Below are 56,033 nucleotides of genomic sequence, written 5' to 3' on the forward strand. Positions count from 1 at the left end.
GGTTCGCGGCCGGTGAAGCCCATTTCCTAGGGGTGTTCTTCATAGTTGGGGCCCACGCAGTAGATGCGGTGCACCGGAAAACGCTCGCTCTGGCCCACCACGGGCACGCTGGCGACAGGGGCGGGGGGAAACACATAGCTCGGGGTCATGTCTGCTCGTCTTCTTTCAGCTGGGGGGGAGAGGGCCGCGGGGCCGGCACGCTGCCGTGCCGGTGGTGCGGGCCATTTCAGGGAGAACCGGGGGTTGCGGGCGCCCTGCGGCAGTGTGCCATGGCTGCAGGGCGCGTGCCGAGGGCCGCCTGCTGCGGGGCGCTACACTCGCGCCCATGGCACAGAGCTTCGATTTCCACAACACGCCAGGGCACCTGGTGCGCCGCGCCCACCAGCGCACCGTGGCGCTTTTCATGGAAGAAACCGCAGGGTTCGACGTGACGCCGGTGCAGTTCGCCATCCTGCACGAGCTGCTGGCCCGCCCAGGCGAAGACCAGGTCACGCTCGCGTCGCGCGTGGCGTTTGATGCCGCCACCTCGGGCTCGGTCATCGGGCGCCTGGAAAAACGCGGCTGGATCCGCCGCGAGCCCGACACCCGCGACCGCCGCCGCAAGCTTCTGTGGATCACCCCCGAGGGCGAGGTGGCCGCCCTGCAGATGCGCGACGCCGCGCAGCGTGTGCAGGAGCGCCTCACGGCCCCGCTGAACGCCCAGGAGCGGGAAGACCTGATGTCCATCCTCACCAAGGTGGTCTACCACCACAAGGACCCGGCGGGCACCCTGGGCGCCTGACGGGCTGAGAGGCTGAGCCGCACGGTGGCACACCGACCCAGGCTGCGGGGTGGTGCCGCAGTCCGTGAATTTTTCGTATCCACAAAGATTTGAGATTTGCCCATGCAGCTCTACAGCTACTTCCGTTCTTCGGCATCGTTTCGCGTGCGCATCGCACTGGCGCTCAAGGGCCTCAGCTTCGACTACAGGCCCGTGCATCTGGTGAAGGGCGAGCACAAGGCGCCGGGCTATGCCGAGCGCATCGGCGACTCGCTGGTGCCCACGCTGGTCACCGACGCAGGATCGGCGCTGTCGCAGTCGCTGGCCATCATCGAATACCTGGACGAAACCCACCCTACACCCGCGCTGCTGCCCACCACGCCTCTCGCCCGCGCCCGCGTGCGCGCACTGGCGCAAACGGTGGCCTGCGACGTGCACCCCATCGCCAACCTGCGCGTGCTGAAGTACCTGGTGCATGAGCTGAAGGTGGACGAAACCGCCAAGAACGCCTGGTACCACCACTGGGTGCGAAATGGGCTGGAGGTGCTGGAGCGCCAGCTGGCGCTGCTGGCCCGCGAGCGCGCTGCCCAGGGACTGGCACCGTCGGTGCTGTGCTGGGGCGACACGCCCACGCTGGCCGATTGCTGCCTGGTGCCGCAGATCTTCAACGCCCAGCGCTTCAACGTGAGCCTGGAGGGCCTGCCCCTCACCCTGGGCGCGTTCGACGCCTGCATGTCGCTGCCCGCGTTCCAGGCGGCGCAGCCCTCGGCCTGCCCGGACTTCGAAGCCTGACCGCCATGGCACACGCCGACTGGTGGGTGCCCGACTGGCCTGCGCCGCCGGGCGTGCACGCGCTGTGCACCACGCGCGCGGGCGGCCACAGCGCTGCCCCGTACGACAGCCTGAACCTGGGCACCCATGTGGGCGACGATGCCGAGGCCGTGCGCGCCAATCGCCAGGTGCTGCAGGCGGCGCTGCAAGCCCGCACGCCGGGCGCCCGCGCCACCTTCTTGAGCCAGGTGCACGGCGTGGGCGTGGCCGATCTCGACCTCCACACCCCCGACGGCACTGAGGCCGATGCCTGCACGACCCGCGTGGCAGGCGCGGTCTGCACCATCATGGTGGCCGACTGCCTGCCCGTGCTGCTCGCCCACCGATCGGGCGCCGTGGTGGCGGCGGCCCATGCAGGCTGGCGGGGCCTGGCAGGCCATGGCGGGCGGGGCGTGCTGGAATCGGTTTTTGAACGTTTTAGTGCCCTAGCGCTTGATGGACAAGCGTTGGCAGCTATCAAAAGTGAAGTTCCCGGCGGCACGCTGGCCTGGCTGGGCCCCTGTATCGGGCCGGAAGCGTTTGAGGTGGGTGAGGACGTGCGGGCAGCGTTCTGCAGCGTGGACCCGGGCGCGCAGTGCTGCTTTGTGCCCCGGCCCGGGCCAGCGGGCAAGTTTCTGTGCGATCTGGCGGGCCTTGCGCGCCGGCGGCTTCGGGCGCTGGGCATCACGCAGGTCTACGGCAACGACAGCACGGCGCCGTGGTGCACCGTGACCCAGGCTTCAACCTTCTTTTCGCACCGGCGCGACAGCGTCGCCCTCGGGGGCAGCGGCCGCTTCGCGGCCTGCATCTGGCGCGGTTGATGCCGAGCCGCCCGATGGGGCTTCCGTCGGGTTGTCTTCACGCAGCGCCGCCTGCTCGGCGTCGTAGGCTGCCTGCTCCTCGGCTTCACGCGCCTTGATCGCGCGCTTGCGCGACGGAGTGCCGAGGATGTAGACCAGGATGCCCATGGGCAGCAGCCCATACAGCGCAAACGTGATGATGGCCGCGAGCACCGTGCCCTGCGGGCTGGTCGCTTCGGCCACGGCCATCATCAGGGTGACATACGTCCACGCAATCACGATCAGGTACATTGGTTTGGGCCGTTGAAAAAGGGTGTGGGTGAGGAGATTCGGGAGGCTGTCAGGGGCAAGCCGTTGCCATGGCGGAGATGGTGGGCAACAATGGCCCTGAACCCAGGCCCCCGACGTTGCGAGCGATCAAACACAAGGAATAAAGAGCATGAATTCTGAGTCACCCTGGGCCCAAAGCGCTCAGCAGTTCCAGCAGATTGTCGAACAAAGCTGGTCACAGGCACTGCAGTCGTTCCAGTCCATGAACCTCGGCGCCCCGGTAGCGGCGGCGCCCGCGGTGCAACTCTCCCCCGCCAAGCTCAAGGCGCTGCAGGAGCAGTACCTCAGCGAGGCCCGGGCCTTGTGGGCCCAGGGCCTGCAGGGCACGCCCGAGGTCAAGGACAAGCGCTTTGCCGGCGAAGGCTGGGCCAGCAACCCGGTGGCCGCCTTCTCGGCGGCGGCCTATCTGCTCAACGCCCGCACCCTGATGGGGCTGGCCGACGCGGTGGAGGCCGACGAGAAAACCAAGGCCCGCATCCGCTTCGGCGTGGAGCAGTGGATGGCCGCCATGGCGCCCAGCAACTTCCTCGCCTTCAATGCCGAAGCCCAGAAAAAAGCCATCGAGACCAAGGGCGAAAGCATCGCCAAGGGCATGCAGAACCTGCTGCACGACATTTCGCAAGGCCATGTCTCCATGACGGACGAGAGCCTGTTCGAGGTGGGCCGCAATGTGGCCACCACCGAAGGCGCCGTGGTGTACGAGAACGAGCTGTTCCAGCTGCTCGAATACAAGCCCCTCACGGCCAAGGTGTACGAGCGGCCCTTTTTGCTGGTGCCGCCGTGCATCAACAAGTTCTACATCCTCGACCTGCAGCCCGAGAACTCGCTGATCCGCTATGCGGTGGAGCAGGGCCACCGCACCTTCGTGGTGAGCTGGCGCAACCCGCACGAAGACCTGGGCCACAAGACTTGGGACGACTACGTGGAAGACGGCGCCATGGCGGCCATCGACGTGGTGCAGAACATCACTGGCGCCGCGCAGATCAATGCGCTGGGCTTCTGCGTGGGCGGCACCATCCTGAGCAACGCGCTGGCCGTGCTGGCAGCGCGCGGCGACGAGCCCGTGGCCAGCGCCACCTTCCTCACCACGCTGATTGATTTCACCGACACCGGCATCCTCGACGTGTTCATCGACGAAGCCTTCGTCAAGTTCCGCGAGATGCAGATGGGCAAGGGTGGCCTGATGAAGGGGCAGGACCTGGCCTCGACCTTCAGCTTCCTGCGCCCCAACGACCTGGTGTGGAACTACGTGGTGGGCAACTACCTCAAGGGCGAAACGCCGCCGCCATTCGACCTGCTGTACTGGAACAGCGACAGTACCAATCTGCCCGGCCCGTTCTACGCCTGGTACCTGCGCAACTTCTATCTCGAAAACAACCTGGTGGAGCCCGGCAAACTCACGGTGTGCGGCGAGAAGCTCGACCTGAACGACCTGGACTTGCCGGTCTACATCTACGGCTCGCGCGAAGACCACATCGTGCCGGCCACGGCAGCCTACGCGTCCACCCAGGTGCTGCCGGGCAAGAAGCGCTTCGTGATGGGCGCCTCGGGCCACATTGCGGGCGTCATCAACCCACCCGCCAAGGGCAAGCGCAGCCACTGGACACGCGCCGACGGCAAATTTCCGGCCACGCTCGACCAGTGGCTCGAAGGCGCCACCGAGCACCCCGGCAGCTGGTGGACCGACTGGTCCGGCTGGCTCAAGAGCCACGCAGGCAAGCAGATTGCGGCGCCCAAAGCCTATGGCAAGGGCACCAAGTTCAAGGCCATCGAGCCGGCGCCTGGCAGCTACGTCAAGCAGAAATCGTGATACGCAAAAGTCCTGACTTTCAGCACTGCGAGAATCACCGAGCAACAACCCTCAACGACAAGGACACAACACCATGGAAGACATCGTCATCGTTTCGGCCGCCCGCACCGCTGTAGGCAAGTTTGGCGGCGCCCTGGCCAAGACGCCCGCCAGCGAACTGGGCGCCATCGTGATCCGCGAAGCCATCGCGCGCGCCGGGTTGTCGTCCGACCAGATCGGCGAGGTCATCATGGGCCAAGTGCTGACGGCCGGCGTGGGCCAGAACCCCGCGCGCCAGGCGTCCATGAAGGCCGGTGTCGCCAAGGAAACGCCTGCACTCACCATCAACGCCGTGTGCGGCTCGGGCCTGAAGGCCGTGATGCTGGCTGCGCAGGCCGTGGCCTGGGGCGACAGCGAGATCGTGGTGGCTGGCGGCCAGGAGAACATGAGCCTGGCGCCCCACGTGCTCAACGGCTCGCGCGATGGCCAGCGCATGGGCGACTGGAAGATGGTCGATTCCATGATCGTGGACGGCCTGTGGGACGTGTACAACCAATACCACATGGGCATCACGGCCGAGAACGTGGCCAAGCAGTACGGCATCACGCGCGACATGCAGGACGCGCTGGCCCTGGCCAGCCAGCAGAAGGCGGCCGCCGCGCAGGACGCCGGCAAGTTTGCCGACGAAATCGTGGGCGTGAGCCTGCCGCAGAAGAAGGGCGACCCCATCGTCTTCAACACCGACGAATACCTGAACCGCAAGACCAACGCTGATGCGCTGGCCGGCCTGCGCCCTGCGTTCGACAAGGCCGGCAGCGTGACGGCAGGCAACGCATCGGGCCTGAACGATGGCGCCGCAGCCGTGGTGGTGATGAGCGCCAAGAAGGCGGCCGCCCTGGGCCTCAAGCCCCTGGCCCGCATCGCGGCGTTCGGTACCAGCGGCCTGGACCCCGCCACCATGGGCATGGGCCCGGTGCCCGCCTCGCGCAAGGCCCTGCAGCGCGCGGGCTGGAATGCCGCCGACGTGGACCTGTTCGAGCTGAACGAGGCTTTTGCCGCCCAGGCCTGCGCCGTGAACAAGGAATTGGCCATTGACCCCGCCAAGGTCAACGTGAACGGCGGCGCCATCGCCATTGGTCACCCCATTGGCGCGTCCGGCTGCCGCATCCTGGTCACGCTGCTGCACGAAATGCAGCGCCGTGATGCCAAGAAGGGCCTGGCCGCTCTGTGCATCGGTGGCGGCATGGGGGTTTCGCTGGCTGTGGAGCGCTGATACCGCCTCGCCGCTGCCATGGCATCTGAAAGGCCGCGCCATCGCGCGGCCTTTCTTTTTCCGGGGCGCGACGCAGTGCCCGAAGCGCGGCAGCGTGCACCAAAAATGTGACGAATTGCGACCGCTTTCGTGCGTCAGGCGTGTGACGCAGGCCGATGCGCCAAAAACCAAACAGGTTCAGTGTTTACCTTCACCGCGCACCGGGATTTCTTGGGTAGAGTGGCGGTGAGCACATCACCCAAAAAAGGAGAAATCACATGAGCCAGAAAGTTGCATACGTCACCGGCGGCATGGGCGGCATCGGCACCGCCATCTGCCAGCGCCTGCACAAGGAGGGCTTCAAGGTCATCGCCGGCTGCGGCCCGACACGCGACCACGCCAAATGGATTGCCGAGCAGAAGGCCCAGGGCTTCACCTTCTACGCGTCGGTGGGCAATGTGGGCGACTGGGATTCCACGGTGGAGGCCTTCAGCAAGACCAAGGCCGAGCACGGCACCATCGACGTGCTGGTGAACAACGCCGGCATCACCCGCGACCGCATGTTCCTCAAGATGTCGCGCGAAGACTGGGACGCCGTCATCGAAACCAACCTCAACAGCATGTTCAACGTGACCAAGCAGGTGGTGGCGGACATGGTGGAAAAGGGCTGGGGCCGCATCATCAACATCAGCTCGGTCAATGGGGAGAAGGGTCAGGCCGGCCAGACGAACTATTCGGCCGCCAAGGCCGGCATGCACGGTTTTTCCATGGCTCTGGCGCAGGAGTTGGCCACCAAGGGCGTGACGGTGAACACCGTAAGCCCGGGCTACATCGGCACCGACATGGTCAAGGCGATCCGCCCTGACGTACTGGAGAAGATCGTCGCCACCGTGCCGGTGAAGCGCCTGGGCGAGCCCAGCGAGATCGCGTCCATCATCGCCTGGCTCGCATCGGAAGAGGGCGGCTATGCCACGGGCGCCGATTTCTCGGTCAACGGCGGCCTGCACATGGGCTGATTCCGCCCGTCAAAACCTGCAGCGCAGGCAACAAAAAACCCCGCAATGCGGGGTTTTTTGTTGAGAGGATCAAAAGTGGGAAGGGGCTGCCCGCAATGGGGAAGGGGCTGCCGCTCCTTCCGTCAGCAACGGGCCGGGGCGCGCTTACGGTCGCGTTCGTCTTCGGGCCAGGCGGACAAAATTGCAGTGGTGTTCATGTTGGAAAACTCCTGAGATGTACCCACAACGCAAGGCCGTGACCGCAGGTTGACGCTTCCTGCAAAAAAAATGCAACTGTTTGAACCCTGCTTTTGCTCCCAATTTTTGCTACAAATTCAGTAGCTATAGGTTATTTATGGACAAGCGTTGAGAGGCAAAAAGGCCAACAAAATTTACAGGGTTTTACATCTTCGGCCCAGCGCCGCCGCGGAAATTTCTTCGAGCGCCGAAGAAATTTCGAGCCACCGTTCTTCGAGCTGGGCGGTTTCGTCATTGCCGGCCTTGAGCCGTTTCCCGCAGTCTGCGATTTCCGCCGGGGGCAGGGGTTGCGCCAGCCGGGTTTCGAGTTGCGCGCGCTCGGCGGCAAGGGCCGCCAGGCGTTTGTCGATCTGCTCCAGTTCCTTCTTCAGCGGGCGGGTCTTTTCGGCCAGTGCCTGGCGCGACTGGGCCGCCTGCTTGCGCATTTCGCGCTGGTCGCCCTGCGGCGCCGCTTCGGGCACAGACGCCGGGGCGGGTGCAGCCGACGCAGCCGCCGCTGGCGCAGCGAGAGGCGCCGTGGCGGAGGCCTTGCTGGCCGCCAGATCTTCCTGTTCGGCCTGCCGGGCCTCCTCGCGCAGGCGGCGCGATTCTTCCAGCAGATACCGCTGGTAGTCGTCCAGGTCGCCATCGAACGGGCCCACCACGCCGCGGCCCACCATCCAGAAGTCCTCGCAGACCGAGCGCAGCAGCGCCCGGTCGTGGCTGACCAGCATGACGGTGCCGTCGAAGTCGTTGAGCGCCATGGCCAATGCCTCGCGGGTCGCCAGGTCCAGGTGGTTGGTCGGCTCGTCCAGCAGCAGCAGGTTGGGGCGCTGCCAGACGATCATGGCCAGCACCAGGCGGGCCTTTTCGCCGCCGCTCATGGTGCCCACGGCCTGCTTGACCATGTCGCCGGTGAAATTGAAGCTGCCCAGGTAGCTGCGCAGGTCCTGCTCGCGGCTGGGTTGCTTGGCGTCGGGACCCAGCTCCTTGGCCAGGCGGATCATGTGCTCCAGCGGGTTTTCGGCGGGCCGCAGCACGTCCAGTTCCTGCTGGGCAAAGTAGCCAATGTTCAGGCCCTTGCCTTCGGTGATGCTGCCGCCGAGCGCCTTCATGGTGCGTGCAATCGTCTTGACCAGCGTGGACTTGCCCTGGCCGTTGGCACCCAGGATACCGATGCGCTGGCCCGCCAGTACCGAGCGGTTGACGCCCGACAGGATGGTGGTGGGCGTGCCTTCTTCGTCCACGTAGCCGAACGAGGCATCGCTGATGGCGAGCATGGGGTTGGGCAGATTGGCCGGTTCCTTGAACTCGAAGGTGAATTCGGCCTCGGCCAGCACGGGGCCGATTTTTTCCATGCGTTCGAGCTGCTTGACCCGGCTTTGTGCCTGCTTGGCCTTGCTGGCCTTGGCCTTGAAGCGGTCGATGAACTTCTGCAGGTGGGCCATCTTTTCCTGTTGCTTGGCAAAGCTGGCCTGCTGCAATTCGAGCTGCTGGGCGCGCAGTTCCTCGAACTTGCTGTAGTTGCCGCCATAGCGGTTCAGCTCGCCTTGCTGGATCTGCAGGGTGACGTTGGTGATGGCGTCCAGAAACTCGCGATCGTGGCTGATCACGATCATGGTGCCCGCATAGCGCTTGAGCCAGGCTTCCAGCCAGACCAGGGCGTCCAAATCCAGGTGGTTGGTCGGCTCGTCCAGCAGCAGCAAATCGCTCGGGCACATCAGCGCGCGGGCCAGCTGCAGGCGCATGCGCCAGCCGCCCGAGAAGCTGTTGACCGGGTTGTCCAGCTCGCTCACGCGAAAGCCCAGGCCCAGGATCAGTGCCTGGGCGCGGGCCACGGCGTCGTGCGCACCGGCATCGTGCAGGTCGGAATAGGCATGCGCGATGGCCATGCCGTCGTCGCTGGCCTCGGCCTCGGCCAGTTGCTGCTGCACCTCGGCCAGGCGGGTGTCGCCCTCCAGCACGAAGTCGGTGGCCGACTGGTCGGTTTCGGGCATGTTCTGCGCCACCTCGGCCATGCGCCAACTCGACGGGATGTGAAAGTCGCCGCCGTCTTCGTGCAGCTTGCCGCTGAGCAGCGCAAACAGGCTGGATTTGCCCGCCCCGTTGCGGCCCACCAGGCCGACGTTTTCCCCGGGGTTAATGGTGGTGGAGACGCTGTCGAGCACGACCTTGGTGCCGCGTCGCAGGGTGACGTTCTTGAGGGTGATCATCCGGAATTCAGAAAAAGGCGCACCCGCCGGCACAGGGGCTCGCGGCGGGTGGCATGCAAAAAAACAAGGCGCCAGCAGAGTGGCGCAGGCCTCTATTGTGCCGTGGGTGGCGTCGTGGACGCGTTTTGCGCCGCCAGCGCCTGGCGGGTGACGAGCAGAACCTGGTCCTCACCCGCGCTGGTGTCGAGCCAGAAAACCGGCAGGTGGGGGAACGCCGCCTCGAAGTAGGCGCGCTCGTTGCCGATCTCCAGGATGATCACGGCGTCTTCGGTCATGCAGGCGGGGGCGGCGGCAAACAGCCGGCGCACGAAGTCCATGCCGTCCTGGCCGCCGGCCAGCGCCAGTTCGGGCTCCGCCAGGTACTCGCGGGGCAGGGCGGCCATGCTGGCGGCGTTGACGTAGGGCGGGTTGCACAGGATCAGATCCCAGGGGCCGGGGACATCGGCAAGCCCATCGGAGACCTGCAGCGCGATGCGGCCTTGCAGCCCGTGCTTGTCCACATTGATGCGGGCCACGGCCAGCGCGTCGGGTGAAATGTCGGCACCCGTCACCTGCACCTCGGGCCAGGCCATGGCCGCCAGCACGGCCAGGCTGCCGTTGCCGGTGCACAGGTCCAGCACCTGGTGGGTAGCGTCGCTCAAAAAGCCGTCCACGCTGCCGTCGGCCAGCAGCTCGGCAATGAAGCTGCGCGGCACGATGGCGCGCTCGTCCACATAGAACGGCACGCCCTGCAGCCAGGCCTCGCGCGTGAGGTAGGCGGCAGGTTTGCGGGTGGCGATACGTTCTTCAAAAAGTGTAGCTACCAGCGCTTGCTGGTCGGGCGCTACGGGCTGATTTGCTATCAAATCCAGGTCGCTGTCGAGCGGCAGGCCCAGGCGCCACAGCACCAGCCACGCGGCTTCGTCATGGGCGTTGGTGGTGCCATGGCCAAACGCCACACCGGCCGCAGACAGACACTGCGCGCCGGACTCGACCAGTGCGCCCACGGTGTCGCCCGTGGGGGATGCGAGCGGGGAGGTGCTCATGCGGCCGCCGTGGTGGCCGCTGCCAGGGCCTGCGCATGCAGGTTTTCCAGCGTGCGGCGGTAGATGTTCTTCAGCGGCTCGATGTCGGCCACCACCACATGCTCGTCGATCTTGTGGATGCTGGCGTTGGGCGGGCCCAGCTCGATCACCTGCGGGCAGACCTGTGCGATGAAGCGGCCATCGCTGGTGCCACCCGTGGTGGACAGCTCGGTGGTGATGCCGGTTTCTGCCGTGATGGCCTGCTGCACCGCGCTGACCAGATCGCCCGGCGTGGTCAGGAATGGCTGGCCGCCCAGCGTCCAGCGCAGGTCGTACTCCAGGCCGTGGCGGTCCAGCACCGCATGCACGCGCTGCTGCAGGCTCTCGGCCGTGGATTCGGTGGAGAAGCGGAAGTTGAAGTCGATCACCACCTCGCCCGGAATCACATTGGTGGCGCCGGTGCCCCCGTGCATGTTGCTGATCTGCCAGCTGGTGGGCGGGAAGAACGCGTTGCCGCGGTCCCATTCGGTGGCGGCCAGCTCGGCCAGCGCGGGCAGGGCCTGGTGGATGGGGTTGCGGGCGAGCTGCGGGTAGGCGATGTGGCCCTGGATGCCGCGCACACTGAGCTTGCCGCTCAGGGTGCCTCGGCGGCCGTTCTTGATCATGTCGCCGGTCTTTTCGACCGAGGTGGGTTCGCCCACGATGCAGTAGTGCAGCGGCTCGCCACGCGCCTTGAGCTGCTCGACCACCACCTTGGTGCCGTCGACCGAGGGGCCTTCCTCGTCGCTGGTCAGCAAAAAGGCGATGTGGATCAGCGGGTCTGGCGTGGCCGCGAGAAACTCCTCCACCGCCACCACGAACGCCGCGATCGAGGTCTTCATGTCGCTGGCACCCCGGCCGTAGAGCTTGCCGTCCTTGTGGGTGGGCACGAAGGGATCGCTGCTCCACTGTGCCAGCGGGCCGGTGGGCACCACATCGGTGTGGCCCGCAAACACTACCGTTTTGATAGCTATCTTTCCTTTGCCATCAAGCGCTGATGGCCTTTTTGCCCATAAGTTGCTGACGCGAAAATCCGCCGGGCCGCTGTCGAGCCGCTCGCACGCAAACCCGAGCGGTGCCAGCCGCCCCGCCAGCAGGTCGAGGCAGCCCGCGTCCTCGGGGGTGATGGAGGGCAGGGAGATCAGCTGTTCGGCAAGGTGCAGGGTGCGGGACATCGGGGCGCGGGCGAAAAAGGGGGATGACATTCAAACAATCAGTTGCCAAGGGCGCGGCCTTAAAAACTGGCGTGGCCAAGGCGAGAGACGCCTAGCAAGGGGCGCCTCGCAGCGAAGGCGTCGTCCCCCAGCGGGGGAAGGCGCCGAAGGCGACTCAGGGGGGTCACACTGCAGGTTTCACATCCAGCACGATTTCGGTGAACGAAGGCGCATCGTCTGGCGTGTCCCGTGCTTCCTTCTGCGCTTTGGCGGCGTTGGCCGCCAGCGAGAAGTCGTTCTGCAGGCGCCACATCAGGTTGGTGGGCGAGTCGGCATAGGCCAAGCCTTCCTTGCGGTCGATCTTCTCGTCCATGATGAGCTTGGCCAGGGCTTCTTCAAACGTCTGCGAGCCTTCGGCCATGGACTTTTCCATGGCCTCTTTCACGCCCGAGAAGTCGCCTTTTTCGATCAGGTCGGATACCAGCTTGGTGTTGAGCATCACCTCCACCGCGGGGGTGCGCCGGCCGTCCAGCGTGCGCACCAGGCGCTGCGAGATGATGGCCTTCATCGCGGAGGCCAGGTCGCCCAGCAGCGTGGGGCGCACCTCCACGGGGTAGAACGACAGAATGCGGTTGAGCGCGTGGTAGCTGTTGTTGCCGTGCAGCGTGGCCAGGCAGAGATGGCCGGATTGCGCGTAGGCAATGGCGGCCGACATGGTTTCGCGGTCGCGGATCTCGCCGATCAGGATCACGTCCGGCGCCTGTCGCAACGCATTCTTGAGCGCGATCTGCAGCGACTGCGTGTCGCTGCCGATTTCGCGCTGGTTGACGATGGACTTCTTGTTCCTGAACTGGTATTCGACCGGATCCTCGATGGTGAGGATGTGGCCGGTCAGCGACTCGTTGCGCGTGTCGATCATGGACGCGAGCGACGTGCTCTTGCCCGAGCCGGTGGCCCCCACCATCAGGATGAGGCCGCGCTTTTCCATGATCAGGTCGCGCATGGTGGCCGGCAGGCCCAGCGAGTCGAACTCCGGGATTTGCTGCGAGATGAAGCGGATCACCACCGCGTAGCTGCCGCGCTGGCGCATGGCGCTGACGCGAAACCGCCCCACGCCATTGAGCGGCACACCCATGTTCAGCTCGCCGGTCTCTTCCAGCTCTTCGATGCGGTCGGGCGGGACCACCTCGGAGAGCAGGTTGCGCGGGGCGTCGGGCGGCAGGATCTGGTTGTTGATCGGCACGCACTCGCCGTTGATCTTGATCAGCGCCGGGGCATTGGCCGACAGGTAGACATCCGATGCCTTCTTTTCGCTCATCAGGCGAAGAATCCGCTCCATCGTGCTCATGGTGTTCCCCTCTTGTTGTCGGTCGGTCGGTCGGACAGTCGGTCGGTGCGGCGGCGATCAACGGCGGCGCAGTTCTCAGTCGCGCAGCAGGTCGTTGATGCTGGTCTTGGAGCGCGTCTGCGCGTCGACCTGTTTGACGATGATGGCGGCGTACATGCTGTAGGGCGCGCCATTGGCGGCCGTCTTGGGCAAATTGCCGCTGACCACCACCGAGCCCGCAGGCACGCGGCCGTAGCTGATTTCACCCGTGGCGCGGTTGAAGATGGGGGTGCTCTGGCCGATGTACACGCCCATGCCCAGCACGGCGTTTTCTTCGATCACCACGCCTTCAACGACCTCGGAGCGCGCGCCGATGAAGCAGTTGTCTTCGATGATGGTGGGGCCGGCCTGCAGAGGCTCCAGCACACCGCCAATGCCCACACCGCCCGACAGGTGCACGCCCGCGCCGATCTGCGCGCAGGAACCCACGGTGGCCCAGGTGTCCACCATGGTGCCTTCGCCCACATAGGCGCCGATGTTCACGTACGAGGGCATCAGGATCGCGCCCTTGGCGATGAAGCTGCCGCGGCGCGCCACGGCCGGGGGCACCACGCGCACGCCGGTGGCCTTCATCTCGTCCTCGGACAGGTGGGCGAACTTGGTCTGCACCTTGTCAAAAAAGCCGAGGTCGCCAGCCTTCACGAGCTCGTTGTCCTTCAGGCGGAAGGACAGCAGCACCGCCTTCTTGATCCACTGGTGCACGGTCCACTGACCCACACCCTCGCGGGTGGCCACGCGCAGCTGGCCGTTGTTCAGCTCGGCGATCACGTGCTCGACAGCGTCCTGGATCTCCTTGGGGGCGGCAGCGGGCGAGAGGCTGGCGCGGTTGTCCCAGGCGTTGTCGATGATGGTTTGGAGTTGTTGGGTCATGTTGCTTGCAAGGGTCTGTCTTACTGGCGGGCAGTACGGGATTGAATGAATTGCACGATGCGCAGTGCGGCCTCCACGCACTCTTCGGCTTCGGCCACCAGGGCCATGCGCACGCGCTGGGCACCGGGGTTGCTGCCTCCGGCCTCACGGGCCAGGTAGCTGCCCGGCAGCACCGTCACATTGTATTGAGCCAGAAGGGCCCGCGCGAACTCGGCATCGGTCATGCCCAGCGCATCGGGCACCTTGGCCCAGAGGTAAAAACCGGCGTCGGGCAGCGCCACGTCCATCACACCCGCCAGCAGCGGGGTGACCTGCGCAAACTTCTTGCGGTAGAGCGTGCGGTTTTCCGCCACATGCTTCTCATCGCCCCAGGCGGCGATGCTGGCGGCCTGCACGACGGGGCTCATGGCGCTGCCGTGGTACGTGCGGTAGAGCAAGAACGCCTTGATCAGGCCGGCGTCGCCCGCGACAAAACCGCTGCGCAGGCCGGGCACGTTGCTGCGCTTGGACAGGCTGGTGAACGCGATGAGGTTGCGGTAGTCGCCCCGGCCGAGCTTGTGGGCCGCCTGCAGGCCGCCCAGCGGCGGCTCGTCGCGGAAGTAGATCTCGCTGTAGCACTCGTCCGAGGCGATCACGAAGCCGTAGCGGTCGCTCAGCTCGAACAGTCTTTTCCACTCGCTGAGCGGCATCACTGCGCCGGTGGGGTTGCCCGGAGAGCAGACGAACAGCAGCTGGGTGCGCTGCCACACGCTGTCGGGCACGGCGTCCCAGTTGACGGCGAAGTTGCGGGCCGGGTCGCTGGCGGCGTAATAGGGCTCGGCCCCGGCCAGCAGCGCGGCGCCTTCGTAGATTTGGTAGAACGGGTTGGGGCACACCACCAGCGGCTGCCCGCGCGAGGGGTCGATGACCGTCTGGGCAAAGGCGAAAAGTGCCTCGCGCGAACCGTTCACAGGCAACACCTGGGTGCTGGGGTCCAGCGACAGCGCATATCGCTTGTGCAGCCACTGCGTGAAGGCCTCGCGCAGGCGCAGCTCGCCAGCCGTGGCGGGGTAGGCCGCCAGCCCGCCCAGGTTGTTACAAAGTGCATCCTTGATGAATGGCGGTGTAGGATGGCGCGGCTCACCCATTCCAAGGCTGATGGGGTTGTACGCCGCAGGCGGCGTCACCCCGGCAAAAAGCTGGCGCAGCCGCTCGAACGGATAGGGCTGCAGGTGGGAGAGCAGGGGGTTCATGGGGCGACATTATGGGCGACGGCGCGGTGCGGGCTTCATGCTTGTGCAGGCGCACCGTCCGCCTATCGCAAACCCTGGTCCGCCGGTTTTGTCAGTGGAACGTAAGAGCGCGTCCCTAGCGTCGCATGCGGTTGGCAATAACGACAAGAGAGACAACATGGCTGGATTCGTCGGGCTTCGCCCGGGTCTTTGGTGGATGCGCCGATGGCACCTGCCCGGCAAGCTGCTCACGCTGGGCTTGGTGGCGGCACTGGCGGTCGCTTTGGCGGCGGCGGCGGCGCCCTGGTGGGCGGTGGCCCTGGGGTCGGCACTTGCGCTTTACATGCTGCTGGCCCTGTATGCCAGCCTGTCCACCGACCTGGCGGAACTGGCGAGGACCATGGACCTCACGACCGGCGGCGACCTTCGCGCCCACAAGGGCAGTTACGGGGCCGACGAGGTTGGCGCCCTGGCCCAGTCGCTCGACCGCATGGTGCTCACGCTGTCGTCCATGGTGGCGGACATCCGCAGCAATGCCGCACTGGTGGCGCACGCCGGGCAGAGCCTTGCGGACGGCAACCGATCGCTGGCGGACCGCACCGAGCAGCAGGCGGCCAACCTGGAGCAGACCGCAGCCAGTGTGGAGCAGCTGTCATCCGCCGTACAGAACAACGCCCAGACCGCGCAGAGTGCCGATGCGCGCGCGGCCGGGGTGCGTCAGGCGGCCGACACCGGCTCGCAAGCCATGGCCCGCGCCGTGCAGTCGGTGGAGGCCATCCAGCAGGGCGCGCGGCGCATGACGGAGATCATCGGCGTCATCGACAGCATCGCGTTCCAGACCAACATCCTCGCGCTGAATGCCGCCGTGGAGGCCGCCCGTGCCGGCGAGCAGGGCCGGGGCTTTGCCGTGGTGGCCGCAGAGGTGCGCACGCTTGCAAAGCGGTCGGGTGATGCGGCGCGCGAGATCCGCGAGCTGATCGGTGCGTCGGTCAGCCAGGTCGAGGCCAGCGCCGGGCTGATACGTTCGGCGGGTGAAGGCATTGCCAGCATGGCCGGCGGCATCCGCAGCGTGGCGGCCAACATGAGCGAGATCTCGGGCTCGAGCGCCGAACAGAGCACCGGTTTGCGCGAGATCAGCGCTGCCGTGCAGCAGCTCGACCAGATCACCCAGCACAACGCGCAGATGGTGGGCCAGGCCGTGCACCAGGCGAAGGCGCTGCAGCAGCGGGCCTCGACACTGTCGCGCGCGGTGGCGGCCTTTCGGCTGCAGCAGGGCACGGCGGAAGAGGCCGTTGCGCTGGTCCACAAGGCGATGGCCCTGCACAAGACCACCTCGCGCGACCAGTTCCTGCGCAGCATCACCGACAAGAACCAGCCGTTCCACGACCGCGACATGTATGTGTTCGTGCTGGACACGAGCGGCACCTATCTGGCGTTCGGGGGCAACCCCGCCAAGGTGGGAACGCGGGTGCAGGACATTCCGGGCATCGCGGGCGACCAGCTGGTGCGCGACATCGTGGCGCAGGCAGACCATGCGCCGGGGTGGGTGGAATACGACATCACCAACCCGGCCACCGGGGCCGTGCAGACCAAGATGTCTTACGTGAGCCGTGCGGGTGATGGCTATGTGGGCTGCGGTGTCTACAAGACCCTGGCGGCGCGATGACGCGGGGCTGAAAGGCCATACGCGCCGCCCGGTAGCACGCCTCGTTGGCTGAAAGGCGCGCCGCGCTGCGCTATCACCCGTGCTCGGAACCCGATTTGGGAGCGGGCCCGCGCCGTTGGCGGGCGCGCTCCAGCGCTGCGGCGATGGCGGCCTGGCGCGCTGCGGCAGCCGCGGTGCTAGCAGCAGTTTCCCCGCTGTCTTCGGCACGGTCCGCCACCACCGCGGCCGGGCTTGGCGCACTTGGGTCGGGCTCCTCGGCAGCGTCCACATCTTCGAGCGGCAGGCGTTGCCGGTGCCGCTGATAGCGCTGGCGCGCCTGTTCGGCCAGGGGCGCTGACCACGCTGCCCAGCCTGTGGCATCGCCCGAGGCGTTTTCAAGCTGAATGCAGTCGACAGGGCACACCGGCACGCACAGCTCGCACCCGGTGCAGTAGGGCTCGATCACGGTGTGCATGCGCTTGTTGGAGCCGACGATGGCGTCGGTCGGGCAGGCCTTGATGCACAGCGTGCAACCGATGCACCAGGCCTCGTCGATCAAGGCCACAGTGCGGGGTGCTTCCACGCCATGCGCAACGCTCAGGGGCAGCGCCGGCAGGCCGGTGATGGCGGCCAGGCGCGCCACGCCTTCGGCGCCGCCCGGCGGGCACTGGTTGATGGCGGCAGCGCCCTGGGCAATGGCCTGCGCATAGGCGGCGCAGTCGGGGTAGCCGCAGCGGGTGCACTGCGTCTGCGGCAGCGCAGCGTCAATCCGAGCCGCAAGGCCTGAGAGCGCGGCGGGCGAGGGAGCGCGCGGGTGGGCGATCAACCTTTGCGGGCCGCGCTGCGGCGGGGGCGCGCGGCGGACGCAACGGCCTTGGTGATGCCGGCATCAGCGGGCGGGGCCTCGTCGGCGGCGGCGGCACCGGTTTTCACCCAGCGTGTGGCCACCGCGCCTGGCGCCGAGGCCGTAGCCGTCACAGCGGGTGCGGACGCCTTGGTGCTTGTCTTGGCAGGGCTGGTGGCTTTCGTGGCCTTGGCGGCAGCCTTGGGGGTCGCCGTCTTGCGTGGGGGAGCTGCGTCCTCGAAGGTCTGTGTCACTGGGGCGGCGGCGTTCTTCTGCGGCTTTTCATGCTCCAGGATGAACGCACGTACCTGGGGGTACACCATCTCGCGCCAGCGGCGGCCGCTGAAGATGCCGTAGTGCCCGGCACCTTTGACCTCCATGTGGCGCTGCTCCTTGCTCACGATGCCGCTGCACAGGCCGTGGGCCGCTTCCGTCTGGCCGGAGCCGGAGATGTCGTCCAGCTCACCTTCCACCGTGAAGAGGGCTGTGGCCTTGATGTCCTGGGGACGCACGCGCTCGACCTTGCCCTCGGGGGAGCGCACGTCCCAGGTGCCATGCACCAGCTTGTAGTCCTGGAACACCGTCTGGATGGTCTCCAGGTAATAGTCGGCGTCCATGTCCAGCACGGCGTTGTACTCGTCGTAGAACTTGCGGTGGGCTTCGGCGCTGGCGTCGTCGCCCTTGATCAGGTCCTTGAAGTAGTCGTAGTGGCTGCTGGCATGGCGGTCGGGGTTCATGGCCACAAACCCCGTGTATTGCAGGAAGCCGGGGTACACGCGCCGCCCTGCGCCGGGAAAGTTGTCGGGCACGCGATAGATCACGTTGTTCTCAAACCACTCGAAGCTGCGGTTGGTGGCCAGGTTGTTCACCGCCGTGGGCGACTTGCGCGCATCGATGGGCCCGCCCATCATGGTCATGGACAAGGGCGTGGTTTCGCCCCGGCTGGCCATCAGCGACACGGCGGCCAGCACGGGCACCGTGGGCTGGCACACGCTGATGACGTGGCAGTTGCCGTAGATGCCCTGCAGGTGCCGGATGAAGTCCTGCACATAGTTCACGTAGTCGTCGAGGTGGAATTCGCCGTCTGCCAGCGGCACGAGGCGGGCGTTCTTCCAGTCGGTGATATAGACCTTGTGGTCCTTGAGCATGGTGCGTACGGTGTCGCGCAGCAGCGTGGCGTAGTGGCCTGACAGGGGTGCCACGATGAGCACCACGGGCTGCGCCTTGAGCTTGGCCAGCGTGTCCGTGTCGTCCGAGAAGCGCTTGAAGCGGCGCAGTTCGCAGAAGGGCTTGTCCACCTCCACGTTCTCGTGCACTGCCACGCCCACCCCGTCCACATCCACGGTGTGGATGCCGAAGGCGGGCTTTTCGTAGTCCTTGCCCAGGCGGTACAGCAGCTCGTAGCCTGCCGACATGCGCTGTGCAAAGGGGCTTTCGCTGAAGGGGGACAGGGGGTTGCTGAACAGCTTGGCGGCTGCCTGCGCAAAGTCGGTGAAGGGCTCCATCAGGGAGCGCTGGGTTTCGTAGATGTGGTAAAGCATGGGGCGAAACTCCGTTTGTTGCAGTGCAATATAGCAGCACTTGATAACCAGTGCATGGAGGATAACCACCAATCCTCAGTCGCCTTTGCGACATGGGTGGAGTCGCCAGAGTCATCAAAAATGATAGCTATAAACCGTTATCAGATAAGCGCTGAAGGCGGTTTTTATCTAAATGTTACTGGGGTGAGGCGTGCGGGTGTTCGAGCAGCCAAGCCTCGAAAGCCTCGCGGGCCGAATTGCGCAGCGCGGGGCGAAACACCGACTTGTTACTGAGGTACAGGCAATGCCGGATCACGGTGTAGGGGTTGAAGCTGCCCTGCGGGTTCTGCTCTTCAAAATGCTGCTTGTAGCGCTTCACCGTGCCCACCGTCTCACGCAGCAGGGTGTTGAAGCGTGCCCGGGTCAGGCCCGGCGACCACAGCTGTATGTCATCCACAAACCCGTCCACCTTGGAGGGCTCGAACTCGAAGTCCTTGAAAAAATGCGTGGCGATCTTGAGGAAGGTGAACGCATTGAGCTCGCTGCTGCCCGGGCCGCCGCGCGCCGGGGTCACGGCATCGGCCGCATCGTCGACCGGCTCGGCGGTCTCGTCCGGCGCTTCCAGCAGTTCGGCGGCGGTGGCGTCGCGGATCTGGCGAAACTCGCGGTCGGCCAACTCGAACAAGGCCGCCAGCACGTTGATGCGCCGCTTGAGTTGCCCGGGGATCGACTTCTTGTATTTGATCTTGTGGTCCAGCACGCTCCAGGAATCCTGGATGATGGTGCGCACCTGCAGCTCGAACGGCTGGGTGGCATAGGCCGCGTGCTCGGGCAGCTCCCGGTCGGCCGAGCGCAGCTTCAGGTCCAGATGCAGTCCCTTGTAGCCGAACGACGCCTCGGTGCTTTCCACGGCAGTGACCTTGTCGGTCACGTCGATCACGGCAAAACGGGCGCGCAGCACCTGCGCCACCTTCTCCAGCTCGTCCTCGTACAGGCACACCACCCGGATGCCCACCAGGTCGGTGATGTAGGTCTCGATGTCATAGGGCGTGTTGGACTCTTCGAGCGCCGGCCGGTACTTGCGCACGAACTTGCGGATGCACTCGTCCGTGTCCTTGACGCGGCCTTCCACCTTCGCAACGTCCACACCGCCGGCCTGCGCCACGGCCGCCGACACCAGGGCCGTGAGCGCGGCGCAAGCCTTTTGCAGGGAGGCCTCGCGCTGGGCGTAGGCAGTGCGAAACCGGGTTTCTTCCAGATCAAAGTCGAGGGACGGCATGTGAGAAGCGCTGATGAAACGAGGGCAGGCCCGGTTGGCGCGGAGGATCGCGGCAAGCGGCGTCGTGGAGGGGCCACAGTGCCCCACTGCGGTGAGTATGTGGGCAAATGCCACTTGGCGATGACAGACAGCAGCCCATAATGGTGCACGCCCCTGCGCCCCTCCATGCAAGAGCCCACCATTCCATCCCCCGCCGACGATAGCGACGCCTCCACCGCTTCGGGCCCGCCCGCCGCAGGCTTGCGTCCCCATGCCGCCACCAGCCACCGCTGGGTGCCGGTGGTGCTGCCGCCGCTGGTGGGGCTGATCATGCTGGGCCTCACCTACCTGTACTGGCAGGCCGAGGAGACCCACACCCGCGCGCAACGGGTGCAAAACTTCGAGGTGGCTGCCGATCAGGTCGCCTACAACCTGCGGGACCGCATGGCCACCTACGAGGTGGTGTTGCGCGGGGTCAAGGGCTATTTCGAGGGCTCGGAGAGCATCGACCGCGAGGAATTCCGGGCCTATGTCGAGGCGCTGCAGTTGCAGGAAACCCGCCCGGGGCTGCAGGGCGTGGCGCTGATCCTGCAGCTCACCGAACCCCAGCTCGAGCAGCATGTCGCGGACATGCGCCGGCGCGGCTACCAGCAATATTCGGTGCGGCCGCCCGGTGCGCGCCCCGCCTATGCCCCCATCACGCACATCGAGCCCCTGCGCGGCGACAACCTGCGCGCGCTGGGCCTGGACATGCTGACGCTATCGCCCGCGCGCCAGGCGCTGGAGCAGGCGCGGGACACGGGCGCGCTGGCCCTGACGGCGCCCATGGCCCTTCAGCCGGACGAAGCGCCGCAAAGCGGCATTCCCGGCGTGGTGATGTTCCTGCCGATGTATGCACCGCAGGCCGACGCCGGCAGCGGCGCGGCGCGGCGGGCCAGCCTGCTGGGGTGGGTGTCCGCGCCGTTCCGCGCGGGCGATGTCATCGACGGCATGGCGCGCGAGCTGGACCCGGACATCGGCGTATCCCTGTATGACGGCCCGGCCGGTGCCACTGGCACGCGGCTGTATGGCCCGCCAGCCACGACCCAGGCCGACAGCAGCGCCAGCAGGGCCCACGGCGGCTTGCAAAGTGTGCGAACGCTGGACGTCGGGGGGCGCACCTGGACGCTGTACATGCGGCCTTTGCCCAGCTTTGCGCTGCGCCACCAGGACGGCAGCCACCATGCCGTCGCGGTCATCGGCGGTGCCATCAGCCTGCTGCTGGCCTGGTTTACCTGGCTGCTGGCCACCGGCCGCGAGCGCGCCGTGGCCCTCGCGGACCGCAGGACCGCCGAACTGCGCGCCGCGCGCGATGACCTCGAAAGCACCCTGAGCGCCATCCCCGACCTGCTGTTCGAACTGGGGCTGAACGGGCGCATTCTTCGCTTCCGATCCGGTGGCTCCGACATGCTGGCCGTGCCGCCCGAAATGTTCCTGGGACGCCTCCTGTCCGAAGTCGTGCCGCCGGAGGCCGTAGCAGGCTGCCATGCCGCCCTGCAGACCGCCCACCGCACGGGTTACTCGGCAGGTCACCAGTTCAAGCTGGAGCTGAACGGCAAGGCGCACTGGTTCGAGCTGTCGATCGCGCGCAAGGAAACCGCAGAAGTCCCCGAGCGCGCTGAAGGCGGCGAGGGCACAGACGCGGTGCAGGAATCGGAGGTCCCGCGCTTCATCGCACTGTCGCGCGACATCACCGAGCGCAAGCGGGCAGAGGCGCGCACGCATCAGCTGGCCTATTTCGACGCGCTCACGGGTCTGCCCAACCGGCGGATGCTGCTGGACCGCCTGGAACATGCGCTGGCCAGCGCCCAGGCCAGCGCCCAGGTGGGCGCAGTGTTGTACCTGGACCTTGACGACTTCAAGCAGATCAACGACGCGCGCGGCCACACCGTGGGCGATGCGCTGCTGGTGCAGGTGGCGCAGCGCCTGCAGCGGCACATGCGACCGGGCGACACCGTTGCGCGCCTGGGCGGCGACGAGTTCGTGCTGCTGGTGCACAACCTGGCTGCCGATGTGGAAACCGCAGGCCGCACGGCACTGCTGGTGGCGGAAGATCTGCGCGCCGAACTGGAGGCGCCCTACGCGATCGAGACGCACCTGTACAGCGCCACCGGCAGCATTGGCATCACGCTGTTTCCCAAGCGCGGCGAGGGCGTGGAAGACCTGCTGCGCGAAGCGGACACCGCCATGTATCGCGCCAAGGACCTGGGCCGCAACCGCATCCGCTTCTACGAGGCCGCCATGCACGCCGACGTGCAGGAACGCCTGGCGCTGGAGCAGGACCTGAAAAAAGCCCATGCCGAAGGCCAGCTCGCGGCCTTCGTCCAAAGCCAGGTCGACGCCCAGGGCCGTGTCGTTGGCGGCGAACTGCTGATGCGCTGGAACCACCCGGTGCGTGGCAACGTGCCGCCCAGCCGCTTCATCCCCATTGCAGAGGCGTCGGGGCTCATCCTGCGCATGGGCGACTGGATGATCCAGCAGGCCTGCGAAACCCTGGCCCGCCTGCAGGCCAGCGGACAGGCCCTGTCGCTGTCCGTCAACGTGAGCGAGCGGCAGTTCCGCCAGGACGATTTCGTCGACCGCGTGCGCCATGTGCTGGCCCACACCGGCGCCGACCCGGCCAACCTCATCCTCGAAGTGACCGAGAGCCTGCTCATCGAAAACCTGGACGACACCATCGCCCGCATGACGGAAATCGTGGGCCTGGGCGTGCGCTTCTCGATCGACGACTTCGGCACGGGCTATTCCAGCCTGGCCTACCTCAAGCGCTTGCCGCTGTATGAGCTCAAGATCGACAAGAGCTTTGTGCAGGACACCCCCGACGACCCCAGCGACACGGCCATCGTGCAGTCCATATTGGCGGTGGCCAGCCACCTGAAGCTGCGGGTGGTGGCCGAAGGGGTGGAGACCCGCGCCCAGGCCGACTTCCTGGTCCAGAACCAGTGCGAATGCCTGCAGGGCTACCTGTTCGGGCGGCCGGAGCCGCTGGGGGTGTGGGTGGAGCGGCTCCTGGTCCACTGAAACCGAGAAATGGGCGGTGCGAGCGTGTCTGGGTCGGGCCACGCTGCAATCAAGGCGCGCCCGGCGCAGCCGGGTGGGCTAACCGGCCGCCGCCGCGGGTTCTTCGGTGTGGCCGTAGGCTAAGGTCGCATACGTCTCCTTCGCCAGCGCATGCACCTCCCGCGCCGGGCGGTCCTTGAGCAGGTGGTTGCTCCACACCTGGCGCCACAGGCGTGCGCCGGGCAGGCTGTGGCGCAGGCCCAGCATGTGGCGGGCGATGTGGGGCCAGGGCGTGCCGTGCAGGGCGGTCTCGCGCTCCATGTACTCCACCATGGCCAGCTCCACCTCTTCGCGGCTCAAGGGGCAGGGCGCGCCGCCGTAGTAGAGCGCGTCCCAGCGGGCCAGCCACCAGGGGTTGTGGTAGGCCTCGCGGCCGATCATCACGCCATCCAGGTGGGCGAGTTGCTCCTGCACCAGCGCATCTGCCTGGATGCCCCCGTTGATGGCGATGGTGAACTGCGGGAACTCGGCCTTCAGGCGGTGCACCACTTCATAGCGCAGGGGCGGGATGTCGCGGTTTTCCTTTGGGGAAAGGCCCTGCAGCCAGGCGTTGCGGGCATGCACGATGAACACGGTGCAGCCAGCCTCGGCCACGGTGCCGACGAAGTCGCGCACGAAGCCATAGTCCTCCTCTTTGTCGATGCCGATGCGGTGCTTGACGGTGACGGGCACGTCGCTGCCGACCGCGTCGCGCATGGCCTTCACGCCGTCGGCCACCAGCTGGGGCGCCTTCATCAGGCTGGCCCCAAAGGCGCCGCGCTGCACGCGGTCGCTGGGGCAGCCGCAGTTGAGGTTGATTTCGTCATAGCCCCATTGCGCGCCCAGGCGCGCGGCCTGCGCCAGCTTGTCGGGCTCGTTGCCGCCCAGCTGCAGGGCCACCGGGTGTTCCTCGGCGTTGTAGCGCAGGTGGCGCTCGGTGCCGCCATACAGAATGCCGCCCGCGTTCACCATCTCGGTGTAGAGCAGGGTGTGGCGCGTCAGCAGCCGGTGAAAGTAGCGGCAGTGCCGGTCGGTCCAATCCATCATGGGGGCGACGGACATGCGCCAGGGGCTCAGGGTGGGGTCCACGGGAACTCGGAGGGGGCGGGGTGGGAACAAGGAGGGAGACGGGCGGCAGCGTGGCGCGCCTCGTCTTGTGCAAGGCCGCGATTATCCCACCGCCGCCCGCCCGGCGTGAAGCCAGGGTTATGATTAAAAATGGCCCCTACCGCTTTACTGTATTGGGGTTATAGCTATGTAATTCATAGCATTCACTAGGCACCCACGCTTCTGCGGTCAATCTTGCGGCTGAGCACGATGCTGGTCTGGGTCTGGTGCACGCCCTCCAGCTGGCCCACCCGGTCCAGCAGGGCGTCGAGCTGCTCGTGGCTGGCGCAGCGCAAAAACACCAGGTAGTCGAAGGGCCCGCTCACGGCCGACACCTCCTCGACCTCGGCCACGGATTCGAGCGCACGCAGCACGGCCGGCGCCGCCTTGGGCAGCACGCTGATGGAGCACCACGCGCGCACGGTGGTGGCATCGAGCCGCGTGCCCAGCCGCACGCCATACCCGGCCACGACGCCAGTGCGTTCCAGCCGCGCGATGCGCGCCACCACGGTGGTGCGGGCCAGGCCCAGCTTGCGTGCGAGGGTGGCGGTGCCCTCGCGGGCGTTGGCCTGCAGCAGGCTCAGCAGTTGACGATCGGTGTCATCGAGGGTCTGGTTCATCTCTCAGGGGGCCATGAAGTCATGCTTCGCCTCATTTTCGTCGTTATGACGAGATTGAATTCATTATTCGACGTTTTGCCTGCTACACATTGACACTGGCAGTCCGTAGCATCGAGGCATCACAACGTGTTTGCTTCTCACCGCCAGCCTGCGCGGTGGGGCCACCAGGAGTACTTCCATGACCGCTGAAACCACCACCTCCGCTTCGCCCGACGCCCCCGGCACCCGCCGCGCCATCACCGTGCTGGGTGCGGGGCACATCGGGTTTGCCATCGCAGTGCTGCTGCAGCAGCATGCCAGCGAATACGAGGTCCTCGTGCTGGACCGCGACCCCGCGCGGCTGGCCGAAGTGGCTGCGCTGGGTGTTTCCACCCGGGTTTCGACCGACGATGCGAGCCTGCAGGCCGCCATCCACGGCCGTTTTGCCGTTCTCAATGCCTTGCCCTTTCGCCGTGCGGTGCCGGTGGCCACGCTGTGCGCGGCCGAAGGGGTGCACTACTTTGACCTGACCGAGGATGTGGCCAGCACGCAGGCCGTCCGCGCGCTCGCACCCACGGCGCGCAGCGTGCTGATGCCGCAGTGTGGGCTGGCGCCGGGGTTCATCGGCATCGTGGGCAACGACCTGGCCCAGCGCTTCGATGCCCTGGACTCGCTGCGCATGCGGGTGGGCGCGCTGCCGCGCTTTCCGCAGGGTGCCCTGCGCTACAACCTGACGTGGAGCACCGAAGGCCTCATCAACGAGTACTGCAACCCCTGCGAAGCCATCGTGGAGGGTGAGCGCACCACGGTGCCCGCACTGGAGGGGCTGGAGACGTTTGTGCTCGATGGCGTGGAATACGAGGCGTTCAACACCTCGGGCGGCCTGGGCACGCTGACCGAGACCCTGGCGGGCCGGGCGCGGCAGGTGGACTACCAGTCCATTCGCTATCCGGGCCACAACGCCATCATCAAGCTGCTGCTCAACGACCTGCGCCTGCGCGAGCGGCGCGACCTGCTCAAGGACATCCTGGAAACCGCGATTCCCACCACCCAGCAGGATGTGATCGTCGTCTTTGCCACCGCCACGGGCCAGAAGGGCGGGCGGCTGGTGCAGGAGTCTTACTCTGCGCACATCGTGGGCACCCAGGTGGCCGGCCACACGCTGAGCGCCATTCAGCTGACCACGGCGGCGGGCATCTGCACCGTGCTGGATCTGGTGGCGCAAGGCCGCTTGCCGCAGCAGGGATTTGTGGGGCAAGAGTCGGTGCGGCTTGAGGATTTTCTGGGCAACCGGTTCGGCGCCGCGTTCGCGGCTGCGGAAGAACGGGTGCCTTGACGCACGCAGGTGCAGCGGCCAAAGCAGTCGCGGCCCTGCAGCCACTGCGTCGCTCGGACCTCTTCACGACATGCTCAGCGCCCGGGCTTCTTGTACATGCCCTCGATGGCCTGCGCAAAGTGCGCCATCAGCGGGGCGCGCTTGAGCTTGAGCGTCGGCGTCATGAAGCTGTTCTCGATCGTCCAGGGTGAGAGCGTGAGGTGCACCGCACGGGGCACCGCATAGCGCGCAAAGCCGGCGGTGCTTTTTTCGATGCGCGCCAGGACGGCGCGGTGCACGCTGGGGTGATTCAGGCTCTTCGCGTCCTCCGGGTCCAGGCCCAGGTCGGCCGCCAGGCGCTGCCACTCGCCCGCGTTCGCCACGGCCACGCAGGCGATGAAAGGGCGGTTTTCGCCCACCACAAAGGCCTGCTCCAGCAGCGGGTCGGACTGCAGCGCCAGCTCCAGGTCGCCGGGTGGCACCTTCTCGCCCGTCGACGTGACGATGATTTCCTTGATGCGCCCGCGGATGTAGATGCGGCCACCCACGATGTCCGCCTGGTCACCGGTGCCCAGCCACCCCTCTGCATCCACAGTGCGCGCCGTATCCTCGGGGCGCTTCCAGTAGCCCTTCATCACGATCGGGCCACGCACCTGCAGCTCGCGGTTGTCGCCAATGCGCACCTGCACGCCGGGCAGCGCCCGGCCCACGCTGGCGGGGTCGTTGTCGCCCAGCGCGTTGACGGACACCACGGGGGTCGTTTCCGTCATGCCATAGCCTTGCACCAGCGGCAGGCCCAGGCCCAGAAAGCACTGAGCAATGGTGGGCGACAACGGCGCGCCGCCGCTCACCGCCACGCGCACGCGACCGCCAAACTGCGCCAGCAGCGGCGTGGCGACCAGTGCGCGCAGCAGCGGCCAGGGCAAGGCGCGCATAAAGCCGCCCTTGCCATCGTCGGCAGGCGCGGGCAGGTGCTGCTGGGCGCAGAAACGCGCCCAGCCCTTGGCCTGCGCGGCCTCAAAGAGCTGCATCTTCCAGGGGCTGGCCAACAGCTTCTCCATCAACTTGGCGTGGATGCGCTCGTAGATGCGCGGCACCGACACCAGCACCGTGGGGCGCACGGTCTTCAGGTCTTCGGCCAGCAGCGGCACCGAGCGGGCATAGGCCACGCAGCTGCCGGCCGCCATGGGCAGGTAGTAGCCGCCCGTGCGCTCGAAGGTGTGCGACAGCGGCAGAAACGACAGGAACACGTCGTCCACCGTGGGCGCGATGCGGTCCAGCACGGCTTTCACATCGCTGATCACGTTGTGGTGGGTGAGCATCACCCCCTTGGGCTTGCCCGTGGTGCCCGACGTGTAAACGATGGCGGCAAGGTCGTCGGCCGATGGCGGCACCACGGGCGCGGGCGGCGTGGGTGCATTTGCGCTGGCCAGCCACTGGTGCAGCGCAATGACCACGGGGCCGGATTCGCCGGGTGGGGCAGGTGCCGCAGCACCCTCGGCGACCACCACGGCGCGCAGGGCCGGAAAGGCGGTGCCGGTAGCGCGAATCTGCGCCCACTGCACCGCGTCACCCACCATCAGCATCGAGGCCTCGCAGTCCGCCAGGATGTAGGCGATGCTTCCGGGGTTGTCGATGGCGTGCAGGGGCACCGGCACACAGCCCGCTGCAAGGGCCGCCTGATCAATGCTCATGGCGTTCAGCCCATTGGGCAGCAGCACGGCCACGCGGGCCCCGGCGGGCAATTGCTGCGCGGCCAGGGCGCGTGTCCAGCCGGCCACGCGCTGCGCGGTGGCGGCCCAGCTCAGGCTTTGCCATGCCTGGGTGGCGGGGTCAAAGGCTCGGTACGCCTCGGCGTGGGGGGTGGCGGCGGCGCGGAAGGCCAGCAACTGCGGCAGCGTGCGCACGCTGGCGATATCGGGGGGTGTGGGAGACATGGAACCTGCGGTGAGGGCGAAGCGCCTGACAGGGCGCAGGCCAGGGAAAACCCGCAGGATGATACTGAGCCAAGTGGCTGTTGCAGGCGATTCGGCCCCTGGGTCGCCGAATGGTGCATTCCTGTTTCCGGAATGATCACCTCATCCAAGCGGCCGTGCGGGTTGTTGCGTCAGGCCGCCGCTTCCAGGCCCTGCGCGAAGTGCGCCTGCATCGCCTGCACAGTGGCAGCGGCGTCGCGCGCCACCATGGCCGCCAGGATGGTGCGGTGCTCCCGCAGCGAGTCTTCAATGCGCCCCTGTTTGAGCAGCGAGTTGTGCCGGTTGAGCTTCATCACCTTGCGCAGGTCGGCCACCATCTGGCTGCGCCAGCGGTTGTCGGCCAGCTCCAGCAGCAGCATGTGAAACCGCTCGTTGATGGCAAAAAAACGCTCGCGGTTGCCGGTGGCGGCCTCCAGCTCGGCGTGCAGGTCTTTCAGTGACTGCAATTGCGCGTCGGTGGCCCGCTCTGCCACCACACCGGCGGCGTCACTCTCCAGCAGGCTGAGCAGGTGGTATACGTCGCGCAGGTCCTTTTCGCTCATCTCCGTCACATAGGCGCCACGGCGCACCTTCATCGTGACCAGACCTTCGGCCGCCAGCACCTTCAACGCCTCGCGCAGGGGGGTGCGGCTGATGCCGAATTCTTCGGCAATCTTGAGCTCGTCAATCCAGCTGCCGGGCTCCAGCTCGCGGCGGAAGATGCGCTGGCGCAGTTGCTCAGCAACTTCTTCGTACAAGGCGCGGGGCGTGAGGGTGACAGCGGACATGGGGCGGATTGTAAGCGGCGCAGATATTTTGAATCAATAATTATGAATGATGTAAACTCGCCGCCACATCGGGAAACACCCCAGCCATCTTCGGAGCCCACCTCGCCATGAGTGACACCCCCCCTCGCAACACCCCAGAATTTGCCCCCACCTCTCTGGAAGCCTGGGCCAAGGCCGCTGCCAAGTCCGCACCGGGTGGCGACGTGAACGCGCTGAACTGGGTGACGCCGGACGGCATCACCGTCAAGCCGCTGTACACCGCTGCCGACACGCAGAACCTGCCTTATGCCGACACGCTGCCGGGCTTCGAGCCCTTCTTGCGTGGCCCGCAGGCCACCATGTACGCCGTGCGCCCCTGGACCATCCGCCAGTACGCCGGTTTCTCGACCGCCGAAGAATCGAACGCGTTCTACCGCAAGGCGCTGGCGGCCGGCGGGCAGGGCGTGTCGGTGGCGTTTGACCTGGCCACCCACCGGGGCTACGACAGCGACCACCCGCGCGTAACGGGCGATGTGGGCAAGGCCGGCGTGGCGATTGACTCGGTGGAGGACATGAAGATCCTGTTCAACGAGATACCGCTGGACAAGGTGAGCGTGTCGATGACCATGAACGGCGCGGTGCTGCCGGTGCTGGCAGGCTACGTGGTGGCGGCAGAAGAGCAGGGCGTGAGCCAGGACAAGCTCAGCGGAACCATTCAGAACGACATTCTGAAAGAGTTCATGGTGCGCAACACCTACATCTACCCGCCCCAGCCGAGCATGCGCATCATCGGCGACATCATCGAGTACACGAGCAAGAACATGCCCAAGTTCAACTCGATCTCGATCAGCGGCTACCACATGCAGGAAGCCGGGGCCAACCAGGCGCTGGAGCTGGCCTTCACGCTGGCCGACGGCAAGGAATATGTGAAGACCGCCATCGCCAAGGGCATGGACGTGGACGACTTTGCCGGGCGGCTGTCGTTCTTCTGGGCCATCGGCATGAACTTCTACCTCGAAGTCGCCAAGATGCGCGCCGCGCGCCTCTTGTGGTGCCGCATCATGAAAGGCTTCAACGCCAAGAACCCCAAGAGCCTGATGCTGCGCACGCACAGCCAGACCTCGGGCTGGTCGCTCACCGAGCAGGACCCCTACAACAATGTCGTGCGCACCACCATCGAGGCCATGGCGGCCGTATTTGGCGGCACGCAATCGCTGCACACCAACGCGCTCGACGAGGCCATTGCGCTGCCCACCGAGTTCAGCGCCCGCATCGCGCGCAACACGCAGCTCATCATTCAGGAAGAGACCCACATCACCAGCGTGATCGACCCCTGGGCCGGCAGCTACATGATGGAAAAGCTGACCCAGGACATGATGGACGCCGCCTGGAAGATCATCGAAGAGGTCGAAGCCATGGGCGGCATGACCCAGGCGGTGGACAGCGGCTGGGCCAAGCTCAAGATCGAGGCGGCGGCGGCCGAGAAGCAGGCGCGCATCGACAGCGGCAAGGACGTGATCGTCGGCGTCAACAAATACAAGCTGGCCAAGGAAGACCCGGTCGACATTCTGGAAATCGACAATGTCAAGGTGCGCGACGGCCAGATTGCGCGGCTGCAAAAAATCAAGGCAAATCGCGATGCAGCGCAGGTGCGTAAAGCGCTGGATGCTCTTACTTCTGCAGCAGAGTCCGGCCAGGGCAACCTGCTGGATCTGTCCATCCAGGCCATCCGCCTGCGCGCCACGGTGGGCGAGGTCAGCGATGCGCTGGAGAAAGTATTTGGGCGCCACCGCGCCGATACGCAAAAGGTGACCGGTGTGTATGCAGCTGCCTATGACTCGGCCGAGGGCTGGGACAAACTCAAGACCGAAATCAACGCCTTTGCCGACGAACAGGGCCGCCGCCCCCGCGTGATGATCGCCAAGCTGGGCCAGGACGGCCACGACCGGGGCGCCAAGGTGGTGGCCACCGCGTTTGCCGACCTGGGCTTTGACGTGGACATGGGGCCGCTCTTTCAGACCCCCGAAGAGTGCGCGCGCCAGGCGATTGAAAACGACGTGCACGCCGTGGGCGTGAGCACCCTGGCGGCAGGCCACAAGACGCTGGTGCCCGCCATCATTGCCGAGCTGAAAAAGCAGGGGGCGGACGACATCATCGTGTTTGTGGGCGGGGTGATTCCGGCGCAGGACTACGACTTCTTGTATGAGTCCGGCGTGAAGGGCGTGTATGGCCCGGGAACGCCGATTCCGGCCAGCGCCAAGGATGTGCTGGAGCAGATTCGGAAGGCTGTGGCGGCGTGATGGCATGCCCCAATGCCACCCCACCCGTTCGGGCTGAGCTTGTCGAAGCCAGGGCACAAATCTGTGACGGCCTTCGACAAGCTCAGGCTGAACGGTTTGAGGTGGTGCAGGCTGAGCAGTGTGGCGTGGTGCCGACGTTCGTTCTTATCAACGCCTGAAACATGCGCCCCTTTTACGTCTACATCCTGCGTTGCGCCGACGGGTCGTACTACGTCGGCCACACCGATGACATGGAGCTGCGCATGCAGCAGCATGACGGCGGCGAGGTGGGCTACACATCGCTGCGCAAGCCAGTGGAATTGATGTGGCACGGTGAGTTTGAAACCCGCGAAGGGGCTCTGGCTTTTGAATTGCAAATCAAGGGCTGGTCGCGGGCCAAGAAGGAAGCGCTGATGGCGGGTGATTGGGCGCGAGTTCAAGAGTTGGCACAGTCGCACGGCAAAGTTGCGAGCGCGCCCCGGCTTCGACGGGCTCAGCCCGAACGGGTAGGAGGAGACCATGCCAGCACGCCCCAAACCGTTCAGCCTGAGCCTGTCGAAGGCCGGACGAAAACAGCGCACCCCCTGTTTGAGGGAGTCATTGGCCAACCTGGCCCCCTCCAGCGCCGCGCCATGGCCAAGGCCATCACTCTGCTCGAATCCACCCGCGCCGACCACCGCGTGCAGGCCGACGAGCTGCTGACCCAGCTGCTGCCCCACACGGGCCAAGCCTTCCGCCTGGGCATCAGCGGTGTGCCCGGCGTGGGCAAGTCCACCTTCATCGAGGCGCTGGGCCTGTATTTGATCGGCCAGGGCCACCGTGTGGCCGTGCTCACCATCGACCCCTCCAGCACCGTGTCCGGTGGCTCCATCCTGGGCGACAAGACGCGCATGGAGCACCTCTCGGTGCACGAGAAGGCCTACATCCGGCCCAGCCCCAGCAGCGGCACGCTGGGCGGTGTGGCCGAAAAGACGCGCGAGGCCATGCTGGTGTGCGAAGCCGCAGGCTACGACATCGTCATCGTCGAAACCGTGGGCGTCGGCCAGTCGGAGACTGCCGTGGCGGGCATGACGGACATGTTCGTGCTCATGCAGCTGCCCAACGCGGGCGACGACCTGCAGGCCATCAAGAAGGGCGTGATGGAAATCGCCGACCTGGTGGCGATCAACAAGGCCGACATCGACAAGAACGCCGCCACGAGGGCGCAGGCGCAGATCACCTCCAGCCTTCGCCTGCTGGGCATGCACGGCAACCCCGACCACGCCAGCCACGGCGCACTTTGGCAGCCGCGCGTGGTGCAGATCAGCGCGCTGCTGGGCCACGGCGTGCAGGACTTCTGGGCCGCCGTCACCCAGTTCCGCACCCAGCAGACCGCCAACGGCCGCCTGGCCCAGCGGCGCGAGAAGCAGGCCCTGGCCTGGATGTGGGAGCGCATCGAAACCGGCCTCAAGCAGGCGTTTAGGCAGCACCCCGAGGTGCGCGCCCTGCTGCCGCAGCTGCAGGCCGACGTGGTGGCGGGGCGCATCGCCGCATCCACTGCAGCAAGAAATTTGCTTTTAGCGCAATCTGGACAAGCGCTGACAGCTACCAAATAGATAGCAAACCGTATCAACAAGACAGCATTTCACCGAAGGACGACCATGCAAGACATCCTGGACCAACTGGAGAAAAAGCGCGAACTCGCCCGCCTGGGCGGGGGCCAGAAGCGCATCGATGCCCAGCACAAGAAGGGCAAGCTCACGGCGCGCGAACGCATCGAACTGCTGCTGGACGATGGCACCTTTGAAGAGTGGGACATGTTTGTGGAGCACCGCTGCACCGACTTCGGCATGCAGGACAACAAGGTGCCCGGCGATGGCGTGGTGACCGGCTACGGCATGATCAACGGCCGCCTGGTGTTCGTGTTCAGCCAGGACTTCACCGTGTTTGGCGGTGCCTTGAGCGAAACCCACGCCGAGAAGATCTGCAAAGTGATGGACCAGGCCATGAAGGTGGGCGCCCCCGTGATCGGGCTGAACGACTCGGGCGGCGCGCGCATCCAGGAGGGCGTGGCCTCGCTCGGCGGCTATGCCGACGTGTTCCAGAAGAACGTGCTGGCCAGCGGTGTGATTCCGCAGATCAGCATGATCATGGGCCCCTGCGCCGGTGGTGCGGTGTACAGCCCGGCCATGACGGACTTCATCTTCATGGTCAAGGACAGCTCCTACATGTTCGTGACCGGGCCCGACGTGGTGAAGACCGTGACGCACGAAGAAGTCACGGCCGAAGAGCTGGGCGGTGCCGTCACCCACACCACGCGCAGCGGCGTGGCCGACATGGCGTTCGAGAACGACGTCGAAGCCATCATGATGCTGCGGCGCCTGTACAACTACCTGCCGCTCAACAACCGCGAAAAAGCCCCGGTGCGCAAGAGCAACGACCCGGCCGACCGCGTGGACCTGAGCCTGGACACCCTGGTGCCCGACAACCCCAACAAGCCGTACGACATGAAGGAACTCATCGTCAAGACGGTGGACGACGGCGACTTCTTCGAGCTGCAGCCCGAATACGCCAAGAACATCCTCATCGGCTTTGCCCGCATGGAGGGGCAGGTGGTCGGCATCGTCGCCAACCAGCCGCTGGTGCTGGCCGGTTGCCTGGACATCAAGTCGAGCATCAAGGCCGCGCGCTTCGTGCGCTTTTGCGATGCGTTCAACATCCCCGTGGTCACGTTTGTCGACGTGCCCGGCTTCATGCCCGGCACCAGCCAGGAATACGGCGGCATCATCAAGCACGGCGCGAAGCTGCTGTACGCCTATGCCGAGTGCACCGTGCCCAAGATCACCGTCATCACCCGCAAGGCCTATGGCGGCGCCTACGACGTGATGAGCAGCAAGCACCTGCGTGGCGACGTGAATCTGGCCTGGCCCAACGCCGAGATCGCGGTGATGGGCGCCAAGGGTGCGGTAGAAATCATCTTCCGCGAAGACAAGAACGACCCCGCCAAGCTCGCCGCCCGCGAGGCGGAATACAAGAAGCGCTTTGCCAACCCGTTCGTGGCCGGCGCGCGCGGCTTCATCGACGACGTGATCCTGCCGCACGAGACGCGCAAGCGAATCTGCCGCAGCCTGGTGATGCTGCAGAACAAGAAGATCGAGAACCCGTGGCGCAAGCACGGAAACATTCCCCTTTGAGCGGCACTGCCACAGCCCTTGGGGCGTCGTTGCCTGACCTTGTCGTAGCGCTGCTACTGCCTGCGGTCCAGCGCCTAGCCCCAACCGCTTTGCTGGGCTGTGCCAGCACCTAACCCAATACGTTTCGGGTAAGAGCCCTTGGAAAGAGATACAACATGTTCACCAAAATCCTGATTGCGAATCGCGGCGAGATTGCTTGCCGGGTCATCGCCACCGCCCGCAAGATGGGCATTCAAACCGTCGCCGTCTACTCCGACGCCGACAAGGAAGCCCGCCACGTCAAGCTGGCCGACGAGGCCGTGCGTATCGGCGCCGCGCCCAGCCGCGACTCGTACCTGCTGGCCGACAACATCATTGCCGCCGCCAAGCAGACCGGCGCCCAGGCGATTCACCCCGGCTATGGTTTTCTGAGCGAGAACGAAGCCTTCGCCCAGCGCTGCGAGGACGAGGGCATTGCCTTCATCGGCCCCAAGGCGCATTCGATTGCGGCCATGGGCGACAAGATCGCGTCCAAGAAGCTGGCCAACGAGGCCAAGGTCAACACCATCCCCGGCTACAACGACGCGATCAGTGGCCCCGAGCAGGCGGTGGAGATTGCCAAGGGCATCGGCTACCCCGTGATGATCAAGGCCTCGGCCGGCGGCGGCGGCAAGGGCCTGCGTGTGGCCTACAACGACAAGGAAGCGTTTGAAGGCTTTGCTTCGTGCCAGAACGAGGCGCGCAACAGCTTCGGCGACGACCGCATCTTCATCGAGAAGTTTGTGCAGGAGCCGCGCCACATCGAGATCCAGATTCTCGGCGACAGCCACGGCAATGTGATCTATCTGAACGAGCGCGAGTGCTCCATCCAGCGGCGCCACCAGAAGGTGATCGAAGAGGCGCCATCGCCCTTCATCAGCGACGCCACCCGCAAGGCCATGGGCGAGCAGGCCGTGGCGCTGGCCAAGGCCGTGAAATACCAGAGCGCGGGCACGGTGGAGTTCGTGGTGGGCAAGGACCAGGATTTCTACTTCCTGGAGATGAACACCCGCCTGCAGGTGGAGCACCCGGTGACGGAATGCATCACCGGCCTCGATCTGGTGGAGCTGATGATCCGCGTGGCCGCAGGCGAAAAGCTTCCGCTGACGCAGGCCGATGTGAAGCGCGACGGCTGGGCCATCGAATGCCGCATCAACGCCGAAGACCCGTTCCGCAACTTCCTGCCGTCCACCGGCCGCCTGGTGCGCTTTCAGCCGCCGGAGGAGACCATGTTCCAGGCCGACACCAGCAAGAAGCTGGGCGTGCGGGTGGACACGGGCGTGTACGAGGGCGGCGAGATTCCGATGTTCTACGACTCGATGATCGCCAAGCTCATCGTGCACGGCACGGACCGCAACGACGCGATTGCCAAGATGCGCGCCGCGCTCAATGGCTTCGTGATCCGCGGCATCAGCAGCAACATCCCGTTCCAGGCGGCGTTGCTGGCGCATTCCAGTTTCGTCAGCGGCCAGTTCAATACCGGCTTCATCGCCGAGCACTATGGCAAGGGTTTTCATGCCGAGGACGTGCCGCACGACGATCCACTCTTCCTGGTGGCCCTTGCCGCCTTCATGCACCGCCGCTACCGCGCGCGCGCATCGGGCATCAGCGGGCAACTGGCCGGGCATGAGGTGAAGGTGGGCGAGAAGTTTGTGGTGGTGGTGCTGGGGGCCGAAGGCAGGCACGAGCACCATGCGGTGACGGTCTCGGATTTTGAAGACCGCTCGGGCTCCAGCGCCATCGCCATTCAGGGCCGCAGCTATCAGATCAGCAGCAATGCCACGCTGGGCCAGATCCGCGTGCAGGGCGCCTGCAACGGCCAGGGCTTTACTGCGCAGGTGGAGCGTGGCGTGGGCAACAACCCGCTGGCACTGCGCATTGCCCACAACGGCACGCAGATCGAGGCCATGGTGCTGTCCCCCCTGGGGGCGCAGCTGCACCAGCTGATGCCGTACAAGGCGCCGCCCGATTTGTCCAAGTTTCTGCTCTCACCCATGCCCGGCCTGCTGGTGGATGTGGCCGTGCAGCCGGGCCAGAAGGTGCAGGCCGGCGAAAAGCTGGCCGTGATCGAGGCCATGAAGATGGAGAACATCCTCTTTGCCGCGCAGGATGGTGTGGTCGGCAAGATCGCTGCGGGCAAGGGTGAATCGCTGTCGGTGGACCAGGTGATTCTCGACTTCCAGTGAAATGCGCTGCGCCGTGGCGCGGAGCCCCCAGGCCCCCGTGGGTGGCGGGCGGCGGCCTATCGCCAGGCACATCCGTCTGAAAATTTCAGTCAAATTGGCCTTCAGCGCTTATCCATCAAGCGCTGATAGCTATCAATTGAGGAGCAAACCATGTCCACTCATTCTCGTCCCTTCAAAGTCCTGGGCATCCAACAGGTTGCCATTGGCGGCACCGACAAGCAGCGCATGAAAACCCTGTGGGTGGACATGCTGGGCCTCACGCAGACCGGCACCTTTCAGAGCGAACGCGAGAACGTGGACGAGGACATCCTGGCGATGGGGCAGGGCGCGCACAGGGTGGAGGTGGACATCATGCAGCCGCTCGACATCGACAAGAAGCCCGCCGTGCACACCACGCCGCTGAACCATATCGGGCTGTGGATCGACGACCTGCCCAAAGCCGTGGAATGGCTCACGGCCCAGGGCGTGCGCTTTGCGCCGGGGGGCATCCGCAAGGGCGCCGCCGGATACGACATCACCTTCTTGCACCCGAAGAGCAACGACGAATTTCCGATTGCGGGCGAGGGCGTGCTGATCGAGCTGGTGCAGGCGCCGGAGGACGTGATTGCCGCGCTGGGCTGAGTGGTGGACTAGGTGCGCGGCCCGCACCGGATCATCGGCAGCGCATCAATAGTGCGCCAACGTCGCCCATCCTCGGCCCACTTCGCCGGGGGTTGGCCGCATGATCGCTGCAGATCGCGTGCCGTTGCACGTTGCGCCGCAAGGTCGCCACCAGCCATTCGCTAAAAAGCCGCCAAATGCCCTGAAAACCCCGGCATCTGCACGCAAAAATTTATGGAGTTGCGACCTGTTCATGTCGACCATTTCTTGGCACTTTTTGTGACCACAGGGTGCGCATTCATGCCTTCTTCTCCCGCAGAATCCGCCCCAAGCCGCTGCGCCGACTCCTCGCCGCGCAGGGCACGTCAGCAACGCCTCTGAGCGCCGGGCCCGCCACCGGGCCGTGCAAAGAGTCCTTGAAGAGAACCCAAACCATGTCCATCGCTTTTTCTGCCCCCGCTGCCGCTGCAGCCCCGGCGTCCGCCACTGCAGCGCCCCAAACCGTCCAGATCCATCGCCGCCCCGTGCCGCCGGCGGCACCCGTGGGCCCCTGGTCGGTGGACGCCATCCAGGCCTTGCTCGACAAGCCGCTGATGGACCTGCTGTTCGAAGCGCAGACGGTGCACCGCCAGCACTGGCCTGCGGGCGATGTCGAGCTGGCCACGCTGCTGTCCGTCAAGACCGGTGGCTGCCCCGAAAACTGCGGCTATTGCCCGCAGGCGGCCGAGTTTGACACCGGCGTGAAGGCCGAAAAGCTCATGGAGGTGGACGAAGTGGTGCGCGCCGCGCAGGCCGCCAAGGACGCCGGCGCCACCCGCTTCTGCATGGGCGCCGCCTGGCGCGCGCCCAAGGACCGCGACATTGAAAAAGTGAGCGCCCTGATCGGCGCGGTGAAGGGCCTGGGCCTGCAGACCTGCGCCACGCTGGGCATGCTCGAGTCGCACCAGGCACAGGCGCTGAAGGAAGCCGGGCTCGACTACTACAACCACAACCTCGACACCGCCCCCGAGTACTACACCGACGTGGTCAGCACCCGCCAGTACCAGGACCGGCTCGACACCTTGCAGCACGTGCGCAGCGCCGGCATCAGCGTGTGCTGCGGCGGCATCGTGGGCATGGGCGAGGCGCCGGTGCACCGTGCGGGCCTGATTGCCCAGTTGGCCAACCTGCAGCCCTACCCGGAGTCGGTGCCCATCAACAGCCTGGTGCGCGTGCCCGGGACGCCGCTGGCAGACAGCGACCCCATCGACCCGTTCGACTTTGTGCGCGTGATCGCCGTGGCGCGCATCACCATGCCCAAGGCACGCGTGCGTCTCTCGGCAGGCCGCCAGCAACTGGGCGAGGCCGTGCAGGCGCTGTGCTTCATGGCGGGTGCCAATTCCATCTTCTACGGCGACAAGCTGCTGGTGACGGGCAACCCCGATGTGGATGCCGACGTGCAACTGCTGACGAAGCTGGGGCTGAACGGCCACCGCACCACGACCACCGGCGCCACCGAGCCCGGGCACCAACAGGCCCACGGGCACGCCTGACCAAGGCGAGAGAACGAGAGAGCTGGCGAGAGCCCCTCCGCGCGGCATCGTCGGTCGCAGCCGTGACGAAGATGACGGGCGTGCTCTCGCAGGCATGGTGCTCGTGCATCCTGCGAGCCACACCGAAGGTATCCAATCCCGGCGTCATCATGTCGAGCGCGCGCTCCAGCCAGCGCGACCGAGGTGTGCGGTATGAACGAAGTCGGTCAGGCGGGTGCGATGCGCAGGCCGATTTCGATGCTCTCGGAGGGCAGGTCGGCCGCGATGCGCGCTGCCTGCGCCTGCACTGCTGGGGCACCGTCCGCAAAGCGCTCGGCAATCGCGCGAAACTCTTCGGACAGCACCAGAAACGCGTCCACCATGTCGGGGTCGAAGTGGCTGCCGCGCCCGTCGCGGATGATCTCGACGGCCACTTCGTGCGAGAACGCCGGCTTGTAGACGCGCTCGGAGATGAGGGCGTCGTACACGTCGGCCACCGCCATCAGCCGCGCCGACAGCGGAATGGTGTTGCCCATCAGGCCTTCGGGGTAGCCCGAGCCGTCCCACTTTTCCTGGTGGCTGTAGGTGATCTCCTTGGCATAGCGGAAGAACGGGTTGTCCTGCATGCCCTCGGCCTCGGCCGCCACGATCGCGTCGCGCCCCAGCGTGGTGTGGGTCTTCATGATCTCGAACTCCTGAGGCGTCAGCTTGCCGGGCTTGAGCAGGATGCGGTCCGGAATGCCCACCTTGCCGATGTCGTGCAGCGGGGCCGACTTGAAGATGGTCTCGATGGCCTCGTCCGTCAGCTCTTCCTTGAACCGCGGGTGTTTCTGCAGCCTGCGGGCCAGGGCTTCCACATAGTGCTGCGTGCGGCGGATGTGGTTGCCCGTTTCGTTGTCGCGCGTCTCGGCCAGCGAGGCCATGGCACGGATCGTGGCGTCCTGCAGCTCCGCAAGCGCCCGGGTGCGGCTGGCCACCTCCTGCTCCAGCAGCCGGTTGTGGTGGGCCAGGTAGTCACGCGCGCGCTTGAGCTGCAGGTGGTTGCGCACGCGCGCCATCAGAATGGCCGGGTTGACAGGCTTGGTGATGTAGTCGACCGCCCCCAGCTCCAGGCCGACGCTCTCGTCATCGGCAGCGCTCATGGCGGTAAGGAAGATTACCGGAATGTCTTCGGTGTCGGGGTTGAACTGCAGGCGGCGCAGTACCTCGTAGCCATCCATGTCCGGCATCATGATGTCCAGCAGGATCAGGTCGGGCTTGCTCTCGCCAGCCACGATCTGCAGTGCCCGCTCGCCGCTCGGGGCCAGCTTGACTTTGTAGTCGGTGCGCAGGAGATCACTCATCAGCGACAGGTTGTCGGGCGTGTCGTCCACCACCAGCACGGTGCATTTGCCTTGGGGTTCCAGGGGGCTATTCATGGTTGCTTACCTCCGCAGGTTGTGAATGGTGGGCCGGGGCCGCGCGCAGCAGCGCGAGGGCCTGCACAAAGTCGTAGCCGTCCAGCGCGCGCCTGATGGCGGTGTGCGCTGCCGCTCCCAGCGTGGCCTTCAGCAGCGGGGCGGATTCCTTGAACAGTTCGATCGCGTCCGAGTCGTCATCGGCAAGCAGGGCGTCGAGGCGGCTCACCAGTGTCTTCGCCGCAACGGCATCGGGCTGCGCGCCGGTCGCTGCCGGGTGGGTGGCGGTGTCGTGGGCGTCCTCGACCTCGTTCTCCGGCGGCAAGGCCTGCTGCAATGCGGCCACCAGCGGCTGGCAGGCCTCGTGCACAGACTGCAGAAGGGGGTCTAGTGCAGCGTGAGGGGCCTGCTGCACCAGCGCCTGTTCTGCCGCCTGGGCGCGCTGGGCCAGCCCGGCTGCGCCAATGGTGGCAGCCGTGCCCTTGAGGGTGTGCATGGCGCGCTGGGCGTCTTCCTGGCGGCCCTCTGCCAGCGCTTGCCGCGCGTTGTGCACCGCCTGGGCCTGCCCGGCGACGAACTTGCGCAGCAGGTTTTCGTAGGCCGCCCGCTTGCCCAGCACGCGACGCAGGCCCGATGGCACGTCAAGCCCTTCGATGCCCTGCAGGGCCTGTTCCAGCGTTGCACCGGCGCGGCCCGCTGTGGCGGGCGAGATGGGCGAACCAGCACCGCGCGCTTCTTTGTCGTCCGAACCTGCAGCAACGTCCTGCGGCGTAGCTGCACGGGCAGCGCCGGGCGCAATCCACTGCAACAGGGCGGCAAACAGCTCGTCCGGGTCGATGGGTTTTGCAAGGTGCCCGTTCATGCCGGCCTGCAGGCAGCGGTCGCGGTCCGCGGTCATGGCGTTGGCTGTCATGGCCAGCACGGGCAGCTTGGCCCACGCGGGGTTCAGCCGCAGGTGGCGGGTGGCCGTGAGGCCGTCCATCACCGGCATCTGCATGTCCATCAGCACCAGGTCGTATGCCCGGGCCGCCAGCATGTCGAGCGCCACCTGTCCGTTGTCTGCCACGTCCACCACCACGCCTGCTGCAGCCAACAGTTCGGCCCCCACCTGCTGGTTCAGGTCGTTGTCGTCCACCAGCAGCACACGCGCACCGCGCAGGGCCGACATGTCCCGCGCGCCGCGTGCGGGCCGCGCCGGTAGGCTGGCGGCGGTGACCGCCGTTCTGCCCAGGGCACGCACGGCAGCGTCAAACAGCTGCGAGGGGCTGACGGGCTTGGTCAGCATCAGCGCGATGCCGGCCTGCGCCAATGCTTCGTGAACATCGTCCCGGCCATGGGCCGTGACCAGAATCGGCCGCGGTGGGTGGGGCAGGGCGCCGAGATGGCGGTGGGTTTCCAGCCCGTCCATGCCCGGCATCTTCCAGTCCAGAAAGGCGATCTCGAAGGGTTTGCCCGCTGCGTCTGCCCCCGCGCGCGACCGCCAGCGCCTCTTCGCCCGAGGCGGCGCATTCCACGCGAAAACTCATGCTGGCCAGCAGGTCGGCCATGATCTGGCGCGCCTGCTCGCTGTCGTCCACCACCAGCACGCGCCGACCGCGCAGGTCGGGCTCCGGCAAGAGCGGCCGCTGCTGCGCCACGCCCAGGCCCAGCCGTGCGGTGAACCAGAAAACACTGCCCTGGCCCAGGACGCTGTGCACGCCCACGTCGCCGCCCATCAGGCCCGCCAGGTTTTTCGATATGGCCAACCCCAGGCCCGTGCCGCCGTATTTTCGCGTGGTGGAGGCGTCAGCCTGCTCGAACGAGCGGAACAGGCGTGCCTGCTGCTCCGGCGAAAGCCCGATGCCTGTGTCCTGCACCTCGAAGCGCAGCAGAATGCCCCGATCGTCCCGCTCCACCTCCTGCACCCGCACCACGATTTCGCCCTGGTCCGTGAACTTGACGGCGTTGTTGGCGTAGTTGACGAGGATCTGGCCGAGCCGCAGGGGGTCGCCCCGCAGGTCGTCGGGCAGGGCGGGGTCCACGTCGAACATCAGCTCCAGGCCCTTGCTGCCGCACTTCTGGCCGATCAGGTTGGCCACGTTGTCGAGCACGCTGCGCAGACCGAAATCCACCACCTCCACGGTCAGCTTGCCCGCTTCGATCTTGCTGAAATCCAGGATGTCGTTGATGAGACCCAGAAGGTGCTGGCCGGAGCGCTGGATTTTTTCGACGTAGTCGCGCTGGCGGGGCGTGAGGTCGGTGCCCAGCGCAAGGTGGCTCATGCCGATCACGGCGTTCATCGGGGTTCGGATCTCGTGGCTCATGTTGGCCAGAAAGTCGGACTTCATCTGCGAGGCGTCTTCGGCCCGGGCACGGGCAATCTCCAACTCTTCCTCGTGCTGGCGCAGGGCGACGTTCAGCTCCTGCAGCTCTGCGGTGCGTTCGGCCACGCGCGCTTCCAGCGCTTCTTCATTGCGCTGCAATGCCTGCACCAGTTTGGCTTGCGCCGCCATGGCTACCGATTTCGCCTTTTCGCGTTTCACAAACTGGCGCGCCATCGCAAAGGCGAGCAAAAAGGTAAGCACCGCCTGAAATGCCGTGAGCGCGGTGGTGAGCAGGGTCTGGTGCTTCACTTCTGCGTTGCGCGTGTCGCCCAGCAAGGCCGAAACGCGCGATGCGTTCAAAGACAGCTCCTGCACTGGCTCGCGCAGTGCGTTGAGCTCGTTGCGCAGCAAGGCCATGTTCTGGCGGCGCGTGGGCGCATCCACACTGCGGCCGAACAGAAGGTCGCCCTTGGCCACGAAAGTCTGCAGCGAAGCCAGCGCCTTGCCGTAGATGGGCTCCTCCACCATCAGGGTGCGCGCGCTGCCACTCTCCAGCGCACTGAAACGGCTCAGAAAGAGGTCGTAGCGCAATTCGAGCCGTTCATACGGCAGGCTTTCAGGATCGAGGACGTATTGATGCAGGGCGTGGTCGAATTTTTCGTACTCCACGTTGAGCTGCAAAAACGACCACAACGCGTTCACGTCGCCACGCCGCATCACCGCTTCCACGCTGCGGTACTGGTGGTATTGCACCGTGGCAATGGCCACGTAGGCCACCACCAGGCCCGTGATGAGCACCCGCAGGATGTATTTGCTGGGCAACATGCTGATGCGGTGCTGGTGCGGCGGCAGGAATAGCGCCTGCCTGCCTACTGGATGCGCAACAGGTGCAGCTGCCAGGCTGCCCGGTTGTAGTACAGCTCGCTGCGCAGTTCGGCCTTGGTGTCGAACGGAAAAACAATGAACAGCGGGCCTTTTTCACGCACCGGCATGGGCTTGTTGTTCATCAGCCGAGCGACGATGACGTCGTGCCGGGTGGCATCGTCCACCGGGATCTCGGTCTTGTAGTCGTTGAGCGCCACGGCCGTGATCTTGCTGCCCTTGGCGCCGGCAGCTGCTAGCACATCCCGCAGCAGCGGGCCCGTGAACGTCACGGCATGGGGGTACCAGGGCGTTTTGGTGGAAAAGCTTTGCTGGGGCAGTTGCTCCAGCATCTTCATGTCGAACACCGCCTTGCCCGCTTGGTTGGGGTGGCCGATGCTGCCCTCCACCGTCAGGATGACCGGGCCCTCTGGCTTGTCGAGCGCCAGCGCGTGGGGGCCAAGTACGCCCAGACACGACAGCACTGCAAGCGCAAGGGCGACTGCCCTGGCCGACAACAACGTGGCGACAGTGAACATGACGACCCCCCTCGCTTGTATTGGGCACATATTTGGGCGTTGCGCCGCAAAAGGTAAACAGATTTATAACCCGGGCGAGGTAGGAATGTGCCAGTGCTTTGGTGCACTGCGCAACAGCATTCACTTTTTTTTACGATTCATGCCTGCGTAAGTGGGCTGTGGCAGGGCGCCGCGCAGGGGGAGGGCGCATGGGAATTTGAACGTCAGACGGCAAGCGTCAAAGGGTGTTGAGCGGCACCTTCAGATAGCGCACACCGTTGTCCTCCGGCGGCGGCATGGCGCCCGCCCGGATGTTGACCTGCACGGCCGGAAGTATGAGCACCGGCATGTCAAGCCCGGCGTCCCGCCGCGTGCGAAGCTCCACAAACGCCTCTTCGCTCACGCCATCGCGCACATGGATGTTGCGCTCGCGCTGGTCGGCCACCGTGCACATCCAGGTTGGCGTACGGCCATCCGGAGGGTAGTCGTGGCACATGAACAGCCGCGTCTCGGGCGGCAGCGCGAGAAGCCGGCGCACCGACTGGTACAGCGTATGCGCGCTGCCCCCGGGGAAGTCGCAGCGCGCAGTTCCCACATCGGGCATGAACAAGGTGTCTCCCACGAACACGGCGTCTCCCACCTGGTAGGCCATGCAGGCAGGCGTGTGGCCGGGAACGGCCAGCGCCCGAGCCTTCAACTGGCCAATGTCGAACACGTCGTTGTCGTGCAGCAGATGGTCGAACTGGCTGCCATCCGGGTGGAAGCCGGGCTCCAGATGAAAGACCTTGTTGAACACTTTCTGCACCTGGGTGATGGAGGCCCCAATGGCGATTTTTCCGCCCAGCTTGCCCCGAAGGTAGTGCGCAGCCGACAGATGGTCGGCATGCGCATGGGTCTCCAGAATCCATTGCACGGTCAGCGCTTGGCGTTGCACGAACGCCACGATCCTGTCGGCAGACTGCGGTCGCGTGCGGCCCGACTTCGGGTCGTAATCCAGCACCGAGTCGACCACGGCGCAGTGGCCGCCAGGCTGATCGAACACCACATAGCTCACCGTACCGGTGGCGTCATCGAAGAAGGCTTCTATCTGAGGTTGCATTGGCGGGCTCCGGTTTCAATCTCCATCCAAATAGTTTATTGACTAATAGTTTGTTGGTCAATAGAATATTGACATTGAATTTGATAAGGAGCGCACCGCATGCTTGCAGAGACACCCTTGGACCTTGACGCCTTGCGCAAGTCCGCCGACAACGCGTGCCGCTTGATGAAAGTGTTGTCCAACCCTGACCGCCTGCTGCTGCTGTGCCAGTTGACCCAGGGTGAAAAGCGGGTGGGCGAACTGGAAGAGCTGGTCGGCATCTCTCAGCCCACCTTGTCGCAACAACTGGGCGTCTTGCGCGAAGAGGGCCTCGTCAATACCCGCCGCGAGGGCAAGAACATCTATTACGAGATCGCAAGCCCCCAGGCCATGGCGGTGATGAACGTGTTGTTTGAACAGTTCTGCGGCCCGGCATCGGAGAGCCCATCATGCTGATCGACTGGACCCATTTCACCCCCTGGACGGCCCTCGCGGGCGGCATCTTGCTGGGCCTCGCGTCGGCACTGTTTGTGCTGCTCAGCGGGCGGATCCTCGGCATCAGCGGCATCGTGGGCGGGCTGCTGCGCCCACGCGCTGGAGACGTGGGCTGGCGTCTCGCTTTTGTGCTGGGCTTGCTGGTGGCGCCGGGCCTGTACTGGCTGGTGGCCGGCCCCACGCAGCCGCGCATTGATGCGACCTGGGGCATGGTGGTACTTGCGGGCTTGTTGGTGGGCATCGGCACCCGCTACGGATCGGGCTGCACCAGTGGTCATGGCGTGTGCGGACTTTCGCGTTTGTCGCCCCGGTCCCTGGTTGCAACGCTCGCCTTCATGGGCGCCGGGTTTGTCACCGTCTTCCTCATCCGGCATGTGCTGGCCTGACCACCCACCATGCATTTCAGGAGAACGAACACCATGAAAAATCGCATCGCAGAATTTGCGGTCGGCCTGATCTTCGGACTGGGCCTCATCGTTTCAGGCATGACCGACCCCGGCAAGGTACTGGGGTTTCTGGACCTGGCCGGCTTGTGGGACCCATCGCTCGCCTTGGTGATGGGCGGCGCCATTGCGGTGGGCGTGTTGGCGTTCGCCGTCGCCAAGAAGCGCACCACCGCATTCCTGGGTGGCGCCATGCAGCTCCCCGCGTCGCGCGACATTGACCGCCGCCTGGTGGTCGGGAGCCTCATCTTCGGGGTGGGCTGGGGCATTGCAGGCTTTTGCCCGGGGCCCGCCATCGTTTCGGCAGGCGCAGGGCAGCCCAAAGCCATCGTCTTTGTGATTGCCATGCTGATGGGCATGTGGCTGTTTGAACTGGCAGAACGCATGTCGCAGCGCACTCCGTCGCCCCACACCGGAGGCCAGTGATATGTCGCTTCAAATCATTGCCCTCAGCCCCGACTTCGCGGTGTCGCCGCAACTGGCCACCATGGACTTTGCGTCTTTGGCGGAGCAGGGGTTCAAGACCATCATCAACAACCGACCCGACGGGGAGGGCGGTGGTGCACAACCCACCAGCCCGGACATGGAGCACGCCGCCAAATTGGCCGGTCTGCACTACGTTTATCTGCCCGTGGTAAGCGGCGCCATCACGCCTGACCAGGTGCTGGCGATGCAAAAAACTCTGATGGCGGCCCCCAAGCCCATCTTGGCGTTTTGTCGTTCGGGTGCGCGATCTGCACAGTTGTTTGGCCTGGTGCAGAACCTGGATGCCGACGCGTCCTGAGCATCCGCGAACCATCATGAACTTCGTTCCCGACTGGGTCCGTCACTACCAGAAATCCTGGCTTGGCGGAGACACCGTCGCCGGCGTGATCGTCACGGTGATGCTGATCCCGCAGAGCCTGGCCTATGCGCTCCTGGCGGGCTTGCCACCCGAGGTGGGGCTGTATGCCAGCATCCTGCCCCTCATTGCCTATGCCATGCTGGGTTCCAGCATGACGCTGGCGGTGGGGCCGGTGGCTGTGGCATCGCTCATGACGGCGAGCGCCTTGCAGCCGCTGGCGACGCCCGGATCGCCCGACTACGTAGCGTTGGCCACGCTGCTGTCCTTGCTCTCAGGGGGCATGTTGCTGCTGTTTGGCGCCCTGCGGCTGGGATTTCTGTCCCATTTGCTGAGCCATCCTGTGATCAGCGGCTTTATCTCGGGTTCGGCCGTGCTGATCGCTGCGGGACAAGTCAAGCACCTGCTGGGTGTGAATGCCGGCGGCACCAATGTCTTTGACACCGTGGCGCAACTGGCGCAGGCGGCGCCACGAACCAATCCAGTCACGCTGGGCATCGGAGCGGGCTGCCTCCTTTTTCTGTTGCTGGCGCGCAAGTCCATGGCGCCTTGGCTGGTCCGCCTGGGCGCAAGCCCGCGACGGGCTGACATGGCGTCCAAGCTTGCGCCGATGTTGGCGGTGCTGGTGTCCACGGCAGGGGTGGCAACGATGCGCTGGGACGTCACGGCAGGGGTGAGCATCGTCGGTGCGGTGCCAGAGGGATTGCCGCAGATCGCGTGGCCGACGGTTTCGATGGCGTCTTTGGGTTCTTTGCTGCTGCCCGCCTTGCTGATCTCGCTGGTGGGTTTTGTGGAAAGCGTGTCGGTGGCGCAATCCCTGGCACTCAAGCGGCAGCAGCGCATTCAGCCCAACCGGGAGCTGCTGGGCCTGGGCGCTGCCAACATTGCCAGCGGCCTGTCGGGTGGTTTTCCCGTGACCGGCGGTTTTGCGCGGTCGGTTGTCAACTTTGCGGCGGGCGCCAACACCCCGCTGGCAGGTGTCATTTCTGCGGTGCTGATGGGCGTGGTGATCGCAGCGCTGACCGGCCTGTTTCACTATTTGCCCCACGCCGTGCTGGCGGCCACCATCATCGTGGCCGTGGTGTCGCTGATCGATGTGGAGGCGTTGCGCGAGGCGTGGCGATACGACAAGGCTGACGCCGTGGCCCTGCTGGCCACCGCCGGGGGTGTGGTCGCTGTGGGCGTGGAAGCCGGCATCCTGATGGGGGTGGCGTTGTCTTTGGGCACCCTGGTGTGGCGCAGCAGCCATCCACACATCGCGGTGGTCGGGCGCGTGCCCGGCACAGAGCACTTTCGCAACGTGTCCCGCCACACGGTTACGACAGAGCCCGGCCTCATAGCCGTGCGGGTGGATGAAAGCCTGTATTTCGCCAACTCGGAGGTTTTGCTGGACCGCGTTGAAGGGCTGGTGGCCGCCGAGCCGCATACGCGCCACGTGCTTCTGGTGTGCTCAGCCGTCAACCAGATCGACACGACCGCGTTGGCCGTGCTCACGAATCTGGAGCGAAGCCTGGCGCACCGTGGCATGGCGCTGCTGCTGGCCGAAGTGAAAGGACCGGTCCTCGATCGATTGAGCGAGACAGCCCTCGGCCATCGGCTGGAAGGACGGATTTTTTTGAGTACCCATGCTGCCTTCGAATACGCAAGGCAGGCCAGCGACATGCCTGGGCGTTACGACGATCCTGCGGCGACGATCTAGTTTGTGACAGACAGGCGCAGACGTTCTTGAAGCGGGGGTCATGTGAACAACCCCGCAAACCATTCACCGCAAAGTGGCTGAATAATTTTACATAATATACATCGTATCAACTCAATACACCGTGTCCGTGGCGCTCCATAGCCAGCCCGCCCCAATGCACCCGCTACCATCCACCCCCATGATCCACACCCCCAACCCAACGCCATCGTCCCCGTCTTCCCCCATCCATTTCGGCCACCAGGGGCGCGTATGCGTCGTGACGGGCGGTGCGCAAGGCATTGGCGAGGCGTGTGTGCGCCGGTTTGCGGCCGATGGTGCCAGGCCGGTCATCGTGGATGTGGATGACGTGCGCGGGCAGGCGCTGGCGCACGAGCTGGGTGCGATGTATGTGCACTGCGACGTGGGCGACAAGGCGCAGGTGGATGCGCTGGTGGCCCAGGTGCTGGCAGCGCACGGGCGCATCGACGTGCTGGTGAACAACGCGGGCATCTTTCGCGCGGCGGATTTTCTGGACGTGTCCGAGGCAGATTTCGATGCCGTGCTGCGGGTCAACCTGAAAGGTTCGTTCCTGGTTGGCCAGGCCGTGGCACGTGCCATGGCGTCTTCCGGCGGCGGCGCCATCGTCAACATGAGCTCGGTCAACGGCGTGCTGGCCATTCCCAGCATCGCCAGCTACAACGTGAGCAAGGGCGGCGTGAACCAGCTCACCCGGGTAATGGCGCTGGCACTGGCCGACCAAAATATCCGCGTGAACGCGGTGGCCCCGGGCACGATAGCGACCGAACTCGCCGCCAAGGCCGTGCTGACGAGCGACGAGGCCCGCGCCAAGATCATGAGCCGCACGCCGATGAAGCGGCTGGGCGAGCCGTCCGAGATCGCCGACGTGGTGGCCTGGCTGGCCAGCGATGCGGCCAGCTACGTGACCGGTGAAATCGTGACCGTGGACGGCGGACGCATGACGCTGAACTACACCGTTCCGGTGTGAGCATCCGGCATTTGCTATAAATTTAATAGCTGTAAGCGCTTATACATAAAGCGCTGACGGCCATTTTGATTCAAACTTTGGGGCCCGAAAGACGCAACAGCAGGCTTGCCGTGCTGCGCGGCCACCCTACCCGCCCGAACCAAGCCCCCCCTGCGATGGCCCAGGCATTGACGAAGCCGTAGAGCACCAGCGCCGCCGCCTGCGCGGCAAACACGGCCGCGATGCCGCCGCCCGCTCGCAGGGCAAGCCAGCCGCCCGCCACGGCCACGCACAGCCGCGCCAGGTTGCCCACCACCGGCCACGCCAGGCGCCCTGCCCCTTGCGAGGCGAAGTACAGCACCAGCCCCAGGCCGAAGAAGCCGTACACCGGCCCAACGGTGCGCAGATATGTGGCGCCGGCCTCCAACATGGCCGGATCGGTGTCGAACAGCGACAGCCATGCGTGCGGGAAGAGCGCGGCCCACAGCCCAATGGCTTCGGCCATCGCAAACGCCATGGCGGCGCCCACCCAGGTGGCGCGCAGGGCGCGCTCGTGCTGGCCCGCGCCCATGCAGGTGCCCACCATGGCAAGCAGTGGCGCGCCCAGGCCAAACACCAGCGGCACCAGCAGATATTCCAGGCGCGATGCCGTGCCGTAGCCGGCAATGGCCGCCGTGCCAAAGCCGCCCACCAGCGCGGTGGTCACGCCGATGGCCAGGTTGGTGGCAAGCGTGGACACCGTGCCCACCAGGCCCACGCGCAGGATGTCCCAGAACAAGGCCCAGCGAAACCGGATGTGGGCCAGCGACGGCCGCAGCAGGCTGCGCGGCGACCACAGATAGGCGGCCAGCGCCACGCTGCCGAGCAGGTAGTACGCCATCAGCGCGATGGCACCGCCCGCAATGCCCAGCCCGGGCACCGGCCCCCAGCCAAAGATCAAGAGCGGCGACAGGGGCACCAGCACCAGGGCGCCCAGCACCGTGACCCAGGCGGGCACCGCCATGTTGCCAGTGCCGCGAATCACGGCCGACAGGGTGTTGAACAGCCAGACCACCCATGCGCCTGCAAACACCCAGTTGGAATAGACCAGCGCCGCCTCCAGCGCGCCGCCGGTACCGCCCATGCGGCTGTAGAGCCACCGCCCTCCTCCCAGCGCCGCCACGGTGAACACCAGCGAAAACACGGCCGAGATCACCAGCGCGTGCAGCACGAGGGCGTCGGCGTCGCCGCGCCGGCGCGCGCCCAGGGCCCGGGCGATGGCGGATGCGATGCCGCCGCCCATGGCGCCGGCGGACGTCATCTGCATGAGCATGACCGCCGGAAACACCAGCGCCATGCCCGCCAGCGCGTCGGTGCCCAGCTTGCCCACGAAGTAGGTCTCGATCAGCCCCACACCGGCCTGCGCCAGCATGACGAGCACGTTGGGCCACGCCAGCCGAAGCAAAGTGGGTGCAATGGGCGCCTCCAGCAGCATGCGGGTGCGCGGGTTGACCGCCTCGGCGGGCGCTGCCGCCGGGGCGCCGTCTGCGGCTGTGCCGGCCACAGATGAGAGGGCCTGCGTGGTCATTCGCCCGCCAGGGGCGTGGCCCCCGGTGCACCCGGCCTGCGCGGCACGACGATGCGCACGGTGGACACCTGCAGCACATCGCCGTGCTGGTTGCGTGTTTCGCTGCGCACCGTGACCATGCCCCGGTCGGGCTTGGAGCGGGAGGGCTGGACCTGCACGACCTCGCTCACCACATGCAGCACGTCGGTGGCGCGGGTGGGACGGGGCCAGCTCAGCTCGCCCCCCGCGCCGATGATGCCGCCGGCCACCGGCAGGCCGCTGGTCACCTGCAGCCGCATGGTGACGGCCGCCGTGTGCCAGCCACTGGCGGCCAGGCCGCCGAACAGCGTGGCGCGGGCGGCGGCATCGTCCAGATGAAAAGGCTGCGGGTCGAACTGGGCCGCGAAGGCGGTGATCTGCGCTTCGTCCATGGCGTGCTCGCCGCTGCGGAACTGGTCGCCCACGGCCAGGTCGTCCAGGTACAGCGGGGAAGTGCTTGCTGGTGAGTTCACGGCGTGCATCTTTCTTGAATGAACGTTTGAGTCGATGGGGTCAGGCGGCAACCGCAGGCCGTGGCAAGGGCGACTCGCGGATGGGCAGGTGCACCAGCGCGGCGCCCAGCGCCAGCACGATGTCGATGTACCAGACCCAGTCGTAGCTGCCCGTGGCCTGGAACACGCTGCCGCCCAGATACGCCCCCAAAAACCCGCCTACCTGGTGCGACAGCATGACGATGCCGAACAGCATGGCCATGTTGGCGGTGCCGAACATCTTGGCCACCAGGCCGGCCGTGGGCGGCACGGTGGACAAGAACGTGATGCCCATCACGGCGGCAAACACCAGCACCACGGCCGGCGTCTTGGGCGCCAGCAGAAACACCAGCACCGCCAGACCGCGCGTCGCATACAACAGCGACAGCAGCGACTTCATGCGCCATCGCCCCACCGCCCAGCCCATGGCCAGGCTGCCCACGATGTTGAACAGGCCGATCACCGCCAGCGCCCAGCCACCCACTTCCGGCGCCAGCCCACAGGCCGCGATCACGCCCGGCAGGTGCGTGGCCAAGAAGGCCACGTGAAAGCCGCACACCAGAAAGCCCAGCGCCAGATACCGATAGCCCGGCGTAGCCAGCGCCTGCGCAATGGCCTCGCGCGCCGTCAGCGCCTTCTGGCCTGTGGCAGCCGCCGCCTGGGCCGCGAGTGCGTTGGAATTGCCCTTGAGCACCCAGGCCGCAGGCAGCGCCAGCAGCACCAGCACCCCCAGCCACTGCATCGCATTGGCCCAGCCCACGGAGGCAATCAGCGCCACGGCAATCGGCGCCATGATGAACTGGCCGAATGAGCCGCCCGCATTGACCACGCCGCTGGCCAGCCCGCGCCGCGACGGCGGCACCAGCCGCGCCGTGGCCGCCATCAGCACCGAGGGGCCGGCCATGCCCGCGCCGCCTGCGGCCAGCACGCCGATGGCGAAGATCAGCCCCGCCGTGCTCGTCATGTAAGGCGTGATGAACGTGCCCAGCGCCACCAGCACCGCGCCCGCCAGAATGACGCGGCCGGTGCCGATGCGGTCGGCCACCGCGCCCGCAAACGGCTGCGTGAGGCCCCACCACAGCTGGCCAAAGGCAAACGCCAGGCTGATGCTGCCCAGCCCCAGGCCCGTGGACGTGTTGAGCGACGACAAGAACAACCCCATGGTCTGCCGTGTGCCCATGGTCAGTGCAAAGGCTCCTGCGGCCGCCAGCAGCACCAGCCACAAGGCCATGCGAGCGCCGGGCGCAGTCAGCGGGCCGCTGCGGGTGTCGTCATTCGCCATGGTCCACCTCCGCAGGCAAGGCCGCCAGCAGGGCCAGCGAATCGTCTACCAGCGCATGCAGCGCCGCCACGCGCTCCACGCCCAGGGTTTCGTTCAGCGCCAGCTGCGCCGCCTTCCAGTGGCGCTGCGCCTCGGCGCGCTTGCTGCGGCCGGCGTCGGTGATGTGCACCAGCCGGCTGCGCGCGTCGGCCCCCGCCTCCAGCGTCACCCAGCCCGCATCCACCAGCGGGCGCAGGTTGCGGGTGAGCGTGGACGCATCCATCTTCATCGCCTCGGCCAGATCGCCCGGCCGGATCGGCCCCAACCGCAGCACATGCGACAGCAGCGAATACTGCGTGGTCTTGAGCCCGCACTGCGCCATTTCGGTGTCGTAGTGGCTGGCCACGCGGCGCATCAGCTGGCGCAGCTTGAAATTGGTGCAGCCCTGCGGCAACAGCGTTGCGGGGGATGCCGCGGGTACGGCCGGAGCGGCGTCTGCAGCCGCTATGTCGGCGGGTGCGTCGGCAGGCGCCTCAGGGGGTGCATGGAAGGATTTGCTGGCTTGCATGGATTTGATTGTATCTGCAATAATTGCATATGCAAGTCATCAATCGCGAACCCCGGCAACGCTGAACACATTCCAACACCCCCCACCGCACCCCATGACCCAACACAACCACCTTGAACACTGGCTCGCGCAGGAGCGCGACATCCTCGCCACACTGGAGGCAGGCCCCGGCCCGGGCGTAGCCCGGCGCGAACAGATTGCGCACCTCACCGGCCTGCAGCAGATGCAGGCCATGCTGCGCGGCGAGCTGCCCTATGCCGCCATTGCCAAGACACTCGATTTCCTGATCGTGGAGGTGGGCGACGGCACTGCCATCTTCCAGGGCACGCCAAGGGCCGAGCACCTCAACCCCATGGGCACCGTGCACGGCGGCTGGTTTGCCACGCTGCTGGATTCGGCGCTGGGCTGCGCGGTGCACACGCGCATGGAGCCGGGGCGCGGCTATACCACGGCAGAGCTGGGCATCAACCTGGTCAAGGCCATCACGCCCAAAGTGCCCCGCGTGCGGGCCGAGGGCCGTGTGATCCACAGCGGCCGCCAGCTGGCCACCGCCGAAGCGCGCCTGGTGGGGCCGGACGGCACGCTGTATGCCCACGCCACCACCACCTGCCTGGTCTTCGACTTGCCTGCACAATCGCGCGGATGAAATTCCTCCACACGATGCTGCGCGTTGGCAACCTTCAACGCTCGATTGACTTCTACACCCAGGTGCTGGGCATGCAGCTGCTGCGCCAGTCCGAGAACCCTGAGTACAAGTATTCGCTGGCGTTTTTAGGTTTTGACGGCGGCAACCCCGGCCAGGCAGAGATCGAGCTGACCTACAACTGGGGCGTGGAAAGCTACGAGATGGGCACGGCCTATGGCCACATCGCCCTGGGTGTGCCCGACGTGTACGCCGCGTGCGAGAAGATCAAGGCCAGCGGCGGCAACGTGACGCGCGAGGCCGGCCCGGTGAAGGGCGGCACCACGGTGATCGCCTTCGTGACCGACCCCGACGGTTACAAGATCGAGCTGATTCAGCGCGCCCAGGGCGCAGGCGGTCAGGGCCTGCGTTGAAGTGCAATTCAATATTGATAGCACTCAGCGCTTGATGGATAAGCGCTGAGGGGCATTTTTATTCAGACAACCCGGCCTGGCCGGGTTTTTTCATGCCCGGCGTGCCGCCGCCGCTACCCGCTTTCAACGGTAGAGTGGCCCCATGACGAATCTCCCAGCGCCGCTGCGCGACCCGGCGCCCATGCTCGAACGCGCCCTGGCCGAATGGGGCGGCCATCAGGACCTGTGGGTGTTTGGCTATGGCTCGCTGATCTGGCGGCCGGATTTTGACTACGCCGAGCGCCGCCCCGCCAAGGTCCACGGCTGGCACCGCGCCCTCAAGATGTGGAGCCGCATCAACCGGGGCACGCCGGAATGCCCCGGCCTGGTGTTTGGCATGCTGTCGGGCGGCAGCTGCAGGGGCATGGTGTTCCGGGTGCCGCGCGCGCAGGCCCAGCAGGTGATGATCAACCTCTGGCAGCGCGAGATGGTCACCGCCGTGTACGACCCACGCTGGCTGACCTGCCACACCCCGCAGGGCCCGGTCAGCGCACTGGCGTTCACGCTGTCGCGCAAGAGCCCCAACCACACGGGCGTGCTGCCCGACCATGAATACAGCCGCATCTTCGAGCAGGCCTGCGGCCGGTATGGCACCACGCGGGACTACGCCCAGGCCACCTTTGACGAGCTGCGCCGCCACGGCATCCACGACCGGGCATTGGGCCGCCTGATTGCATTGGCAAAAAAAGAGGTGTAGTTATCGGCGGGCATGGCTACGATGGCGGCACGTTGCACCCGGTGCATGCTTTTGTCCCCCGTTTTCAAGGAGTTCCCAGCCATGACGAACCAACCGTTTTCCGCCTTGCGGATGCTCTCGTGTGCGGTGGCCGCACTGACCCTGGCAGGCTGCGCACACACCCATCTGGAGGGCTACCGCGCCGTGGCCAAGCTGGAGCCCACGCGCGGCAACACCACGCACGGCACCGTCACCTTTGTGCAGCGCGGCGACAGCGTGCGCGTGCATGGCGAGATCCGCGGCCTCAAGCCCAATGCCGAACACGGTTTTCACATCCACGAAAAGGGTGACTGCTCCAGCGGCGACGGCATGAGCACCGGCGGGCACTTCAACCCCACCACCAAACCCCATGGGCACCACGGTGCGGGCGAGCACCACGCGGGCGACCTGCCCAGCCTGAAGGCCGACAAATACGGCGTGGCGGCGTTCAGCTTCCGCACCAGCACGATCAGCGTTCAAGGCCCGGTGACCGACATCATCGGCCGAGGCCTCATCGTGCACCGCGACCCCGACGACTACACCACCCAGCCCACCGGCAACGCCGGTCCGCGCCTGGCCTGCGCCGTCATCGAGAGCCAGCCGGTCAAGCGCATCTGATTGCACACAGAGCCCGGCCTCAGCCTGATCCACCGTGCGCGGCCGAGGCCGCAAGGCGTTGCGCCAGAATTTCCTCCGCCCGTGCCAGGTCCTGCACGGTGTCCACATCGGTCACGGTGCCCACGTCTTCCACACTCACCTGCCGCAGCCTGCCCTGCTGGGCGTACTGGCGGACGATACGGGCCGCGCCCTGTTCTCCCGTCAGCGTCATCAGTTCTGCGCCACACGCCGACGCAAAACCCACAGGGTGCCCGCGTTCGCCCTGGTACACCGGCTGTACCACCGCACCGCCCTCGGCAGCGGCGGCTTGCAGGGCGCAGGCCATGCTGCGCAAGGTGCCCGGCAAGACGAGCGGCAAATCCCCAGGTAGCACCAGCCAACCGTTGGCACCGGCC

Annotated in this window: 48 protein-coding genes and 4 pseudogenes (1 of these 52 running past the window's edge); 26 read left to right on the forward strand and 26 right to left on the reverse strand. The window is 66.1% G+C overall.

The features are described 5' to 3' along the window. Window positions 1–29: 29 nt before the first annotated feature. A pseudogene (locus ACOQFS_RS17260) lies at window positions 30–149 on the reverse strand (FAA hydrolase family protein); the annotation flags it as partial. A 176-nt stretch (window positions 150–325) separates the two neighbouring features. Between ACOQFS_RS17260 and ACOQFS_RS17265 the strand changes: the two are divergent. The 3 genes from ACOQFS_RS17265 to pgeF all read left to right on the forward strand — a co-directional run bounded on the left by ACOQFS_RS17265 (window position 326) and on the right by pgeF (window position 2,391). Further along, window positions 326–781, forward strand: a complete 456-nt coding sequence (locus ACOQFS_RS17265; protein ID WP_421564060.1) for a MarR family winged helix-turn-helix transcriptional regulator — start codon at window positions 326–328, stop codon at window positions 779–781. Between the two features lie 102 nt (window positions 782–883). Then, complete coding sequence (maiA, locus tag ACOQFS_RS17270) at window positions 884–1,552, forward strand: maleylacetoacetate isomerase (RefSeq protein WP_421564061.1); 669 nt, start codon at window positions 884–886, stop codon at window positions 1,550–1,552. A 5-nt stretch (window positions 1,553–1,557) separates the two neighbouring features. After that, complete coding sequence (pgeF, locus tag ACOQFS_RS17275) at window positions 1,558–2,391, forward strand: peptidoglycan editing factor PgeF (protein ID WP_421564062.1); 834 nt, start codon at window positions 1,558–1,560, stop codon at window positions 2,389–2,391. Here pgeF and ACOQFS_RS17280 read toward each other — a convergent pair. Continuing rightward, the gene (locus ACOQFS_RS17280) at window positions 2,311–2,661 is read right to left on the reverse strand and encodes a hypothetical protein (protein WP_421564063.1); all 351 of its coding nucleotides are present in this window, start codon (window positions 2,659–2,661) and stop codon (window positions 2,311–2,313) included. The genes pgeF and ACOQFS_RS17280 overlap by 81 nt on opposite strands. A 148-nt stretch (window positions 2,662–2,809) precedes the next feature. Between ACOQFS_RS17280 and ACOQFS_RS17285 the strand changes: the two genes are divergently transcribed. The 3 genes from ACOQFS_RS17285 (at window position 2,810) to phbB (ending at window position 6,757) form a co-directional block, all read left to right on the forward strand. Beyond that, window positions 2,810–4,510, forward strand: a complete 1,701-nt coding sequence (locus ACOQFS_RS17285) for a PHA/PHB synthase family protein (protein ID WP_421564064.1) — start codon at window positions 2,810–2,812, stop codon at window positions 4,508–4,510. Between the two features lie 73 nt (window positions 4,511–4,583). Further along, window positions 4,584–5,762 (forward strand): acetyl-CoA C-acetyltransferase, encoded by a 1,179-nt coding sequence (locus tag ACOQFS_RS17290; RefSeq protein ID WP_421564065.1) that lies wholly within the window; start codon window positions 4,584–4,586, stop codon window positions 5,760–5,762. Window positions 5,763–6,019: 257 nt separating this feature from the next. Continuing rightward, window positions 6,020–6,757: an acetoacetyl-CoA reductase gene (phbB, locus tag ACOQFS_RS17295; RefSeq protein WP_421564066.1), complete on the forward strand. Its 738-nt coding sequence runs from the start codon at window positions 6,020–6,022 to the stop codon at window positions 6,755–6,757. 371 nt (window positions 6,758–7,128) lie between these two features. Here the strand turns inward: phbB and ACOQFS_RS17300 are convergent, their stop codons facing one another. The 6 genes from ACOQFS_RS17300 to dapC form a co-directional block, all read right to left on the reverse strand. Continuing rightward, window positions 7,129–9,186 carry an ABC-F family ATP-binding cassette domain-containing protein gene (locus ACOQFS_RS17300; RefSeq protein ID WP_421564067.1) on the reverse strand — a complete coding sequence of 686 codons (2,058 nt, stop codon included), beginning with the start codon at window positions 9,184–9,186 and terminating at the stop codon, window positions 7,129–7,131. 92 nt (window positions 9,187–9,278) lie between these two features. Next, on the reverse strand, window positions 9,279–10,211 hold the full coding sequence (gene prmB / locus ACOQFS_RS17305) for a 50S ribosomal protein L3 N(5)-glutamine methyltransferase (protein WP_421564068.1): 933 nt from the start codon (window positions 10,209–10,211) through the stop codon (window positions 9,279–9,281). Beyond that, window positions 10,208–11,404: a succinyl-diaminopimelate desuccinylase gene (gene dapE, locus ACOQFS_RS17310; RefSeq protein ID WP_421564069.1), complete on the reverse strand. Its 1,197-nt coding sequence runs from the start codon at window positions 11,402–11,404 to the stop codon at window positions 10,208–10,210. Before dapE ends, prmB begins: the two co-directional genes overlap by 4 nt. A gap of 163 nt (window positions 11,405–11,567) precedes the next feature. After that, window positions 11,568–12,731: a PilT/PilU family type 4a pilus ATPase gene (locus ACOQFS_RS17315; protein WP_421564070.1), complete on the reverse strand. Its 1,164-nt coding sequence runs from the start codon at window positions 12,729–12,731 to the stop codon at window positions 11,568–11,570. Window positions 12,732–12,806: 75 nt separating this feature from the next. Beyond that, window positions 12,807–13,640, reverse strand: a complete 834-nt coding sequence (dapD, locus tag ACOQFS_RS17320; RefSeq protein ID WP_421564071.1) for a 2,3,4,5-tetrahydropyridine-2,6-dicarboxylate N-succinyltransferase — start codon at window positions 13,638–13,640, stop codon at window positions 12,807–12,809. 20 nt (window positions 13,641–13,660) lie between these two features. Beyond that, window positions 13,661–14,872: a succinyldiaminopimelate transaminase gene (gene dapC, locus ACOQFS_RS17325; protein ID WP_421564072.1), complete on the reverse strand. Its 1,212-nt coding sequence runs from the start codon at window positions 14,870–14,872 to the stop codon at window positions 13,661–13,663. 157 nt (window positions 14,873–15,029) lie between these two features. On the opposite strand from dapC, the gene ACOQFS_RS17330 reads away from it, so the two are divergent. Further along, entirely contained in the window at window positions 15,030–16,517 is a 1,488-nt protein-coding gene (locus tag ACOQFS_RS17330; RefSeq protein ID WP_421564073.1) for a methyl-accepting chemotaxis protein, read from the forward strand. Window positions 16,518–16,590: 73 nt separating this feature from the next. Here the strand turns inward: ACOQFS_RS17330 and rsxB are convergent, their stop codons facing one another. From rsxB to ACOQFS_RS17345, 3 genes are all read right to left on the reverse strand, one after another. After that, window positions 16,591–17,322 (reverse strand): electron transport complex subunit RsxB, encoded by a 732-nt coding sequence (rsxB, locus tag ACOQFS_RS17335; protein ID WP_421564074.1) that lies wholly within the window; start codon window positions 17,320–17,322, stop codon window positions 16,591–16,593. Next, a complete protein-coding gene (locus tag ACOQFS_RS17340) occupies window positions 17,319–18,881 on the reverse strand; it encodes a polyhydroxyalkanoate depolymerase (protein WP_421564075.1) in 1,563 nt (520 codons plus the stop codon). The genes rsxB and ACOQFS_RS17340 overlap by 4 nt, the downstream gene beginning before the upstream one ends. Before the next feature lie 175 nt (window positions 18,882–19,056). Continuing rightward, a complete protein-coding gene (locus ACOQFS_RS17345; RefSeq protein ID WP_421564076.1) occupies window positions 19,057–20,139 on the reverse strand; it encodes a GTP pyrophosphokinase in 1,083 nt (360 codons plus the stop codon). Between the two features lie 165 nt (window positions 20,140–20,304). On the opposite strand from ACOQFS_RS17345, the gene ACOQFS_RS17350 reads away from it, so the two are divergent. Beyond that, on the forward strand, window positions 20,305–23,178 hold the full coding sequence (locus tag ACOQFS_RS17350) for a bifunctional diguanylate cyclase/phosphodiesterase (RefSeq protein WP_421564077.1): 2,874 nt from the start codon (window positions 20,305–20,307) through the stop codon (window positions 23,176–23,178). 78 nt (window positions 23,179–23,256) lie between these two features. On the opposite strand, the gene dusA is transcribed toward ACOQFS_RS17350, so the two are convergent. Both dusA and ACOQFS_RS17360 read right to left on the reverse strand, forming a co-directional pair. Beyond that, window positions 23,257–24,285: a tRNA dihydrouridine(20/20a) synthase DusA gene (dusA, locus tag ACOQFS_RS17355; protein WP_421564078.1), complete on the reverse strand. Its 1,029-nt coding sequence runs from the start codon at window positions 24,283–24,285 to the stop codon at window positions 23,257–23,259. A 185-nt stretch (window positions 24,286–24,470) separates the two neighbouring features. Continuing rightward, the gene (locus ACOQFS_RS17360; RefSeq protein WP_421564079.1) at window positions 24,471–24,923 is read right to left on the reverse strand and encodes an Lrp/AsnC family transcriptional regulator; all 453 of its coding nucleotides are present in this window, start codon (window positions 24,921–24,923) and stop codon (window positions 24,471–24,473) included. A gap of 178 nt (window positions 24,924–25,101) precedes the next feature. Between ACOQFS_RS17360 and ACOQFS_RS17365 the strand changes: the two genes are divergently transcribed. After that, window positions 25,102–26,238 carry a saccharopine dehydrogenase family protein gene (locus ACOQFS_RS17365; RefSeq protein ID WP_421564080.1) on the forward strand — a complete coding sequence of 379 codons (1,137 nt, stop codon included), beginning with the start codon at window positions 25,102–25,104 and terminating at the stop codon, window positions 26,236–26,238. A 74-nt stretch (window positions 26,239–26,312) separates the two neighbouring features. Here the strand turns inward: ACOQFS_RS17365 and ACOQFS_RS17370 are convergent, their stop codons facing one another. Both ACOQFS_RS17370 and ACOQFS_RS17375 read right to left on the reverse strand, forming a co-directional pair. Beyond that, complete coding sequence (locus ACOQFS_RS17370; protein ID WP_421564081.1) at window positions 26,313–28,154, reverse strand: AMP-dependent synthetase/ligase; 1,842 nt, start codon at window positions 28,152–28,154, stop codon at window positions 26,313–26,315. 170 nt (window positions 28,155–28,324) lie between these two features. Continuing rightward, window positions 28,325–28,960 carry a GntR family transcriptional regulator gene (locus tag ACOQFS_RS17375; RefSeq protein WP_421564082.1) on the reverse strand — a complete coding sequence of 212 codons (636 nt, stop codon included), beginning with the start codon at window positions 28,958–28,960 and terminating at the stop codon, window positions 28,325–28,327. A 107-nt stretch (window positions 28,961–29,067) separates the two neighbouring features. On the opposite strand from ACOQFS_RS17375, the gene scpA reads away from it, so the two are divergent. The 7 genes and pseudogenes from scpA (at window position 29,068) to bioB (ending at window position 38,727) form a co-directional block, all read left to right on the forward strand. Then, complete coding sequence (gene scpA, locus ACOQFS_RS17380; protein WP_421564083.1) at window positions 29,068–31,239, forward strand: methylmalonyl-CoA mutase; 2,172 nt, start codon at window positions 29,068–29,070, stop codon at window positions 31,237–31,239. 161 nt (window positions 31,240–31,400) lie between these two features. Beyond that, window positions 31,401–31,610: pseudogene (locus tag ACOQFS_RS17385) on the forward strand (GIY-YIG nuclease family protein); the annotation flags it as partial. Window positions 31,611–31,802: 192 nt separating this feature from the next. Beyond that, on the forward strand, window positions 31,803–32,813 hold the full coding sequence (gene meaB / locus ACOQFS_RS17390) for a methylmalonyl Co-A mutase-associated GTPase MeaB (protein ID WP_421564109.1): 1,011 nt from the start codon (window positions 31,803–31,805) through the stop codon (window positions 32,811–32,813). A 45-nt stretch (window positions 32,814–32,858) separates the two neighbouring features. Further along, the gene (locus ACOQFS_RS17395) at window positions 32,859–34,391 is read left to right on the forward strand and encodes an acyl-CoA carboxylase subunit beta (RefSeq protein WP_421564084.1); all 1,533 of its coding nucleotides are present in this window, start codon (window positions 32,859–32,861) and stop codon (window positions 34,389–34,391) included. Window positions 34,392–34,546: 155 nt separating this feature from the next. Next, a complete protein-coding gene (locus ACOQFS_RS17400; RefSeq protein ID WP_421564085.1) occupies window positions 34,547–36,595 on the forward strand; it encodes an acetyl-CoA carboxylase biotin carboxylase subunit in 2,049 nt (682 codons plus the stop codon). 150 nt (window positions 36,596–36,745) lie between these two features. Next, window positions 36,746–37,216, forward strand: a complete 471-nt coding sequence (locus ACOQFS_RS17405; RefSeq protein WP_421564086.1) for a VOC family protein — start codon at window positions 36,746–36,748, stop codon at window positions 37,214–37,216. Window positions 37,217–37,629: 413 nt separating this feature from the next. Beyond that, window positions 37,630–38,727 (forward strand): biotin synthase BioB, encoded by a 1,098-nt coding sequence (gene bioB / locus ACOQFS_RS17410; RefSeq protein ID WP_421564087.1) that lies wholly within the window; start codon window positions 37,630–37,632, stop codon window positions 38,725–38,727. 206 nt (window positions 38,728–38,933) lie between these two features. Here the strand turns inward: bioB and ACOQFS_RS17415 are convergent, their stop codons facing one another. The 6 genes and pseudogenes from ACOQFS_RS17415 to ACOQFS_RS17440 form a co-directional block, all read right to left on the reverse strand. Next, window positions 38,934–40,124 carry a response regulator gene (locus ACOQFS_RS17415; RefSeq protein WP_421564088.1) on the reverse strand — a complete coding sequence of 397 codons (1,191 nt, stop codon included), beginning with the start codon at window positions 40,122–40,124 and terminating at the stop codon, window positions 38,934–38,936. Continuing rightward, window positions 40,117–41,388, reverse strand: coding sequence for a response regulator (locus ACOQFS_RS17420; RefSeq protein ID WP_421564110.1), 1,272 nt, complete (start codon window positions 41,386–41,388; stop codon window positions 40,117–40,119). The genes ACOQFS_RS17415 and ACOQFS_RS17420 overlap by 8 nt, the downstream gene beginning before the upstream one ends. An 18-nt stretch (window positions 41,389–41,406) precedes the next feature. Continuing rightward, window positions 41,407–41,520: pseudogene (locus ACOQFS_RS17425) on the reverse strand (hypothetical protein); the annotation flags it as partial. Window positions 41,521–41,809: 289 nt separating this feature from the next. After that, window positions 41,810–43,231: pseudogene (locus tag ACOQFS_RS17430) on the reverse strand (histidine kinase dimerization/phospho-acceptor domain-containing protein); the annotation flags it as partial. 44 nt (window positions 43,232–43,275) lie between these two features. Further along, window positions 43,276–43,806 carry a molybdopterin-dependent oxidoreductase gene (locus tag ACOQFS_RS17435; RefSeq protein WP_421564089.1) on the reverse strand — a complete coding sequence of 177 codons (531 nt, stop codon included), beginning with the start codon at window positions 43,804–43,806 and terminating at the stop codon, window positions 43,276–43,278. Window positions 43,807–44,023: 217 nt separating this feature from the next. Continuing rightward, window positions 44,024–44,884, reverse strand: coding sequence for an MBL fold metallo-hydrolase (locus ACOQFS_RS17440; protein WP_421564090.1), 861 nt, complete (start codon window positions 44,882–44,884; stop codon window positions 44,024–44,026). A 99-nt stretch (window positions 44,885–44,983) separates the two neighbouring features. Here ACOQFS_RS17440 and ACOQFS_RS17445 point away from each other — a divergent pair, with 99 nt between their 5' ends. From ACOQFS_RS17445 to ACOQFS_RS17470, 6 genes are all read left to right on the forward strand, one after another. Continuing rightward, window positions 44,984–45,319, forward strand: coding sequence for an ArsR/SmtB family transcription factor (locus ACOQFS_RS17445; protein ID WP_421564091.1), 336 nt, complete (start codon window positions 44,984–44,986; stop codon window positions 45,317–45,319). After that, the gene (locus ACOQFS_RS17450) at window positions 45,313–45,744 is read left to right on the forward strand and encodes a YeeE/YedE family protein (RefSeq protein ID WP_421564092.1); all 432 of its coding nucleotides are present in this window, start codon (window positions 45,313–45,315) and stop codon (window positions 45,742–45,744) included. Before ACOQFS_RS17445 ends, ACOQFS_RS17450 begins: the two co-directional genes overlap by 7 nt. A 33-nt stretch (window positions 45,745–45,777) precedes the next feature. Further along, window positions 45,778–46,227, forward strand: a complete 450-nt coding sequence (locus ACOQFS_RS17455) for a DUF6691 family protein (protein WP_421564093.1) — start codon at window positions 45,778–45,780, stop codon at window positions 46,225–46,227. A gap of 1 nt (window position 46,228) precedes the next feature. Beyond that, entirely contained in the window at window positions 46,229–46,585 is a 357-nt protein-coding gene (locus ACOQFS_RS17460; protein WP_421564094.1) for a TIGR01244 family sulfur transferase, read from the forward strand. Window positions 46,586–46,601: 16 nt separating this feature from the next. Beyond that, the gene (locus ACOQFS_RS17465; protein WP_421564095.1) at window positions 46,602–48,341 is read left to right on the forward strand and encodes a SulP family inorganic anion transporter; all 1,740 of its coding nucleotides are present in this window, start codon (window positions 46,602–46,604) and stop codon (window positions 48,339–48,341) included. A 178-nt stretch (window positions 48,342–48,519) separates the two neighbouring features. Beyond that, window positions 48,520–49,326, forward strand: a complete 807-nt coding sequence (locus tag ACOQFS_RS17470) for an SDR family NAD(P)-dependent oxidoreductase (protein WP_421564096.1) — start codon at window positions 48,520–48,522, stop codon at window positions 49,324–49,326. Window positions 49,327–49,396: 70 nt separating this feature from the next. Here the strand turns inward: ACOQFS_RS17470 and ACOQFS_RS17475 are convergent, their stop codons facing one another. From ACOQFS_RS17475 to ACOQFS_RS17490, 4 genes are all read right to left on the reverse strand, one after another. Then, window positions 49,397–50,779: an MATE family efflux transporter gene (locus ACOQFS_RS17475; protein ID WP_421564111.1), complete on the reverse strand. Its 1,383-nt coding sequence runs from the start codon at window positions 50,777–50,779 to the stop codon at window positions 49,397–49,399. 89 nt (window positions 50,780–50,868) lie between these two features. Then, on the reverse strand, window positions 50,869–51,363 hold the full coding sequence (locus tag ACOQFS_RS17480; RefSeq protein ID WP_421564097.1) for a MaoC family dehydratase: 495 nt from the start codon (window positions 51,361–51,363) through the stop codon (window positions 50,869–50,871). Between the two features lie 40 nt (window positions 51,364–51,403). After that, window positions 51,404–52,663: an MFS transporter gene (locus tag ACOQFS_RS17485; protein WP_421564098.1), complete on the reverse strand. Its 1,260-nt coding sequence runs from the start codon at window positions 52,661–52,663 to the stop codon at window positions 51,404–51,406. Beyond that, window positions 52,653–53,210 (reverse strand): MarR family winged helix-turn-helix transcriptional regulator, encoded by a 558-nt coding sequence (locus tag ACOQFS_RS17490; protein ID WP_421564099.1) that lies wholly within the window; start codon window positions 53,208–53,210, stop codon window positions 52,653–52,655. The genes ACOQFS_RS17485 and ACOQFS_RS17490 overlap by 11 nt, the downstream gene beginning before the upstream one ends. A gap of 94 nt (window positions 53,211–53,304) precedes the next feature. On the opposite strand from ACOQFS_RS17490, the gene ACOQFS_RS17495 reads away from it, so the two are divergent. The 4 genes from ACOQFS_RS17495 (at window position 53,305) to ACOQFS_RS17510 (ending at window position 55,638) form a co-directional block, all read left to right on the forward strand. After that, window positions 53,305–53,856: a PaaI family thioesterase gene (locus ACOQFS_RS17495; RefSeq protein ID WP_421564100.1), complete on the forward strand. Its 552-nt coding sequence runs from the start codon at window positions 53,305–53,307 to the stop codon at window positions 53,854–53,856. Then, complete coding sequence (gene gloA / locus ACOQFS_RS17500) at window positions 53,853–54,266, forward strand: lactoylglutathione lyase (RefSeq protein WP_421564101.1); 414 nt, start codon at window positions 53,853–53,855, stop codon at window positions 54,264–54,266. Before ACOQFS_RS17495 ends, gloA begins: the two co-directional genes overlap by 4 nt. 142 nt (window positions 54,267–54,408) lie before the next feature. After that, a complete protein-coding gene (locus ACOQFS_RS17505) occupies window positions 54,409–55,002 on the forward strand; it encodes a gamma-glutamylcyclotransferase (RefSeq protein WP_421564102.1) in 594 nt (197 codons plus the stop codon). A gap of 81 nt (window positions 55,003–55,083) precedes the next feature. After that, window positions 55,084–55,638 carry a superoxide dismutase family protein gene (locus ACOQFS_RS17510; RefSeq protein ID WP_421564103.1) on the forward strand — a complete coding sequence of 185 codons (555 nt, stop codon included), beginning with the start codon at window positions 55,084–55,086 and terminating at the stop codon, window positions 55,636–55,638. A gap of 19 nt (window positions 55,639–55,657) precedes the next feature. On the opposite strand, the gene ACOQFS_RS17515 is transcribed toward ACOQFS_RS17510, so the two are convergent. Continuing rightward, window positions 55,658–56,033, reverse strand: partial view of a nucleotidyltransferase family protein gene (locus ACOQFS_RS17515; protein WP_421564104.1) — the 3' portion only. It continues 230 nt past the right edge of the window; 376 of the gene's 606 nt are visible here — the last part of the coding sequence; its start codon lies off the right edge, out of view — the gene reads right to left on this strand; its stop codon occupies window positions 55,658–55,660.

This window comes from Paracidovorax sp. MALMAid1276, assembly GCF_049198005.1.
Lineage (GTDB): Bacteria > Pseudomonadota > Gammaproteobacteria > Burkholderiales > Burkholderiaceae_C > Acidovorax.

Excerpts from the sequence above, each read along its gene's own strand:
- maiA (WP_421564061.1), top strand. The coding sequence starts at position 884 with ATGCAGCTCTACAGCTACTTCCGTTCTTCGGCATCGTTTCGCGTGCGC.
- ACOQFS_RS17265 (WP_421564060.1), top strand. The coding sequence starts at position 326 with ATGGCACAGAGCTTCGATTTCCACAACACGCCAGGGCACCTGGTGCGC.
- ACOQFS_RS17280 (WP_421564063.1), bottom strand. The coding sequence starts at position 2,661 with ATGTACCTGATCGTGATTGCGTGGACGTATGTCACCCTGATGATGGCC.
- ACOQFS_RS17420 (WP_421564110.1), bottom strand. The coding sequence starts at position 41,388 with ATGCTGACCAAGCCCGTCAGCCCCTCGCAGCTGTTTGACGCTGCCGTG.
- ACOQFS_RS17395 (WP_421564084.1), top strand. The coding sequence starts at position 32,859 with ATGCAAGACATCCTGGACCAACTGGAGAAAAAGCGCGAACTCGCCCGC.
- dapE (WP_421564069.1), bottom strand. The coding sequence starts at position 11,404 with ATGTCCCGCACCCTGCACCTTGCCGAACAGCTGATCTCCCTGCCCTCC.
- ACOQFS_RS17450 (WP_421564092.1), top strand. The coding sequence starts at position 45,313 with ATGCTGATCGACTGGACCCATTTCACCCCCTGGACGGCCCTCGCGGGC.
- ACOQFS_RS17495 (WP_421564100.1), top strand. The coding sequence starts at position 53,305 with ATGACCCAACACAACCACCTTGAACACTGGCTCGCGCAGGAGCGCGAC.
- phbB (WP_421564066.1), top strand. The coding sequence starts at position 6,020 with ATGAGCCAGAAAGTTGCATACGTCACCGGCGGCATGGGCGGCATCGGC.
- ACOQFS_RS17460 (WP_421564094.1), top strand. The coding sequence starts at position 46,229 with ATGTCGCTTCAAATCATTGCCCTCAGCCCCGACTTCGCGGTGTCGCCG.
- ACOQFS_RS17345 (WP_421564076.1), bottom strand. The coding sequence starts at position 20,139 with ATGCCGTCCCTCGACTTTGATCTGGAAGAAACCCGGTTTCGCACTGCC.
- ACOQFS_RS17285 (WP_421564064.1), top strand. The coding sequence starts at position 2,810 with ATGAATTCTGAGTCACCCTGGGCCCAAAGCGCTCAGCAGTTCCAGCAG.
- bioB (WP_421564087.1), top strand. The coding sequence starts at position 37,630 with ATGTCCATCGCTTTTTCTGCCCCCGCTGCCGCTGCAGCCCCGGCGTCC.
- ACOQFS_RS17340 (WP_421564075.1), bottom strand. The coding sequence starts at position 18,881 with ATGCTTTACCACATCTACGAAACCCAGCGCTCCCTGATGGAGCCCTTC.
- ACOQFS_RS17290 (WP_421564065.1), top strand. The coding sequence starts at position 4,584 with ATGGAAGACATCGTCATCGTTTCGGCCGCCCGCACCGCTGTAGGCAAG.
- dapD (WP_421564071.1), bottom strand. The coding sequence starts at position 13,640 with ATGACCCAACAACTCCAAACCATCATCGACAACGCCTGGGACAACCGC.
- ACOQFS_RS17510 (WP_421564103.1), top strand. The coding sequence starts at position 55,084 with ATGACGAACCAACCGTTTTCCGCCTTGCGGATGCTCTCGTGTGCGGTG.
- ACOQFS_RS17470 (WP_421564096.1), top strand. The coding sequence starts at position 48,520 with ATGATCCACACCCCCAACCCAACGCCATCGTCCCCGTCTTCCCCCATC.
- ACOQFS_RS17445 (WP_421564091.1), top strand. The coding sequence starts at position 44,984 with ATGCTTGCAGAGACACCCTTGGACCTTGACGCCTTGCGCAAGTCCGCC.
- prmB (WP_421564068.1), bottom strand. The coding sequence starts at position 10,211 with ATGAGCACCTCCCCGCTCGCATCCCCCACGGGCGACACCGTGGGCGCA.
- ACOQFS_RS17440 (WP_421564090.1), bottom strand. The coding sequence starts at position 44,884 with ATGCAACCTCAGATAGAAGCCTTCTTCGATGACGCCACCGGTACGGTG.
- pgeF (WP_421564062.1), top strand. The coding sequence starts at position 1,558 with ATGGCACACGCCGACTGGTGGGTGCCCGACTGGCCTGCGCCGCCGGGC.
- ACOQFS_RS17475 (WP_421564111.1), bottom strand. The coding sequence starts at position 50,779 with ATGCTGCTGGAGGCGCCCATTGCACCCACTTTGCTTCGGCTGGCGTGG.
- dapC (WP_421564072.1), bottom strand. The coding sequence starts at position 14,872 with ATGAACCCCCTGCTCTCCCACCTGCAGCCCTATCCGTTCGAGCGGCTG.
- ACOQFS_RS17505 (WP_421564102.1), top strand. The coding sequence starts at position 54,409 with ATGACGAATCTCCCAGCGCCGCTGCGCGACCCGGCGCCCATGCTCGAA.
- ACOQFS_RS17370 (WP_421564081.1), bottom strand. The coding sequence starts at position 28,154 with ATGTCTCCCACACCCCCCGATATCGCCAGCGTGCGCACGCTGCCGCAG.
- ACOQFS_RS17365 (WP_421564080.1), top strand. The coding sequence starts at position 25,102 with ATGACCGCTGAAACCACCACCTCCGCTTCGCCCGACGCCCCCGGCACC.
- ACOQFS_RS17435 (WP_421564089.1), bottom strand. The coding sequence starts at position 43,806 with ATGTTCACTGTCGCCACGTTGTTGTCGGCCAGGGCAGTCGCCCTTGCG.
- ACOQFS_RS17330 (WP_421564073.1), top strand. The coding sequence starts at position 15,030 with ATGGCTGGATTCGTCGGGCTTCGCCCGGGTCTTTGGTGGATGCGCCGA.
- ACOQFS_RS17465 (WP_421564095.1), top strand. The coding sequence starts at position 46,602 with ATGAACTTCGTTCCCGACTGGGTCCGTCACTACCAGAAATCCTGGCTT.
- ACOQFS_RS17485 (WP_421564098.1), bottom strand. The coding sequence starts at position 52,663 with ATGGCGAATGACGACACCCGCAGCGGCCCGCTGACTGCGCCCGGCGCT.
- ACOQFS_RS17455 (WP_421564093.1), top strand. The coding sequence starts at position 45,778 with ATGAAAAATCGCATCGCAGAATTTGCGGTCGGCCTGATCTTCGGACTG.
- ACOQFS_RS17300 (WP_421564067.1), bottom strand. The coding sequence starts at position 9,186 with ATGATCACCCTCAAGAACGTCACCCTGCGACGCGGCACCAAGGTCGTG.
- gloA (WP_421564101.1), top strand. The coding sequence starts at position 53,853 with ATGAAATTCCTCCACACGATGCTGCGCGTTGGCAACCTTCAACGCTCG.
- ACOQFS_RS17490 (WP_421564099.1), bottom strand. The coding sequence starts at position 53,210 with ATGCAAGCCAGCAAATCCTTCCATGCACCCCCTGAGGCGCCTGCCGAC.
- ACOQFS_RS17375 (WP_421564082.1), bottom strand. The coding sequence starts at position 28,960 with ATGTCCGCTGTCACCCTCACGCCCCGCGCCTTGTACGAAGAAGTTGCT.
- ACOQFS_RS17350 (WP_421564077.1), top strand. The coding sequence starts at position 20,305 with ATGCAAGAGCCCACCATTCCATCCCCCGCCGACGATAGCGACGCCTCC.
- ACOQFS_RS17415 (WP_421564088.1), bottom strand. The coding sequence starts at position 40,124 with ATGAATAGCCCCCTGGAACCCCAAGGCAAATGCACCGTGCTGGTGGTG.
- ACOQFS_RS17400 (WP_421564085.1), top strand. The coding sequence starts at position 34,547 with ATGTTCACCAAAATCCTGATTGCGAATCGCGGCGAGATTGCTTGCCGG.
- scpA (WP_421564083.1), top strand. The coding sequence starts at position 29,068 with ATGAGTGACACCCCCCCTCGCAACACCCCAGAATTTGCCCCCACCTCT.
- ACOQFS_RS17405 (WP_421564086.1), top strand. The coding sequence starts at position 36,746 with ATGTCCACTCATTCTCGTCCCTTCAAAGTCCTGGGCATCCAACAGGTT.
- ACOQFS_RS17360 (WP_421564079.1), bottom strand. The coding sequence starts at position 24,923 with ATGAACCAGACCCTCGATGACACCGATCGTCAACTGCTGAGCCTGCTG.
- ACOQFS_RS17315 (WP_421564070.1), bottom strand. The coding sequence starts at position 12,731 with ATGAGCACGATGGAGCGGATTCTTCGCCTGATGAGCGAAAAGAAGGCA.